We start from the raw sequence: 47708 nt of genomic DNA, 5'->3' as shown, positions 1-47708 counted from the left end.
CATTCATTCCTTCTGTTAAAAAATGTTCGCCCTTCAGGCAATACGTACGCGATGCTGCCGATGGAGCTGCTCAATAAGCTGTAAAACGCCGAGCGCTTCATGCGCATCAACCGGCGGCGGCCCGCCATGTAACAGCGCGTTGGCTAACAGCTGATAGAAAGCGGGGTAGTCGCCACGTTCAATCGGCACCGTTGTGGTTGCCCCGACCGTGCCGGCCCGGGCAACGTTTTCTGCCGGCGTGACGCCGTACTGGCTATCGCCGGGCGACATGCCAGCCGCCAGCTGCGGCTCCTGATTGTCCAGCCCCCAGTGGGTGAAAGCGCCTTTGCTGCCCAGCAGGTGAAAGCGCGGCGCATTCAGTGCCGCCTGGCCATTCATCCACAGCAGCGAGCGCACGCCGTTGTGGTGCAGCAATGAGACAAAACAGTCCTCGTCGCTGTCCGATTGCGGGCCGGAATGGCGCGCCAGCTCTGCCGTGGCATGGGTGACCGGGCCAAAGAGCTGGATGGCCTGGTCAATCAGATGGCTGCCGAGATCCAGCAGCAAACCACCGCCCTGCGCCAGCGTGACGCTGTCACGCCAATTGCCGAATCCCTGCGGTCGCCACCACTCGAAACGCGACTCAAAACTCCTTACGGTGCCGAAGGCTTCCTGGTGCACCAGGCGCTGCAACGTCAGAAAGTCGCCGTCCCAGCGTCGGTTATGAAACACGGTGAGCAAGGTATTGGCCTGCTGCGCGGCGGCGATCATCATTTCTGCCGCCTGCACGTCTGGTGCGAACGGTTTATCCACCACCAGATGGATCGCGCGCTGGCTGGCCTGTACAGCCTGCTCCGCGTGTTGCGCCGGTGGCGTGGCCAGCACGATGAGATCGATGCCGATCTCGCCGCCATCAATGGCCTTAAGCAGCGCGGGCCAGTCCGGCAGCACGCGCGCCTGGGGGTAACGTTGCTGCGCGATCGCTACGCGTTGGGCATCGCCTGTGACGATAACGTCGAGACGATAGTCGGAGTTATGGGCAAGCAGCGGTGCATGAAACACGCTGCCGGCGACGCCAAATCCCACCAGCGCCGTGCGGACTGGGCCGCTAACCTGAAGATGTGTCATTACAGCACCTCCGACAGAAAACGCTGCAGGCGCGCGGACTGCGGACGGTCAAAGATTTGTTCCGGCGTGCCGGCTTCCACGATTTCACCTTCATCCATAAACACCACCTGGTCGGCCACGCGCCGGGCGAAGCCCATCTCATGGGTCACGACCACCATGGTCATGCCGCGCTGGCACAAATCGGCCATTAACGTCAGAACGCCTTTCACCAGCTCAGGGTCGAGTGCCGAGGTGGCTTCATCGAACAGCATCACTTCCGGTTCCATCGCCAGCGCGCGCGCTATTGCCACGCGCTGCTGCTGGCCACCGGAGAGATCGCGCGGCCGGTGATCGGCTCGCTGAGCAAGTCCCACTTCGGCCAGCCGCTGACGGGCAATCTCCAGCGCTTCGGCTTTCGGGCGGCCTTTCACTTTCCACGGTGCCAGCGCCACGTTTTCCAGCGCGCTGTGATCGGGAAACAGGTTGAAATGCTGAAACACCATGCCAATTCTCAGCCGCAGCGCATCGGGCTTATCTTTCAGAACAGAGCGCCCGGCCAGTAATACATCGCCGTTCTTCGGCTCATGCAGGCGATTGATGCCGCGCAGTAAGGTGGATTTTCCCGATCCCGAGGGACCGATAATGCAGGTGGTGGTGCCCGGTTCGATGCTCAGCGACACATTACGCAGCACCTCAATCGGGCCGTATGCCAGGGTCAGATTGCGCAGCTCGAGGCTGGCGCCGTGAAATGCAGATGGCATGGCCATATTAGTGTCCTCGCTCGCTGGTAAGGGAGACCTCCGGAACCACGTTGCGCTTTTGCTGCACTTCATCGAGCTCCTTCAGGCCGCTTTGTGGCGCGGTGGCGCGGCGACGTCCGGTACGGTAGCGGACGTCGATGTAGTTCACGGCGTGGGTGAGCGGCACGGTGATCACCAGATAGAACAGCCCGGCCAGCATCAGGGGTGACAGGTTGCCGCTCAGCACGGCGGCATCCTGACCGACGCGGAACAGCTCACGCTGACCGGTCATCAGACCCAGCAGATAAACCAGCGACGAGTCTTTGATGATGGCGATGAACTGATTGACTATCGCAGGCAACACGCGGCGGATGCCCTGCGGAATGATCACCAGGCGCATCGCCCGGCCATAGCTCATTCCCAGCGCCCGGCAGGCTTCCATCTGCCCCTGTTCCACGCTCTGGATACCGGAGCGGAAAATCTCGCCCATGTAAGCGCTGGCAATCAGGCTCAGGGCAAAAATGCCGAGCGGATATGGCGTCGGGCCAAACAGCTGATAGCTGAAACGCGCCAGACCCTGACCAATCAACAGAATGGTGAGGATGGAAGGCAAGCCGCGAAACAGATCGGTATAGAGCCGCGCGGGCACGCGCAGCCAGCGCGAGGGCGAAATGCCCATCAACGCCAGTATCAGGCCGAATAACGTGCCCAGCACGGTGGCCGCCACGGAGATAATGATGGTGTTGACCAGTCCGGTTGCCAGCAGCTGTGGCAGGACGTCCATCATCGATGGAATATCAAAAAACGTACGGGAAAGAATAGTGATCAGATCCATAGCCGATTCTCGGTTGCGGGTGACGGACATGCGCCGTCACCGGATGCAGTCTCACGCATAACGATGCGCAGGGTTATTGGCCGCCGGGCAGATACTGTTGCGGCATTGGTGAACCCGGGAACCATTTCTGGTACAGCTGTTTCCAGGTCCCATCCTGCATCGCCGCTTTGATGGCTTTATCCAGCGCTGCTTTGAACTCGGGCTTGCCTTTGGCGATGGCGACACCCGCAGGCGCGTCAAATGAAGGGATGTTCGCTGCCGTGACCAGCTTAAAGCGGGTGGCATAATCTTTGGCGGCTTCGTAGTCGAGGAACATGGCATCCAGCGTGCCGTTATTCAGCGCGGACACCGCTGCGTTGTTATCGGGGAAACGCACCAGATCGGTCTGTTTGAAGTGCTGCAGCGCATAGTTCTCCTGCAGCGTGCCCTGAATCACTCCGAGCCGTTTATGCGCCAGGGTTTCTACGTTTTTCACCCCGGAATCGCTGCGGGTCAGCACTGTCAGATAGCCCGCAAGATAGCCGGTGGAGAAATCGACGGTTTTTTCGCGCAGCGGCGTGATACCAATCGCGGCGACGCCGGCATCATACTGGCCATTTGCCACCGCCGGCAAAATGGCGGAGAAGTCCTGACCGATAAAATCCACCTGATCGATGCCCATGCGATGCGCCACATTTTTGAAGAATTCGACGTCAAAGCCGGTGAAGTTGCCGCTTTTATCGGTGAAGGTGTAGGGCTTCGCGTCGCCGAGGCTGGCAACGCGGAGATGACCGGGTTCGATCAAACCCCATGGATTACTGTCGCTGGCGGCGTGGGCGCTCCAGCTGGCGGAAACCAGCATGGCCGTGCCGAACAGGGCGGCGGTCAGGTGATTGAAACGTTTGTGCGATGTCATAAGGCTCTTCCGTCTGTGCAGGTGAAACTTCAGAGTTCGCCAAGCCGGTTTATTGTTATTGAGACCGGTCTCAACGCGGGGTAAAATGAAACCGGCTCTGGTTGTGAGACCGGTCTCATTCGGATATACTGATATTAAGCACACGCTATCAGCAGCGTCAATTATGTTGTTATCAACTTGTGATTCGAAATAATTATGACCAATGAAAATGCTCGTTCCCGCGGTCCGACCGTTGCCGACGTCGCCCGCGCCGCCAATGTTTCCAAAGCTCAGGCGGCACGCGCGCTGGGCGGATATGGTTCCGTCAGTGAAGACGTGCAGACGCGGGTGAATCAGGCGGCTGAAGCGCTGGGTTACCGGCCAAACGAGCTGGCGCGCAGCATGAACACTGGCCGCTCCAATACTATCGGGGTGATTGTCGGCGACATCGAAAACCCGCACTTTGGCCTGGCGCTGCGCGGCATGGCGGACGTAGCGCGCCAGGCGGGCTTTCACCTGCTGCTGAGTAACAGCGATGAAACGCTGGATGAAGAGCGGGAAGCCGTGCGCGTGATGCTGGATAAACGCGTCGATGGCATCATCGTCGCGCCGTGCAGCTCATTGTTTGAGGATAACGAACATCTTCGCCAGGTGCTGGCAGAAGGGCGTTCATTAATGATGTTCGACCGGGCAGTGCAGGGGATGGAGGTGGAGACCATCCAGGCAAACTTTGTCGCAGTGGCCAAACAGGCGACGGAACTGTTACTGGCGGCCGGGCATCAGCGTATTGCTTATCTCTCCAGCATGCGCAGCGCTGCACCGTATTCGCCGGCAATCACGCTGGGCCCCACGCCGGTGGCGCAACGTGTTAGCGGAATGATTGATGCTTACCGGGCCGCAGGTAAGGAACTGGATCCAGCGCTGATTCGGCTTAATGCGCTCAGCGAAGCCATCATCGAGCAGATCCTGACTGAACTGCTGGCGCTCGCCGAACCACCCAGCGCGCTGATTGCCTCCGATAACCTGATTGCGATGGGCATCCTGCGCGGTCTGGCCAAACGCGGCCTGCGCGTACCCGAAGATATCTCTTTCGTGATGTACGACGATTTTCCCTGGACCGAGCTGATGTCACCGCCGCTGACCGTGGTCGCCCAGCCGGTGTATGAAATGGGGCGCGAAGCCGCGCGCCGGTTGATTTGCCATATCCGCCAGCAATCCCCCGGCGTCTTACCCGCGTTTGACAGCTGGATGGTGGTGCGCGGTTCGGTGGGGGAAAATCCGTCGGCCCGGTGATACAATGTGCGGCAGCGGGTTTGTGGAATTTCACCTTGCTTTTTTTGGTCGCCATGAATGGCGCCCCTACAGAAAACGGCGCGGTTTTGTTACTTCATACGCCTCAGAGAAACAGTAAATTGTGCGATGCCTCGCAGGACGCGCATTCATGCACACCGGAGAAACATCAAATTGTGCGATATCCCGTAGGGTGCGCATTCATGCGCACCTGGATAACCCTGCATAGGCGTAATCAAGCAGATTCCCCCGTTTCATTAATTCGCCAGAGTGGGTAAGTTTTTATATCCAGTTCCACCATTAATGAGATAGTTGTAATTACCACGAATAAATCTCAGCGCTTGTCAGCAATTATAAAGCAATTCTCTTTTAATTTGAGTTAGCGCAGCACACCACATCAAATTAAGTGCTATCAAAAGATCATTCTCGTTTTATTCCCTCATCAGGAACTTTCTGATTGTTTAAGTGATATTATGAGCAAGCAGGCTTACAAAACATTTACAATCAATTTCACTTAAGCCTTCTATGATGGCAAATACAGGAAAGTTAATGGCGCTAAGCGTCAGTTTATTTACTGCTTCAGCGCTGGCCGCACCGTTGAATCCCGGCGACCGCAACTATATTCAGAATCAGCAGCAACAGCGACTGCAGCAAGACCAGCAGCAGCGAGACGCGCTTTGGAACGCCGCCGCGCCGCAGGCCACAGCATGCAGCGGGGTTATATTACCAGTCGGGCATTTTAACCGAACAGGATTTATCGACTAATGAGCTGGTTATTCCGGTGCTAGAAAGGAAACGCGACGAAATACGCCTCGATGGCCAGCACCCGTGATCGCTGGCCATGTCGTTTCCCGAACTCGACTGTTTTGCAGCGCGGGCTACATTTCACCTCTCGCAAAGCCGGATCTGGAGTATAGGAACGACGCGCACCGATTCAGGCTCGCGGTGCCGACAGGGTGAATTTGTGATATGCGCCCGGACACCGATCCTTTTACTTAAACATTATCGAGAAGCGCGATCTTAACTTATTGAATAAATTTAACTTTAACTGAAAAATAAGATTAACTTTACTTTTTTGATATATTATTCAGGTATGTAAGCATAAACTTTAACTTAGACAAAGAGGATTCCATGATGAATTTTTCGCTTGATAAAAAATTGAAATCATTTGGGTGCAGATTTGGTGCAATATTATTAGGAGTTAATTTAACGACATTTTCCATCTCTGCTTCGCCGTTAATGGCTATTGAGGTGGCTGAAACAGTATCAAATATAAATCACACCTTCGAAGGAATTAATAGAGTAAAAGCCATTTATAAACCAGCGGAAATAGTCGCTTTAATATCTCCACCGTCCAATGGATACTATAACAACCTTGAAGAAAGTTATATCAGTTACGAGAGCAAAGGGTCTGACTGGTTGAAGAGATTTTATATCGACATGAAAATCCCGGAAAATTTATTTATAAAAGAAATCCCACCTCTTGATGGTAAATCTAAAGATGTGAAATACTTTGCTTACATTATCACAAATTTAGATAAAAATTCCTGTAAAATGCTTCATAGTGAGATTAAATCACTTTTTGACTATGAATATATAAACCCGGGCAAGGAAGTCAATACATTAGAGAAAAGAAAGGGTAAATGTGAAGACAAAAAAGACAACGAAATTGTTGTAATGAAATAAGAAACTGCCTGGATTAAAACCTTCTGAAAATAACTAGCTATATCCAGCAAACAAATCGATAGCGCTACGTGAAATCTGACGAAAGCGCTGAGGGATAAACGGGATGTTTTCGCGTAGCGTTGTCATTGTGGATGAGCTAAAGAGATAGTTGAAGCACCGAGGGCGAAGCTAACCGGGTATTCAGTTGTAGGGTGCGCATTGATGCGCACCAGGATAACGCAGTGGTGTCCATCAAACGGACCGGTGGGATAAGTTTTCACATAGTATCGCCGTGGTGGAATGCGTTGTGGGCCTGTTAAGAGGCGTGAAGGGCGAAACTGAAGGATTGAGATACGTGATCAGATATCTTATTTAACATAATCATGATTATGCGCACTTTGGCGCAAAAGGCAAATCAGTAGCATCTATAAACAGCTCCATTAGTTTAAGGCTGCCAGTTATGGCGCATTCACCATATTCAAATCCTCGCTGGCAATAATGGATAACACTTCGTCCAGTTATAATTAGTCTTCGCCAGCATCAGTTCTCCCGCCACCTCAGCAAAATTGATGTCCTGACGTTCATAAAAGAATTGACGCAGAATGCCAGGTAAAAACTCAGCGCTGTAGCGCAGTAACGTGCTGTGCCAGAAGGGTGCCGGCAACGGGCTGTTGCCATGCCGCATCAGCAATTCATTTTTCCAGTCTGAATCCAGAATCTTGTCGCAAAATGACTGGCGCATGGCAATCGCAGGCGTGTCAGGTATGCCTGCAAGCAATAACTGACTGGGTAACGCCACTAAGCGCAGATCCCGGATAACGATTTTTTTCGCAGCAAATTCCTGCCAGATTGTGGTCAGTTGCGCCACTTTCGCTGGTAAACGCTCATTGATGTTGTAAAGCGGCAAGGTCAGAGGCAAAAAAGTAAAATGAAGACCTTGCGCTGGCAAGGTATCGGCAAGCGGATCAGCCTGTGTGAGTCGTTGCAATTCATCAATCAGACGTAACACCGGTAAGGAAACTGACGGCTTTATCCCTGCGGCAAGCGCCAGTTTTACCGGATCGTAATAGTTCTCTTCATGGATGTTCCCGATGCCTGCATTTTTCGCCCACAGCGCAATGGTGTTCTCGTTTGCAGAACGGTACCGGGTTTGCAGACTGATTGGTTGCATGTCAGACCTTAGGGTATTTGGATAAGCGCAGATAATTAATTATGAAACGTTTTTTAGCAGATACTCCAGCCTGATTGTGGTGAAAACGCGTGATTATCTCATGCCTGTTCAACCCCGCTTAAACGATGCGCGATTTGTCTTCGCTCTGACGGAGCAAAGCGTCTACAATGCCGGCGAAATTTTTACTGATGAGGATACACAATTGGACACCTGTCCCACACGATTACAATCGGTGCCGATGCTGAGATAGCCTCATCGCTGTCTTAGCCCTGCGTTAAGACGGTGGATTTCCCTCCCCCCTTTTTCCTGCGTTCTGTCTGGCCCCGCTGTAATCCATTCTTACAACCCTGAATATCCATTGCCCGGCGGTGATGGAGTGAGGTCTGACATGGACTGGAAAATCTTTTTATTGCGCGTCACGGTCGCGCTGATTCTGGGCGCGCTGATTGGCAGTGAGCGCCAGCTGCGCCAGCGCCTGACCGGGCTGCGCACCAATGCGCTGGTCAGCACCGGTGCCTGTTTGTTTGTACTGATGACGCAAAGCGTACCGGGAATTGCCGCAGATGCCTCGCGCGTCGCCGCCTATGTGGTTTCCGGCATTGGCTTCCTTGGCGGTGGCGTCATCATGCGCGATGGCCTGAATGTGCGCGGCCTTAACACCGCAGCCACCCTGTGGTGTACCGCGGCGATTGGCGTGTTATGCAGCATGGGCTTGCTGCTGGAAGCAGGCATCGGTTGCGTAGTAATTCTGTGCGCCAATATCCTGCTGCGCGAACTGGCGCAAGGCATCAATCGGCAGAGCATCATTACTGCGGAGGACGCCAGCCAGTATTACAAAGTGCAGATCATCTGTCTGGCGGCCGATGAGGTGCAGGTGCGCAGCCTGATGCTGCATAGCCTTGGCGGCAGCGGTCTGCGGCTGCAATCCCTGCACAGTGAGGATCTGGAACCCTCACACCGCATGGCGGTGAATGCGGAAGTGCTGGGTAAACCCAGCCTGACCGATCAGCTGGAAAATCTGGTCAGCCGCATCAGCCTGGAAAAAGGCGTCAGCTCGGTCAGATGGCAGGTGTGTGAGCCGGAGACCGATTAAGTCGTTAAACGCGATGCGGCTGCGCTACCTGCCAAAGCGCAGCCGCAGCGTTGCCGGCAGCACGGTATGCTGGCTGATGGGTTCATCGCTGTTAATCATGGTAGTGAGCAGCGTAAAACACTCCTGCGCCAGGCGCGGCACATCCTGTTCGACGGTATCGATCGGCAGAGTTAGTGAGTCATACAGGTAGTGGTCGTCAAAGCTGGCCACGCGGATGTCGCTGTGCAGCAGGTGATGCTGGCTCATGTAGCGCAACACCCCTTCCAGCAGACCGCAGGCGGCGGTGAAAATCGCTTTGGGCGGACGCCCCAGCCGGGCGCACAGCGCGGCAAACATTTCATAACCGCTGCTCGGGTGATAGTTGCCGTGAATGATCCACTCCGGCCGTGGCGTCACACCTGCTCGTTCGAGACCCTGCATGAAACCGGCCAGACGATCTTTGGTGGGTGACAAACGCGGCTGACCGCCGAGGAAATAAATTTCATCCGGATTGGCGCGCGCCAGCCGTTCCACCAGCTCGGCAGTCGGCGTGACCGAATCGGTCATCACCAGCGGCAGTTGCGTATCATTAACGTAGCGGTCAAACAGCACGATCGGCAGTTGATCGCTCAGTTTGACGTAGTCACTGTCGCTTAACATGCTGGACGCCACAATCAGCCCATCCACCTGACGCGCCACCAGATTATCCACCACCACCCGCTCCTGCCCGGCGTTCTCGTCAGTGCAGGAGATCAGCAGCTGTAAGCCCGCCTCGCGACACAGATTTTCCAGCGCGTGCGAGAACACGGCAAAACCATGGTTGGTGATCTCCGGCACCACTAAACCCAGCGTATGGCTGCGATTATCGCGCAGCGAGCGCGCGTGAATACTGGGCTGGTAGTGATGCTCGCGCGCCAGCGTTAATACCCGTTCACGCGTCTCTTTCGCCACACGCAACTCTTTGCCACGGCCATTCAGCACCAGGCTGGCGGTGGCTTTGGACACCCCCGCCAGCGCGGCGATATCCGCTATGGTAACGCGTTTGGTTTTTCTCACGTCAGTGCATCGGTTAAGGAAACAATGACTTATTCTACCATGCACGGCCGCAACGACCAGTAGCGCGCCGTCACTTCTGCGTGTCCGGTCAGGGTTAATTGCGCCAGATGCGCCGGGAAGTAGCGGCTGCTCATCACCCCTTCCCCTTCATTAATGAAAATCTCGACGCTGGAGTGATCGCACAGTAACTGGAGCTGACTCACCGCGCCGCGCCAGTAACGGAACTGCCACTCGCCGCTTGCCAGACTGCGCCGCGCGAGCCGCAGCCCGTCGGCGCGCCACTCCAGCCGTAGCTGGTCGGCGAAATCCAGGGTGATGTCGCCCTGCCCGCTCAGCAGTAATTCCAGCCGCTGCGCATCAATGACCGGCGCATCGGCGGCTGGCCCCTGATAGTGCTGTTCAGCGCTGCGCAGCGCCTGCAGTTCAGTAACCGGACGCTGGAACAGCCGGCCATCACGCGTGCCCAGTTCGCGCACGCAGGTCATCTGATGGATCCAGCCATTGGCCACCGTGGGCTGCAGCATCTCCTCGCCATCCGGCACGCCCATCCAGCCCACCAGCAGCCGGCGTCCGTTGGCGGTTAGCGTGGTTTGCGGCGCGTAAAATTCGAAACCGGCGTCAAGCTCATGTAATTCGCCATGGCTAAAGCGGGCGTTAGCATAATCAAGATCGCCGGAGAGCCACGCGCTGGGATGTGCATTGAGAAAACGATGCTGTTCCTGCGCAAGCCCCTGCGGGCAGCAAATCAGGAAGGTGGTATCGCCGAGGATAAACATGTCCGGGCATTCCCACATATAACTGGCTGCCGCCAGTCCGTTAAGGCCGCTGCCGGCAATCTCACCCAGATTGTGCCACTCACGCAGGTCCGCCGAGCGCAGCAGCAACACTTTGCCCTGCTTTTGTTGATCCTGCGCACCCAGCACCATGAACCAGTGCCCGCCATGCCGCCACACTTTCGGGTCGCGCACGTGTCCGGTATAGCCGTCGGGCAGCGCGATCACCGGCCCGAGTTTGTCAAAGCCGCCCTGCGCATTCTGCACCGCCAGACACTGCCAGGCGGTGCGCGAACCATCCACGAACTTCACGTTGCCGGTATAGACCAGGGTCAGTGCGCCATTATCATCAACGGCGCTGCCCGAATAGCAGCCGCTGCGGTCATACTCCTCATCCGGCATTAGCGCTATGGGTTCATGCTGCCAGTGCAGCAGATCGGCTGAACTCCAGTGGCCCCAGCATTTATGCTGATGCTGGCAGCCCAGCGCATTCCATTGATAGAACAGATGGTAACGCCCGGCGAAGTGGATAAAACCGTTCGGATCGTTAAGTAATCCGGTAACGGGTGCCAGATGCCAGCCCGGATAATGCGGGTCGCTTAGCGCGCGCGGCTGACCGCGCATCACCGCCTGTAAAATATCGGGTAACAATGTAGAAGCCGCCATTATTCCGCGTCCGTTTTGTATTTGAGCAGATAAGAGATCATAAATGCGCTGCTGAACGCGATCACCATGCCAATGGCATAATTAAGCAACGAGCTGGCCTGCACAATCGCCATGCCCGGCAGACCGGTGAGACCGACAGCCGTCATATATACATGCACCGACACTACCCAGGCACCGCCCAGCGCGCCGCCAATCAGGCCGGCGATAAAGGGTTTCATAAAGCGCAGGTTGATACCGAAAATCGCCGCCTCGGTAATACCCAGCAGCGCTGAAAAGCCGGACGGCAGCGAAATCGCTTTGATTTTCACATCTTTGGTTTTGAACCATACCGCCAGACAGGCACCGCCCTGCGCCACGTTAGCCATCGCCCAAATCGGCAGCAGGAAGTTGACGCCAATCGCCGGATTGCCCAGCAGTCCGGCTTCAATCGCATGGAAGCTGTGGTGCACGCCGGTGATCACGATAACCGAGTAAAGCCCGCCAAACACCAGTCCGGCCAGCCAGCCGGCATGGGCAATCAGCGTGCTGAGGACGAATGAAATACCGTCGCCCAGCATCCGTCCTGCCGGACCAATCACCAGCAGCGCAACGAAGCCGGCGATAATCACCGTCAGGAACGGCGTCAGGATCAGATCCAGCGCGTCCGGAATCACCCGGCGCAGCTGCTTCTCCAGCACACTCATAAACCATACCGCCAGCAGCACCGGAAACACCGTGCCCTGGTAGCCGATCATCGCCACTTCGATACCGAAAAAGTTCATGGTATGGAAGCCGGCCGCCACGCCCCAGGCGTTGGTGAGCGCCGGATGCGTCAGGATGCCGCCGAGTGTGGCACCGAGGAACGGGTTTCCGCCAAACTCACGCGCCGCTGTGAAGCCAATCAGGATCGGCAGGATGATAAAGGCCGCTGAGCTGCACATATCCAGCATGATATACAGCGCGTTGTCGGGGTTAACCCAGCCGTAGGTTTTAACCATGCCGAGCAGTCCCATCAGCAGGCCAGAGGCCACAATCGCCGGGATGATCGGTACAAAAATGTTCGACAGCAGACGCGCAATGCGCTGGAACGGATTGAGCTTGCGCGCAGCGATATCCGCCGCTTCCGACTTGCTGGTTTCACTGATGCCAGCTTCGCGGATAAACGCGGCATACACTTTATTCACCACGCCAGTGCCAAAAATCACCTGCAGCTGTCCGGCATTGCGAAAACAGCCTTTCACGCCCTCCAGTTTGCCAATCGCGGCGGTGTCGGCTTTGGCGTCATCCACCAGCACCAGGCGCAAACGTGTGGCACAGTGCGCCGCACTGGCGATATTTTCCCGGCCTCCCAGCAGCGGCAGCAGCGACCGGGAAAGAGTAACAAAATCCATAGTAACCTCTGTTTTTGGTTGTTATGCCATCATGCGCTAAGCGGCCCGCACGCGGGCCGTTTCATCAGAACCAGGTTTCCATTTGCACGCCAAAGTTCCACTCGCCACCGGATTTAAAGCCGGTGCTGCCAAAGGCGTCATCGCTGGCGTAGTTATCCAGACGATGATCCCAGTCCATCCAGCTGGCGAACAGGCGGATTTCCGGACGCTTGAGGAATTCGCCCACGTCGCTGGCTTTGAGCGTGGGGGCGACGGTGAGCTTGTAGAAGTTGCCGCTGACGGCCTGGCGATTGTTATAGCCTTCAGGCCGCAGATCCATGTACTGATATGAGCCTTCATACTGCATCTCAAAGTTCTGCGTAAATGCCTGAATCAGGCGCAGGTTCACGGTGGCCCACTCATAGCTGTCGCCTTTGACATAGCGGTCTTTGCTGCTCTGCGCCAGCAGCGCTGGCGCGATGTGCCAGCCAGCGCCCAGCGGCGTCATGCCGTAGCTGGCGAGCCGCCAGGTATTCGCCTGCGGCAACAGCGCGCCGTCGGAACCGATGCTCTTCACTTCTGCGCCGAGGCCATGACCGTACAGCAGCGCGGTTTTCGCTGAACCTTCACCCAGGCCGTAGAAGCTGTCGTTGTGCAATCCGACCAGGGCGTGCACACCGTCACTGGCGGCATCACTTTTCACGCGATTGCCGTCAATATCGGTGCGCTGTTCGTTATCTTTCGCGCGCATGCCGCTCACCATCAGCTGCAGTGGCCCGACGAAGTTATTCAGCGACAGAATGTAGTTTTGCGCGGTGTTGTCGTTATTTTCGATGTCCCCGAAGGTGCGGCCATAAATCGACAGGTTGCTGCGGGCGTCATCGCCCCACTTCATGTCGTAAATACCGGCCCCGGTTCCGGCCAGGAATACCACATCGGAATCGATCCAGTGGATGTCGAAGTTATCGCGGTCGAAACGCTTACCGGCCCACATCGTGGAGTCTTTGAACGCGCCGGTGAAGGTCGGTAGCTGCCCCAACTCAACAAACGCCTGACGCAGGTTGAGATCGCTGCTGGCGGCAGTCCAGTCGTTGTAGGTGCGCTGTCCGTCAGCCAGCATCGCCTTGAAGCGCGTGGTGGCACCGTTGGTCAGCGTTTGTTTATGTTCGAGGTTAAGTTCAACGTAGGTATCCGGCTCATTGCCGAGCCGCCCGACGTGACCGCCGGTCTCACCGGCTGGCGTGACGGTGGGCCCGCCCTGAGTTTTGGCGGCGGAACTGTTCATCAACAGGCCGGAGCGCGCGTAGCCATGAAACTCAAAGCCCTCTGACTCGCTGCTGGCGGCGGGCGCCACAGGCTGAGCGGCGCGCGGTTCGGTCTGTGCGACGGCAACTGGCGTCGGGTTCTGCTGCTGCACCGCAGCCAGCTTTTGCACCTGCTGTTCCGCCGCCTGCGCGCGCTGCTCCGCCACGCTGGCACGCTGTTCAGCCGCGGCCAGTCGTTTTTCCATCGCCGCCAGGCGCGCTTCAATACTGCTCATGTCGTCTGCCGCCCAGGCTGAGCCTGAGCCTAATACGGTACTAAGGGTTATCGCGATTATGCTTTTTTTCACTGTTTTGCATCCCTGAGGCAAGGCTATCATCAGATGTATTTTTTTGCTAAACCGGTTTAGGCACCGCATCATAGCGGTGCCCATTTTTAAAGCGCAATGGATTTTGCTAAACCGATTTAGTGGATGTGAGATACATCGCAAAACAGGGAAAACGGCGGGGTCAGATACCGTGCTGCTGTAACTGTTGATAGTTCGGTAACGCGGTCATCGCGCCTTTGGCGGTGGTGGCCAGCGCCCCGCACGCCTGCGCCGTGCGCAGGCAGGCCGCCAGCTGCGCTTCATCCGCCGGCAGACCCCGCTGCGCCAGTTCCCACAGCAGTCCCGCCACGAAGGCATCGCCGGCACCGGTGGTATCCACGCTGATCACCGCGCGCGCGGGATAGTGAGTTTGCCGGCCATCAAAATAAGCACGCACGCCAGCACTGCCCTGTGTGACTAACAACAATTTAACGGAGAAGCGCTGCGCCAGTTGCACGATGCCGCTGTCAATGTTGGCGGTGTCCGTCATAAAGGCCAGTTCTTCCATAGAGAGCTTCACCACATCCGCCCGTTGCAGGGCCGCACTGAGGCATTGCAGCAACTCCGCCGCATCGGACCACAAATCGAGACGGATATTGGGATCGAAGCTGACAAAACCGCCCGCCTCGCGCACGCGCTGCATGGCGGTTAACGCCGCCGTGCGCGACGGCTCGGCGAGTAACGCAATCGAACAGCAGTGCAGCCACTCGCCACACTGAAACCGCGGCAAATCGTCTGGCGTGAGAAACAAGTCGGCGCTGGGGCGCACCATGAAAGTGAAGGTACGCTCGCCCTGCTCATCCAGGGCCACGACCACCGTGGAGGTGCGCTGCTGCACATCTTTGCGCATATGGGAAACATCCACCTTTTCCTGCGCCAGCGTGCGACACAAAAACTGGCCAAAAGGATCGTCACCCACCCGTCCGATAAATCCGCTGTTACCCGCCAGCCGGGCGATACCCACTGCCACGTTGGCGGGCGCGCCGCCGGGACACTGCAACAAACGGCCCGCGTCATCAGGCAGCAAATCCACTACGGCATCACCCAGACACCAGATACGTTTCATCATAATTCAGTCTCATTTAATCGCTAAAACGGTTTAGCAAAGCATGCATATTAATCATGAACGCGGGTATTTGTCACCGTGAACAGTCCGGCAGGCTTCAGACTTGTCCGTTGCTGGGATCGGTTTCGCCCTGCCGCATGGTCGTCTGCGTATTGACGTCTATGCTTAAAGTTTTCCAAAACCTTATAAAAATCGGTGTCATTGAGATTTCATTTCGCCACTTGTCCGGAGGCAAAGGCATGAGCAACCCACGCGATGAGAAGACGCAGCGGTATTCACCGCAGCAGGAAGAGACAGAGCGAGCCCGGCTGACAGCCGGTGCCGGTTCCGCCGCGCCGGCCCCCGTCACGGTGCCGGTCACGCTGCAGGTGAACGGCGAACCTCAGCAGCTAAACGTGGATACCCGCACCACGCTGCTGGACGCGCTGCGCGAACATTTACACCTAACCGGCACCAAAAAAGGCTGCGATCACGGTCAGTGCGGTGCCTGTACCGTGCTGGTCAATGGCCGGCGCATCAACGCCTGCCTCACTCTCGCGGTGATGCAGCAGGATGCCGAAGTGACCACCATTGAAGGCGTCGGCACGCCGGATGATCTGCATCCGCTGCAGTCCGCCTTTATCCGCCACGACGGCTATCAGTGCGGCTACTGCACGCCGGGGCAAATCTGCTCCTCGCTGGCGGTGCTGCAGGAAATTGCGGCGGGCATTCCCAGCCATGTCACGGGCGATCTGACTGCCGCGCCAGCGCTGAGCGATGACGAAATTCGTGAGCGCATGAGCGGCAACATCTGCCGCTGCGGCGCCTATGCCAACATTCTTGCCGCCATTGAAGAGTACGCCGGAGGCCAGAAAGCATGAGAGCCTTTACCTTTGAACGGGCTGCGACGCCCGCACAGGCTGCCAGCAGCGCGATGCAGCATCCAGGCGCACGCTTTATTGCCGGCGGTACCAATCTGCTCGATTTGATGAAGCTGGAAATTGAAACCCCATCGCACCTGATTGATGTTAACGGACTGGCGCTGGACAGCATTGAACCCACCGCCGGGGGCGGCTTACGTATTGGTGCGCTGGTGCGCAATACCGATCTGGCGGCAGATGCGCGCATCCGGCGCGACTATGCCGTGCTGACGCGCGCGCTGGTGGCAGGCGCTTCTGGCCAGCTGCGCAATCAGGCCACCACCGCCGGCAACCTGCTGCAGCGCACGCGCTGTCCCTATTTTTACGATGTTAATCAACCCTGCAATAAGCGTCAGCCGGGTACGGGCTGCGCCGCACGCGAAGGATTCAGCCGCCAGCATGCGGTAGTGGGTGTCAGCGAAGCCTGTATTGCCACCCATCCCAGCGATATGGCGGTGGCGATGCGACTGCTGGATGCGGTGATTGAAACCGTCAGCCCTGACGGCAGCCAGCGCGCCATTCCCATCGCTGAATTCTACTGCGCACCGGGCGACACGCCGCACATCGAAACCGTGCTGCAGCCGGGTGAGCTGATCGTCGCGGTTACCCTGCCTGCACCGCTGGGTGGCACGCACATTTACCGTAAGGTGCGCGATCGCGCTTCTTACGCCTTTGCGCTGGTCTCAGTAGCAGCGGTTATCCTGCCTGAGGGTGGCGGCCGGGTGGCCGTCGGCGGCGTGGCCCATCAGCCGTGGCGCAGCGCGGCGGCGGATGCTGAACTTCCTCACGGGGCGCAGGCGGTCTGCGATGTGCTGTTTGCTGATGCACGTCCCACTGAAGCCAACCGATACAAATTGTTGCTGGCGCAGCGCACGCTCGCCTCAGCGATCGCGGAAGCGAGGAGCAACGCATGAAATTTGACACACCAGCAACCGCCAATTCTATCGATCGGCAGCGCGTCGTCGGCCAGCCGCTGGCACGCATCGATGGGCCGTTAAAAACCACCGGCTCGGCGCATTACGCCTATGAATGGCACGCTGAAGCACCGGATGCGGCCTACGGTTATGTGGTCGGCGCGCCAATTGCCAAAGGCAATATTCTCTCGATTGACACCCACGCCGCGGCGCAGGCACCGGGCGTGCTCGGCATCGTCACCGGAGCAACCGCCGGCAAGCTCAACAAGGCAGAGCGCAATACCGCGAAGCTGCTGGCGAATAATAGAATCGAACACTATCACCAGGCCGTGGCGCTGGTGGTGGCGGAGACCTTCGAGCAGGCACGTGCGGCCGCGCAACTGGTTAAGGTTAACTGCCAGGCTGAAACGGGGGCTTACGATCTCGCAGCGGCCCAGCCAGAGGTGACAACGTCACCCGAAGGTGAGCCTGATAAAACACTGGGCGACGTCGATGCTGCCCTGCACAGCGCAGCCTTTACGCTGGACGCCACCTACACCACGCCCGATCAAAGCCATATGGCAATGGAACCGCACGCTTCCATGGCGCTGTGGCAGGACGATCACCTGACGGTCTGGACCTCGAATCAGATGATTAACTGGTGCCACACCGACCTGGCGCACACGCTCGACATGCCGATGGAAAAGGTGCGCGTGCTCTCTCCTTACGTCGGCGGTGGCTTCGGCAGCAAACTGTTTTTACGAAGCGATGCGCTGCTGGCGGCTTTGGGCGCGCGCGCCGTGGGACGCGCGGTAAAAGTGATGGTGCCGCGCCCGATGATCCCCAACAACACTACGCACCGGCCAGCGACGCGGCAGCGCATCCGATTAGCTACCGATGCGCAAGGCCATCTCACCGCCATTGCCCATGAAAGCTGGTCCGGTAACCTGCCGGGCGGAACGCCGGAAACTGCGGTGCAGCAGACTGAATTACTCTACGCCGCCGCCAACCGGCTTACCGGGCTGCGCCTCGCCGAACTCGATCTGCCTGAGGGCAACGCAATGCGTGCGCCAGGTGAAGCGCCCGGTCTGATGGCGCTGGAGATCGCCATGGATGAAATGGCCGCCATCGCCGGTATCGACCCGGTTGAGTTTCGCATCATCAATGATACACAGGTCGATCCGCTGCATCCGGAGCGCTTCTTTTCACGCCGCCAGCTGGTGCAATGCCTGCGCACCGGCGCCAGCAAATTTGGCTGGGCTGAACGCTGTACCCAACCCGGGCAGCGGCGCGAGGGGCGCTGGCTGGTGGGCATGGGCGTGGCAGCCGGTTTCCGTAATAACCTGCTGGCGCCCTCCGCCGCGCGCGTGCAGCTGGATGCGCAAGGCACAATCACCGTCGAAACCGACATGACCGATATCGGCACCGGCAGCTATACCATCATCGCCCAGACGGCAGCCGAGATGATGGGTGTGCCGATTGAGCAGGTCAGCGTGCGGCTCGGCGATTCGGCGTTTCCTGTCTCGGCGGGTTCGGGTGGCCAGTGGGGAGCCAATACCTCCACGGCCGGGGTGTACGCGGCCTGCGTCCGGCTGCGTGAGAAGGTTGCCGCACAGTTGGGTCTGGATGCGGAAAGCGCAGAGTTTGCCGATGGGCACGTTCACGCCAGCGGGCAGCGCCTGCCGCTCACTGCGGCGGGTCCGCTGACGGCGGAAGAGACCATGGAATTCGGCGATCTGGACAAAACCTTCCAGCAATCCACCTTTGCCGGCCATTTTGTTGAAGTGGCGGTCGACAGCGCCACCGGCGAAGTGCGCGTGCGGCGCATGCTGGCGGTGTGTGCTGCGGGGCGCATCCTTAACCCCAAAACCGCGCGCAGTCAGGTGATCGGCGCGATGACCATGGGCCTCGGCGCCGCGCTGATGGAGGAGCTGGCGGTGGACACCCGGCTCGGCTACTTCGTCAATCACGACATGGCAGGCTATGAAGTGCCGGTACACGCCGATGTGCCCGAGCAGGAGGTGATTTTCCTCGATGATACCGATCCGGTCTCTTCACCGATGAAAGCCAAAGGCGTCGGTGAACTGGGGCTGTGTGGCGTCGGTGCTGCGCTGGTTAATGCGGTCTACAATGCAACCGGCGTACGAGTGAGAGACTATCCGGTGACGCTGGATAAGTTACTCGCCGCGCTGCCCGTTCAGCCGTAATGCAGGTCCCCTCCGCCAGTGCATGCTGGCTGGCGGAGGGTGGAAAAGCGTAAGTGGCTAAGCCGTCAGGACTGCTCAGTGACAGAATGCGCTAACGCATGACGCCGGCCCTCTGCGGCCAGCGTCACTGCGCTGGTTAATGCTCTCAGCGCCCCGCTTCCTGAGTCAGCCCGCACCAGTGCACCAGCGTCAGCGCAATGGCTTTGGTACAGGCCACCAGATCGGCAATCGGCACATGTTCGTTAGGCTGATGCGACAGCGCCGGATCGCCGGGACCAAAGTTGACCGTCGGCGTCTGGCCCAGCGTGCTGGGCAGGCCAATGTCGCTGTGGGCACCAAAGCCGGCCAGCTGCGGGCTCAGTGCCGCGTCACTCACGCCCTGCTGAAAAGCGCTGACAAAAGGATGATCGGCCGGGATCTCGGCGCAGTCGGCGTCCAGTATCCACTCCACGCGCGCCGGATGCTTTGCCAGATAGGGATCCAGCGCGCACACCTTCGTCACGTGCGCCTCAATCTCCTGTTTTACCTTACCGCCCAGCCCCATCTCATCCTTTTCTGCCGGCAGATACTGCACGTCTATGACGATTTCGGCGCGGCCGGCAATCGACGCCGGATGCTCGCCCACTTTCAGCTGCGTCACGATAATCTGGTTGGGCAGATCCATAAGTGGATGATTTTTATCCGGCTGCGTCTGCCAGCGGCGGTTCAGCACATCGAGCCCGTCCAGCATCTGGCGACACAACATCACGGCATCAACCGGACCGCTGCTGTCCCAGCTATTCGGCGTTAATTCCGCATGTCCGCCGATGCCATCAAGGATGATGCGCGCCCACAAAATGCCGTGGCAAATCGGCGCGATGCGGTTGGCAGTGGGCTCCGTCATGATACCGGCATCGGCTTTGAAGCCGCGATCCACCATTGCCAGCGAGCCCATGCCGCCGATCTCTTCATCCACTACCGTAGTGAACACCACGTCGCCGGCCAGCTGCACGTTGAGCTCCTGCAGCAGCTCCACCGCCATCAGCATGCAGGCCACGCCGCCTTTCATATCGACCGCGCCGCGACCATACACCGCCTCGTTGCGGATCTCCGGCACAAATGGATCGCTGTGCCAGTGCTCAGCCGGACCCGGTGGTACCACGTCAATATGGCCGGTAAGCATCAGCGACCTGCCGCCACCGGATCCGCTCAGGGTGCCGCCCAGATTGGGACGGCCCTCAAAGGTGCGGCCTTTATTGGCGCCCGGACGGCCCTGATACTTCTGGTACAGCGCCGGGCCATCCGGATCCCACAGATCGGTGTCCATGCCCAGCGCCATCAGCCGCTGCTGCAGATAGCGCTGGCAGTCGCGCTCGCCTGGCCCGGCCTCGCGCGGATCGACTTTCACCACCGAGGGAAATGCCAGCAGGTCGCATAATGTCTGCGCGATACGCTGCGCGCTGGCATCGACGTGTGCGCTAATTTTTTCAGTCAGACTCATGTGTTATCTCCGATAGATAAAAAGTCGTTGTGCCATTAACACTATGATTAACAGCATGCCCACCACGCCCAGTTGCCACACGCTGTTCAGCCCCAGCTGCAACATGCAGGTTTTGAGGGTGACCAGCATCAGCGCGGCGGCGAGAACGCCGATGACACTGCCGCGCCCGCCAAAGATCGCCACGCCACCCAGCAGCGCGGCAGTCAGCGACTCCAGCTCAAGATTGACGCCGATTTCCGGACGGGCGCTGCCGAGCCAGCACAGGGAAATAAAGCCGGCGCAGCCCGCCAGCGCGCCGCTCAGGCAGTAAACCAGCAGCCGCAGGCGATCGACCGGAATGCCCACCAGCCGCGTGGCGTGCTCATTGAAGCCGCAGGCGTAGATCCATTTGCCCCACGCGCTGTTGCTGAGGATCAGCCACGCCAGCAGAAACGCCGGGATGACACAGGTTAAGAAAGGCAAGGGAACGGACAGCATGGCCGCCCGGCCCCACTGCGTCAGCAGCGGCGGCACGCCGGCCAGCGCCGCGCCACCGGTTAATGCCAGCGCCAGGCCGGAAAACAGATAAAAACTGCCCAGCGTAACGATCAGCGGCCAGAGGCGTAAGCGCGCCACCAGCAGGCCGTTCAGCGCGCCGGCCAGGCTACCGCTTAGCAGGCAAATTAGCGGCAGCCAGCCGGGCGCAATACCCTGATCGAGTGCCAGCATGCCGATGACCGCCGAGAGCGAAACGTTACCGCCAACCGACAAATCAATGCCGCCGCCGCCAGTCATCACCACCAGCGACTGCCCGAGCGCCACCAGCGACAGCAGCGTGGCAAACTGCAGGATGGAGGTCAGCGACCATGCCGCCAGCATCTGCGGCAGCACAAACGCGATGGCGCCCAGCAGCAACAGCCACAGCGCCAGCAGCAGCGTCAGATCGTGGGCTTTGCGCCACAGTTTCATGCCAGCCTCCTTAGCGATAACAGCCGCCCACTGGCTGCTTCACTGCTCAGCACCAGCAACAGCACCGCCCCGGTGACCACGGTTTGCCACAGCGAGGGCACGCCAATCAGCAGCAGGCCATTTTGCAGAATGCGCAACAGCAGCACGCCGAGCAGCGTGCCGAGCAGACTGCAGGAGCCGCCGGTAATGCGCGTGCCGCCCAGCACCACCGCGGCAATCGCCTCCAGTGCCAGCGTGCCGCCGACGGTCATCTCCACGTTACGATAGGTGGCGATGTAGCAGGTGGCGGCCAGGCCGCACAGCACGCCGCTGAGGGCAAAGGTCGCAACACGCACCCGGGTCACCGGAATGCCCGCCAGCCGCGCTTTTTCTTCGGAGTTGCCGGCGGCCAGCAGCCATAACCCGTACGGCGTATGGCGCAGCGCCAGCCACACCAGCGCCCAGGCCGCGATAATCAGCCAGGCCATCAGCGGCAGTCCCAGCAGCGGCCGCATCAGCGCATGCGTCAGATCGCCTGGCAGACCGGAAAGCCACTGCCCGCCCAGCAGCACAAACAGCGCCGTGCGCCAGACGCCGAACAGCCCCAGCGTGCCAACAATCGCCGGAATGCGGCCAATCACCACTACCAGCGCGGTGATCAGCCCTGCCAGCAGGCCAATAAGCGGTCCGGCCAGCGCCGCCAGCAGCGGGGATTGCAGCATCAGCAGTTGTCCGACGCCCCACGCGGCCACGCCCATCACTACGCCCACCGACACATCGACGCCGCCCATGGCGATCACCAGCGTCATACCCAGCGCGATCAACAGCAGTTCGCTGCTGTTGCGCAGAATGGTTAGCAGGTTGTCAGCGGTAGCAAACCACGGCGAAAACCACGTAAAGCAGGCGCCAGCCAGCACGGCGATCGCCAGCAGGACGATTTCCCGCGAAGTCATATGCATCACAGGCCTCGTCAGAATTTGAACTGGTCGACGTTATCTTTGGTGAACACCGCCGGCTTGCCGAGCAGCAGCACACCGGTTTTGCTGTCAAAGGTCACCGGTTGGGCAAAGCCGGGAACGTGATTTTCGGCGGCAAACGCTTTCCCGTCGATCAGCTGTTTGCCCGCCCACACCGTCAGATAGCCAAGCTTTTCCGGGTCCCACAGCACGGTGTAGCCAAACGCCCCGCTTTTCAGGTAGGCGCGCGCGGTGTTCGGGCTGCAGAAACCGCTGCCAATCACCTTGCCGTTTTTGCCGGCGGTTTCGATGGCCTGCGCCACGCCCGGACAGGTTGTGGAGGCCATGGCAATCACCCCTTTCAGATCGGGGTTAGCGGACATCAAATCGGTGGTGATTTGCGCCGCGCGGCTGGCGGAGCCGCCGGCGTACTGAGGTTTGAGCAGCGTAATGTGCGGATATTTGCTTTTCACCCGCTGCTGCATAAAGCCAATCCAGCTGTTGAGGTTAGACGCGGTGGCTTCGCCGGAGACGATGCCAATTTTGCCGCGCTCGCCGACGCGTTTGACCATCTCATCGATCACCGTATCGCCCAGTCCCTCATCGGTGGCCTGCGCCACATAGACCGGCCGCCCGCTGTCGGGTGCATCGCTGTCGCTGGTGAACAGATGCACATTACTCGCCTGCGCCTGCGCCATCACCGGCGCAATACTGGAGGCATCCAGCACGCTGATGCCAATCGCATTGACCTTCTGCGCAATCAGGTTCTGCACGATCTGCAGCTGATCCATCGGGTTGGTATCTACCGGACCGCTGTAGACAAACTCCACGCCGAGATCGTGCGCGGCGCGCTTGCCGCCCGCCTCCATCGCCTGAAAATAGGGAATACCGATGATTTGCGGCACGAAGGCCACCTTTTGTGCCGCGAAGGCGTAACCCGATACCAGCAGCGACAGCGAACAAACAGCAGTAGCAATGCGATGCATGATGATTTCCCCTGGTGTGAGTGCTTAGGTGTTTTCGAAAATGCGCGCATCAGGATGCGCACCGGTAATGAGTGCAACAATTTCGTCTGGCGTGGTGTCCGCGTGACGGCGCTCGGCGATTTTGCGGCCGCGACGAAACACCACCATGCGATCGGCCACGGCAAACACATCGCTGATGTTGTGGCTGATCAGCACCACGGCGCAGCCGCGTTCCGCCAGGCGGCGCGTCAGCTGCAGGACTTTCTGCGTCTCCGCGACCGCCAGCGCGGCGGTGGGTTCATCCATGATCACCAGCTGCGCGTTGAGATTGAGTGCGCGACAGATTGCCACCGCCTGGCGCTGGCCGCCGGACAGACTGCCGACCGCCGCTTCGGCATCGGAAATGTGCGCATCGAGCTCGGTCAGCAGTTGATCCACCGTTTCACGCATCGCGCGGCGGCGCAGAAAAGGGATGCCGAGCACGCGGCGCTTCAGCTCGCGGCCAAGAAACACGTTCTCGGCGATCGACAGATTCTCTGCCAGCGCCAGCTCCTGATAGATGGTGGCAATACCGTGCTCGGCGGCCTGGCGCGGCGAGGTGAATTTCACCGCCCTGCCGTCTACCCACAGCTCGCCATCACTGGCGCTGTACGCGCCGGATAACACTTTGGTAAAGGTCGATTTGCCCGCGCCGTTGTCTCCCAGCAGCGCCAGCACTTCACCGCGATGGATCGACAGATTGACCTGGCTAAGCGCCGTTAACGCGCCGAAGCGTTTGCCAATGTTGCGCGCTTCGATGAAACAGCTAGTCATGGGCGCTCTCCGGGTAAGCCGCGCTGTGGAAATCGATCTCCCACTGCAGCACGCGGGCGTAAAGCTGCGATAGCTGCGCCTGTTGCGCCGCGCTGAGCGTCAGTGCGCACTGGTCCAGCTCGGTTTTCAGCCACTGCGCCTGCTGATGGAACTCGTCTTCGGCATGCATCTCTACCCAGCGGCGTACGTCAGCGTCCTGCTGCGATTGCGCGCTGACGCGCAGGCACCAGTGGTAATACATCCACTCGGCACCGAACATCAGGGTGATGATTTCCGCATAGCTGCCCTGCTGCGCGACTTTCAGCATGCCATCGCGGAATGCGCTGACGCCGGGCAGATCGTCCGGATAATCCGCTGGCTGAATGCCGCGCCGCGCCAGCACCGCCTCAAACCAGGCGATTTGCGTATCCACCAGCGCATTGAGCACGCCAATCAGCCAGCGCTGCTGACGAATGCCCGGCGCCTTGCTCACCGCCAGCGCAAAAATAGCGATGGCGGTGGCGACGAAGTTACCCTCAAACACCAGATAACGATTAAACACGCTGTCCGGCAACCGATCGTGCTCAATGTCGACGACAAAGCGGTGCTGCTGCATCGCCTGCCATAGCGCCTGATGCTGCGTCAGCAGCCGATCGCTGAAGCTTTCCATCACGCCTCCTCCAGCGCGGCCTGCGCCACCGCCATGAAGTGCTTCACGCGCGCCAGTTCCACCGGGTTCCACCACACGCCATCGACTTTCAGCGTGCTGGCAACAATCACCCCCTGCGTGCGGCCAAGGATCTGGCAGACGTTGTCCGGCGTCACGCCTGAGCCCACCAGCAGCGGCAAGGCAGTTGCGGCGCGGATTTCGTCGATCTCACTCAGCGTGGCGCTGTCGCCGGTGCGCTGGCCGGTGGCGATCACCGCATCAGCTTCGAAGAAGTCGACGTCACGCGTCAGCTCCTGAATCGAGCGGTCGGCGACAATCGCGTGGCTGCCGTGTTTAACATGGCTATCGGCAAATACGCGGATGTGATCGGCCCGCAGCTGATTGCGATAGCGCAGCGCTTTAGCGGCTGCCCCTTCGATAAAACCTTCATTGGCGATATAGGCATTGGCCCACTGGTTAACGCGCACAAAATCTGCCCCGCCGGCTAATGCCGTGGCAATCGCCGGGATTGCCGCATTGGCCAGCACGTTAATACCCAGCGGTGCCGCAAAACGCTCGCGAATTTTATCGGTGATCACCGCCATAAATGCCGCCGTTTCCGGACCAATATCGTCGGGCTTGGCAAAGGGAATATCGCCATGATTCTCAATGATTAAACCGTGCACGCCGCCAGCCAGATAATTATCCGCATCGCGCAGGGCGCAATCGATAATTTCATTCACCGGTTTACCACGATATTTCGGCGAGCCGGGAAAAGCATCACAGTGAATAACACCAATCACCGCTTTAGGGCGTGAAAAAACATCTTGTATCGCGTTAATTTTTTCTGCTGATATAGAAGCCATCTCTTTCACCTTATTAACGAGAAAACTATGCGTGTCTATGTTGCAGGCAATATTGTGGTGGATGAAACCTGGTCCATCGATCAACTCCCTGAAAAAGGCGCCTCAATTCATGGCAAAAAAATTGCGCAGGATATCGGTGGCAAAGGCGCCAATCAGGCAATCATACTTTCGCGTTGCGGCATCGATACGCGCTTAATTAGCGCCACCGGCGATGATATTAACGGCCAGTGGATCCGCGAACGCATCCGGCACGAGAAATTAACCTTACTGCCGCCTCAGTTTTTGTCTGCTCACAGTGACACCTCAATTATTTTTAATAGCAGCGATGGCGATAATGCCATTATTACTACCACCGCCGCGGCCGATGCGCTGGCAGCGGATATTATCCTGGCTTACTTAGCCGATGCCGCTGCCGGCGATATTCTGCTGCAGCAGGGCAATTTTTCTGCGGATAAAACCCGCCGGTTATTTAGCTGGGCAAAAGCGCACGGCTTAATCACGGTATTTAATCCTTCACCGGTCAATCCGGACTTCGCCGATCTCTGGCCATTGATTGACATCGCGGTAGTCAATCAACCGGAAGCCGATCTGCTGCAACCCGCCGGCGTTAACACACTGGTGATTACCCAGGGTGCTGCCGGTGCGCTGCTGATACGCGGCAATCAGCGCGTGTACTGCCCGGCGATTAACGTCGCGGCCGTCGATACCACCGGCGCCGGCGACACCTTCCTCGCCGTGCTGCTGGCGTCTGCCCTGCTGCGCGGCGTCGCGCCCGACCTGCTGGCGCTGCAGCATGCCAGCGCGGCGGCGGCGATCACCGTCAGTCGCACTGGCACGCTGAACGCGTTTCCCGATGCTGATGAATTACAACGTATTCTGGCGCAGCGCTAAGCCTGGGCGCAGACGTTCGCGTCTGCGCCTGGCGGTTACTTAAACAGCGAACGGTAGCTGTCGACGTTGGCTTTGGTCACCACCGTGGCCGGAACCAGAATGGTTTTGCTCACGGTTTTACCGGCCGTCAGGCTATTCAGCGCTTTCAGTGCTTCTTCACCCATTTTCTTCGGATCCTGCTGCAGCACGGCGGTAACGTAGCCACCGTCAATGCCGCTGATGGCTTTTGCCGTCAGATCCCAGCCGAATACCTTGATGTCCTTCTGCCGCCCCTGGTTTTCTACTGCGGCAATGGCACCCAGCAGCGCCGGCTCGCCGGTGGCATAGATCGCGGTGAGATCCGGGTTGCCGGTAATCAGGTTTTCGGCAGCGGTCATGGCGTTGTCCTGAATATTCTGGCCATCGACCACATCGGCGACCGTTATCTGGCTGTTGCTTTTAATCGTCTCTTCAAAACCTTTCTGACGCTGGTTTTGGATGGCCGAATTGAGCGCGCCGACAATTCCCAGTCGCGCTTTGCCGCCCATCTCTTTCGCAACATAATCGACAAAGTATTTACCGAGGATTTTTCCACCTTCGAGATTATCTACACCCACCTGCGCTGCCTGTGGACCGGCAGGCAATACGGCATCAATCGCAATCACCGGAATATTCGCCGCTGCGGCTTCTTTTATCGCTGGCATAATACCGTTGACATCGATCGCATCCACCAGAATGCCTTTCACTCCCTGCTGAATATAGTTTTCAATCGCATCGTTTTGCGCCACGGGATTATCGTTGGCGTTATAAATCACCAGCTGTTTACCGCTGGCTTTGGCCGCTTCCTGTGCGCCCTGATTCATCAGGTTAAAAAACAGCGCCTGCTGATTAATCTGGACTAACGCATAAGTGGGTGCGGCTTGCGCCTGAATGAATAACGAACCTGCGGCGAGTAAACCACTCGCAATGAACAGTGAACGCAGTTTTCCGCTGAAAGATGACATCATTGAGTTCCTCGTCGGGAATAATAATAACCAGCGCTTCTCAGCGACGTACCGCTGAGCGTTTTTTTTGGCAGGTAAATATCAGTTCAATGATTCTGAGCACGGCGATAATGCCGTGTTTTGATGCCGCCGGCGTCGTCTTTTTCGGCATCCCATCCACTGGGAGTGCGGCGTGAAAAAAACAATGTCGGGTTGGGAAGTTAATCCCGGTACTGCGGTAAACGCTTTATACAATTCGCCCGACGAATTTTTTTGTCAAGTGTTTATTTCTCCAGCAATGTAATCGGGAAAGCGCTGTATTAGTCGCGCTTAACTGTGTTACAGATAAGCCACCCCGGCAAACATGGCGAAATGGATGAGTACAAAACGCGTGTTGTTATCTGACGTGGCAAAGCTGGCTGGCCTGTCAAAAGCCACGGTGTCACGCTATCTGAATCACAGTATTGTGCTGCCGCAGGACACCGTTGACCGCATTGAAAGCGCGATCCGCACGCTGGACTATCGCGGTAATTCTCTTGCGCGGCGTTTAAGCAAAGGCGGCAGCGAAACTCTGGGCCTGGTGCTGCCGGATATCACTAACCCGTTTTTTGCCGAACTGGCGGATGCCGCCGAAGAAGCGGCGTCGGCACACGGTTACAGTCTGGTGCTGTGCATCACGCGCAACAATCCGGACAAAGAGGCGCAGTTTATCCGCTGGCTGGATACGCGCCAGGTAGATGGCCTGCTGTTCACCACCAACCGGCCGGACAACGGCCTGCTGCGCGACGAGATCCAGCGCCAGCGCCATGTCGTGCTGCTGGATGAAGACATTCCCGGCAGTAACGTGCCGAAGGTCTTTGCAGATAACGTGCAGGGTGGCCGCATGGCCACCGAGCAGCTGATCGCCGCCGGGCACACGCAGATTGCGTTTATCGGCGGCCCGGAGCAGCTGATGAGCGTGCGCGAACGCTATCTTGGCTTTTGCACCGCGATGCAGCAGGCCGGTTTAACCGTACCGCCGCAATGGGTGATGTATGGCAACTACGAACGCGAATTTGGTCAGCAGGCGTTGCAGCACCTGTTCCGCTGCACGCCGCGCCCTAGCGCCGTGTTCGCCGCCAGTGACTATCTGGTGCTGGGACTGCTCGACGGTCTGCGCGCCATCGGCCTGCAGGCACCGGCGGCGCTATCGCTGGTCGGCTTCGATGATGCCAACTACAGCGATCTGACCCAGCCGCGCATCTCCACCATCCGCCAGCCAGCGCGCCAGCTGGGCCACACGGCGGTGAGCATCATGCTGCGCCTGCTCAACAACGACAGCAGCATCCCGATGGAGACACGTTTACCGGTGGAATGGATTGGTCGCGATTCGGTGGGATTTGTTAGCGATGTCCCAAAATGAGGCAAAACTGCACAATTATGGCGCAAAAAGTGAGCGATTTTTTCCGTTAGCGGTATAGTGAGTAAACCGGTTTACTTGCTGATTACATAACATACGATGTATTACAACAAGTTAGCCGCGAGTGCAGTGCCTGTTATTCAGGCTGGCATGGATGCTGCAATGTCATACCTGGCGAGTAAATATCATTGTAGCGTTTACCCTGTTGCTGTGAATTAAGGGTTTATCTGACAGGTAAACCGGTTTACTAGATTGTAAATCGTGTCAGATAGCCTCTTTTTCCCGACCGGCTAAACATTTCCCACAGGCGTTGATGGGAGTGATCCAATGCAGCAATTACAAGCTCTTCCGGCCCGGGTGGAGATGATTAACATCACCAAAACCTACGGCTCAATTCGTTCTCTGCGCGGCGTCAATCTGCAGCTGGCCCCCGGTGAAGTGCTCGGTCTGGTGGGCGACAACGGTGCCGGCAAATCGACGCTGACCAAAGTGCTGTCCGGCGCGGTGATCCCTACCAGCGGCGCGATCCGCATTGATGGCGAACAGCAGCACTTCAGCAATCCGGCGGATTCGCGCCGTTGCCATATCGAAATGGTTTATCAGGATCTTTCGCTGTGCGACACGGTCGACGTGGCCGGTAACCTGTTCATGGGCCGCGAACCGACCAGACGCATCCTCGGCGTGCCGTTTCTCGATCAGGCCACAATGCATGCGCAGGCACGTGAGATGCTGAAAGGCCTCGGCATCTCGATTCCCGATACCCGTCTGCTGGTGCGTAATCTCTCCGGTGGGCAGCGTCAGGCGATTGCTATCGCCCGTGCCGCCGCTTTCGATCCTAAAGTGCTGATTATGGATGAACCCACTGCCGCGCTGGCGGTGGCGGAAGTCGAGGCGGTGCTGGAGCTGATTCGTCGCGTGTCGGCGCGCGGCGTCAGCGTGATCCTCATCACCCATCGGCTGCAGGATCTGTTCCTGGTGTGCGATCGCATCATGGTGATGTACGAGGGCACTAACGTGGCCGATCGCCGCGTGGCGGACACCAGCCTGAGCGATATCGTCAACCTGATCGTGGGTGAGAAATTTACCGCGCAGTCCGCGGCAGCACACTGAGGTAACAGGATGAGCATCATGAATTTAGGCAGTTCACGCATGATCCAGCACTCTCTGCCGCGCCGCTTGTTGCATAACCATTCGGGTGTGGTGAGCATCGCGCTGTTTTTTGTCTTTTGCTGCGTGGTGTTTTCGCTGATCACCAGCAACTTTCTTACCAGTACCAACTGGTTGAATATCATCCGGCAAAGCGCGCCGCTGCTGATCGTCGCCACCGCAATGACGCTGGTGATTACTACCGGCGGCATCGATTTGTCGGTCGGCTCGACGCTGGCGCTGGTGGGCGCGCTGTCGGCCATTGCGCTCAATAACTGGGGCTTGCCGTGGCCGGTGGTGCTGATTGGCGGGCTGCTGCTCGGTGCGCTGGTGGGCGCCATCAACGGCTTCTTTATCGCCTGGGAAGGGATACCGGCATTTATCGTCACGCTGGCCACGCTGGCGGTGGTGCGCGGCATTGCGCTGCTGGTGACGCAGGGCTATTCGATCCCGGTGCCGGCTGACAGCCTGTTCACCTTTATGGGTCGCGCCTGGGTGCTGGGGATTCCTATGCCGGCGCTGATCGGCATCGTGGTGTTGCTGGCCGGTCACATTGTGCTTAATCACCTGCGCTTTGGCCGCTACGTCACCGCCATCGGTGCCAACGCGGAAGGTGCACGCCGCAGCGGTATCAATACCAAAGCGGTGACCATGAAAGTGTACATTCTTAGCGGCATGGCGGCGGCGCTGGCTGGCATGATCATCACCGCGCGCCTCGGCAGCGGCTCCTCTAACCAGGGCGAAGGTTTTGAACTGCAGGTGATTGCGGCGGTAGTGCTGGGCAGTACCAGCCTGTTTGGCGGCTTTGGAACCGTGATCGGTACGCTGCTCGGCGCGCTGTCGATTGCCATCATCCAGAACGGCCTGATTTTGTCGCATATCTCGCCGTTTTATACCCAAATCGCCACCGGCACCATCATTCTGCTCGCCATCTGGCTCAACACCCGCATTCTCAACCCGAGCCGCGCGCCCGCCAAAGGATAGCCCATGAAAGGATCAATTTTTCGCCATGCGGATCCGTTGCCGCTCGGCGTCAGCAGCGGTCAGGTCATGACGGTACTCGGTCCGCTGCCGGTGGCGGAGATGGGCGTCACGCTGATGCACGAGCACATTTTACTGGATGCCTCCGGTAAATGGGTGCCGCCCTGCTGCTGTAGCGACCGCCACATTGCTGAAATGCCGGTGCGCATCGAGAACCTCGGCGAGCTGTCGCTTAACCCGCTGATGAGTCGCGACAACTGCCAGCTGTTTGACGTCGACACCGCAATTGACGAGCTGATGAAATACCGCGCGCTGGGCGGCGAAACGGTGATCGATCCGACCAATATCGGCATCGGCCGCGATGGTAAAGCGCTGCAGCGCATCGCCCGTCTCACCGGCCTGAATATTGTGATGGGCACCGGCCTGTATCTGGAGCCGTCGCATCCGGAGTGGGTAAAAACCATCAGCGTGGAACAGCTGACCGACAAGCTGATTTACGACCTCGGCGGACTGCCGGAGAAGCCGGAGGTGCTGGCCGGGCTGATCGGTGAAATCGGCATCTCCAGCCGCTTCACGCCCGATGAAGAAAAATCGCTGCGTGCCGCCGGACGCGCCAGCGCGGCCACCGGCGTGCCGATTCAGGTGCATCTGCCGGGCTGGGAGCGGCTCGGCCATAAGGTGCTGGATATTCTGGCGCAGGAAGGTGCCGATCTGCGCCACACCGTACTGTGTCACATGAACCCCAGCTTTGCCGACAAAACCTACCAGCGCGAGCTGGCAGATCGCGGCGTGTTCCTCGAATACGACATGATCGGCATGAGCTACTACTACGCCGACGAATCGGCGCAGTCACCGTCCGATGAGGAGAACGCGCGCGCCATTTGCGCACTGATCGACGACGGTTATCTGCCGCAGATTTTGCTGTCGCAGGACGTGTTCCTGAAAACCATGCTGACGCGCTACGGCGGTCACGGCTATGGCTACATCCTCAAACATTTTGTGCCGCGCCTGAAACGTCATGGCGTCAGCGGCGAACAACTCGAAACCCTGATGATCACTAATCCGCAACGGGTGTTTGGCGGATAAACGGAGAAGTTGGCATGCAAAAGAACGTCTTGCTGGTCGGTGAATCCTGGACCAGTACCGCAACGCACGTAAAAGGCTTTGATCAGTTTGCTACCGCCACCTGGCACAGCGGTGCGGCGGATTTTCTTGCCGCGCTGCAGGAGAGCGCCTATGCCGTCACGCATATGCCGGCCCATGCCGCCGCCACTGATTTTCCGCAGACGCTGGAGGATTTGCAGCGCTGGGACGTGATTATTCTGTCCGATATCGGTGCCAATACCCTGCTGCTGCATCCGGACACCTGGCTGAAAAGCCGGCGCACGCCCAATCGCCTGGCGCTGATTCACGACTATGTTGCCGCGGGTGGCGCATTAATGATGGTAGGCGGCTATTACAGTTTTCAGGGGATTAACGGCGGCGCACGCTATCGCAATACGCTGGTGGAGAAAGTGCTGCCGGTGCGCTGTCTGGCCTGGGACGACCGTATCGAAACGCCGGAAGGCAGTTACGCTGAGGTGACAACGTCACACAAAGTGGTTGCCGATCTTCCCGGCGACTGGCCGTGGCTGCTCGGTTACAACGAAGTGGAGATGCAGCCGGAAGGCACGCTGCTGGCCACCGTGGCGGGCACCGGTCATCCGCTGCTGGCGGTGCGCGAATATCAGCAAGGCCGCTCGCTGGTGTGGACCAGTGACATGTCAGCCCACTGGCTGCCGGAAGAGTTCAGTCGCTGGCCGGGCTATCGCCAGCTGTGGATCAACTGCCTCGACTGGCTGACGGAGCGTGACTGATGCCAGCGCGCTCACTGCCTCTGGCGCAGCAGTTGCTGAGCTTTAACACCATCAATCCACCGGGCAATGAGCTGGCCTGTCTGCAATTCCTCGCCGCGTGGCTACAGAAGCAGGGCTTCGTGGTCGAACTGACGGGGTTTGGCGAGCAGCGCGCCAACCTGATCGCCCGCCTGCCGGGCCAGATGCCGGGCAAACCGCTGGCCTTTACCGGCCATCTGGACACCGTGCCGCTGGGTAATCAGCCGTGGCAGTTTGATCCGTTTGGTCACGACATTGATGGCGACCGGCTGTACGGGCGCGGCGCCAGCGATATGAAAGCGGCGTTCGCGGCGTTTGTGCTGGCCTGCGTGCAGCACAAAGCGGCGATTATGGCCGGGCGCGGCGTGGTGCTGCTGCTGACCGGCGGTGAAGAGACCGGCTGCCACGGTGCGCAGGCGCTGATCGCGGCCGGGCTGTTGCCTGAAGTTGGCGCGCTGATCGTGGGCGAGCCAACCGCCAACCAGCCGGTGATCGGCCACAAAGGCGCGCTGTGGCTGCGCTGCGAAACGCGTGGTAAAACCGCGCACGGAGCCATGCCGGAGCTGGGCATCAACGCCATCTACCTGGCGGCTGATGCGCTGGGTAAGATTCGTCACTTTTCACCGGGCGCGCCGCATCCGCTGATGAAACAGCCGACGCTGAACGTCGGCCGCATTGAGGGCGGCCTCAACATCAACTCGGTGCCGGACCGCGCCGCGTTTGATGTGGATATCCGCAGCGCACCCAACCTGCAACACGCGGTGATTCGCCAGCAACTGGCGACCTTTCTCGGTGACAGCGTGCACATCAGCACGCTGGTCGATCTGCCGGCGGTGCTGAGCCCGGAGCGGCACCAGTGGATTCAGTCGGTGTACCGTGCCTGCGAAGCCGTGACGCAGCAACCTGCGGAAGCGCGTATCGTGCCCTATTTTACCGATGCCTCGCTGCTGCTGCCGGCGCTCGGCGATCCGCCCTGCATTATTCTCGGTCCCGGTGAGCCGACGCAGGCGCACCAGACCGATGAATATTGCCTGGTGAGCCGTCTGAGCGAGGCTGAGCAGATTTACGGGCAGCTCATTGCTGACTGGATGCGCTGAGTGCCGCTGATGCGCTAAAAACGGATTTTTTCCCTCTGCGCCGCCGGAAACGCGCAGCAGCCTGTTACACTCGTCGGCTATAACAACTTTTTAACGTCAGCGGCGCAGTGTGCTGACGTTATTACGCAGGATAGTCGCGGTTATGCCCGTCAATTTTGACCTCAACGATCTCTACGCCTTCCGCGCGCTGGTGGAGTACGGCAACTTTCGTCTGGCGGCGGAGTCAATCTGCCTGTCGCAGTCAGCGCTCAGCCGCAGAATTGAGAAGCTGGAAGCGGCGCTCGGCACCCGGCTGTTTGACCGCACCACGCGGCGCGTCACGCTAACGCTGTATGGCCAGAACTTTGCTCAGCGCTCGGAGCAGCTGCTGGATAATGTCGAATCGATGCTGGCCGACGTCGAGCGCGCCAGCCAGGATCGCACCGGCCTGATCACCGTCGCTACCGTGCCCTCGGGCGCTTACTATTTTATGCCGGAGGTGATCCGCCGCTTTCAGGCGCGTTACCCGCGCGTGCGCATCAAGCTGATTGATAGCAGCGTCGGCAACGTGATGGATGCGGTGAGCAGCGGTCAGGCCGATTTCGGTATCTGTTTTGCGCGTAATCTACCGCCGGAGCTCACCTTCACGCCGCTGGTGGAAGATGTTTACGTCGCCGCCTGTCGCCACGATCATCCGCTGGCGACGCGCCAGCAGCTCAGCTGGCAGGAGTATTTTGCGCAGGATTATGTGGCGCTGGATAAAGTGTCCGGCAACCGCAATCTGCTGGACAGTGCGCTGGCGCATCTCACGCCCGCCCGGCAAAGTATCTGCGAAACGCGCCATGTCACGACGCTGCTGGGGATGGTAGAAGCGGGCATCGGCATTGCTGCCGTGCCCGCGATGTCGATGCCAGCGAACGGGCATCCGCTGCTGCGCCAGCTGGCGCTGACCGATCCGCAGGTCACCCGTTCGGTGGGATTAATTCGCCGCAGCGGACGTATGCAATCTTACGTCGCTGCGGAGCTGGAAAAGCTGATTATCGAACAGTCTCAGCACGCTTAACGCGCGGTTTGCAACGTCAGCGCGCGGCGGCGATACAGGTACAGCGTCGCCAGCAGCGCGCAAATCGCCGCAAAGCTCATCCAGTAACCCGGTGACGCTTTGTCGCCGGTGTATTCGATCAGCGCGGTAGACACCACCGGCGTGAAGCCGCCAAACAGCGCGGTTGCCAGGCTGTAGGCCAGCGAGAAACCGGCGACGCGCACTTCTGCCGGCATCACTTCAGTCAGCGCCGGGATCATCGCACCGTTATACAGGCCGTAAATAAACGACAGCCACAGCAGCACGCTCAGCATCATGCTGAAGGTCGGCGTCTGCGCCAGCAGCGTCAGTGCCGGATAGGCGGTCGCCAGCGCCAGCAGCGTCATCGCCAGCAGCACCGGTTTACGCCCAAAGCGGTCCGACAGCGCCCCGCCAATTGGCAGCCAGATAAAGTTGGAGATCGCCACCAGCAGCGTCACCAGCAGGCTGTCCGAGGCGCTCAGCATCAGCACTTTTTTGCCGAAGGTGGGCGCATAGACGGTAATGAGGTAGAACGCGGTGGTGGTCATCGCCACCATCAGCATCCCGGCAATCACCACCGGCCAGTTCTGTAACAGAGTACTAAATACCTGACGCATATCCAGATGATGACGGCGCGCGCTGAACTCCTGCGTCTCCTCCAGACGGCGGCGCAGAATAAAGATAAACGGCACGATCAGGCAGCCAAACAGGAACGGAATACGCCAGCCCCAGGCGCTGATGGCGCTCTGCTCCAGCGCGGCATTGAGCGCGAAGCCCATCGCGGCAGCGACCATGATGGCAACCTGCTGACTGCCGGATTGCCAGCTGGTGTAGAAACCTTTGCGCCCTGGCGTGGCAATCTCTGCCAGATAAACCGACACGCCACCCAGTTCAGCCCCGGCCGAGAAGCCCTGCAACAGACGACCAATCAGCACCAGCAGCGGCGCCCACAGGCCAATCGACTGGTACGACGGGATCAGCACGATCAGGAAGGTGCCCGCCGCCATGATCGACAGTGTGACGATCAGCCCTTTGCGCCGGCCAACCTTATCGATATAAGCGCCCAGCACAATCGCACCAATCGGCCGCATCAGGAAGCCGGCACCAAACACCGCAAAGGTCATCATCAGCGACGCGAATTCACTGCTGGCGGGGAAAAAGGTGTGCGCGATATAGGTGGCATAGAAACCGAACAGAAAGAAATCGAACTGTTCGAGGAAGTTGCCGGAGGTGACGCGGAAAATAGCGCCAACCCGGGCTCGGGTGGTCATCGGTAAGGCAGAGGAATGCATAAGTATCTCCAGTTTGTCCCTGGCGCTGTTATCAATCGCGCCTGCTTCGGAAGACTGGATCAGAACGTTAAGGTTAATAAGCGCAATAAACGCATGGCGTGATGCGTCTGACGCATTAATCGCTGCCGGCAACGGGCCGCCCTCAATATTAACAATGAGTTAACAAAGCCAGCCCCGTTTTTACTCCGCTCAGGCCCGCGGGCACCACAATACAGATTTGTGACCAGCTTCAAGCCGCCCACCGTGAGCCTGGCGCATCACAGAATTAACACATCTCTTTTTTCGCATATGTAGTTGACTTCATCACGTCGCCGCACCACACTGTCGGCTTTCCATTCAGGAGGGATTATGTCGCCGCTAACGCCACTGCAGCTGTTTAAAAACCTTTCCGACGAGACGCGTCTGACGCTGGTGCTGCTGCTGAAAGAACGCCAGGAGCTGTGCGTGTGCGAGCTGTCTGCCATCCTGCAACTGCCGCAGCCGAAGATTTCCCGCCATCTGGCGCTGTTACGCAACAGCGGTTTGCTGAGCGATCGTCGTGACGGCAAGTGGATCCACTATCGCCTTTCGCCGCATATGCCGGTGTGGGCAGCGACGGTGATCGAACAGGCATGGCAATGTCAGCGCGATGCGATCCATGCCCTGCTGCTGCCGGTGCAGCGCGACCAGCTGACCACCGATGGCCGGGCGGTGTGTCTGTAAAAAATTTTACCCTTACATATTCGATTTACCATATATGATACGAACACAACCTGACTTTCCGGAGGAAACATGTTACTGGCAGGGACTATTTTCGCCATTACTTTACTGCTGGTGATCTGGCAACCGCGCGGGCTGGGCATTGGCTGGAGCGCCAGCGCCGGCGCGCTTCTGGCGCTGCTGACGGGCGTGGTGCATCCCGGCGATATCCCGGCGGTGTGGCAGATTGTCTGGAACGCCACCGCCACCTTTATTGCGGTGATCATCATTAGCCTGCTGCTTGATGAGGCCGGCTTTTTTGCCTGGGCGGCGCTGCACGTGGCGCGCTGGGGCGGTGGCAGCGGTAAAAAATTGTTCTCCTTTATTATCCTGCTGGGTGCCGCAGTCGCCGCGCTGTTTGCCAATGACGGCGCCGCGCTGATTCTGACGCCTATCGTGATCGCGATGCTGCTGGCGCTGGGTTTCAGCCGGGGGGCCACGCTGGCGTTTGTCATGGCGGCCGGGTTTATCGCCGATACCGCCAGTCTGCCGCTGGTGGTATCCAATCTGGTTAACATCGTCACGGCCGACTATTTCCGGCTCGGCTTTGGCGATTACGCCTCAGTGATGGTGCCGGTCACGCTCGCGGCAGTACTGGCGACATTGCTGATGCTGCATCTGTTTTTCCGCAAAGAGCTACCGCTCAGCTATGATCGCGTCCGGCTGACGTCGCCTGCAGCGGCGATTCGGGATCGAGCTACTTTCCGCGCGGGATGGCTGGTGCTGCTCTTGTTGCTGGTCGGCTTTTTTGCCCTTGAGCCGCTGGGCGTACCGGTAAGTGCCGTGGCCGCCGCAGGTGCACTGATGCTGTGGCTGGTGGCGCGGCGGGGTCAGGTGATTGATACGCGTAAGGTGCTGCGCAGCGCGCCGTGGCAGATTGTGGTGTTTTCGCTCGGCATGTACCTGGTGGTGTATGGTTTGCGCAACGCCGGGCTGACCGTCTGGCTTACCGACTTGCTGAATAGTTTTTCTGCGACCGGCCTGTGGAGCGCAACGTTTGCCACGGGCTTCTTTAGCGCCCTGCTCTCCTCCATCATGAACAATATGCCGACGGTGCTGGTGGGCGCCCTGGCGATTGATGCCAGCACGGCGCAGGGCGTAGTGCGCGAGGCGATGATTTACGCCAACATTATCGGCTGCGATCTGGGTCCGAAAATCACGCCGATTGGCAGTCTGGCAACGCTGCTATGGCTGCACGTACTGGCGCAAAAAGAGATTCGCATCAGCTGGGGCTACTATTTTCGCGTCGGCATCACCCTGACGTTACCGGTGCTGGCCGTGACGCTGGCAGCGCTGGCGCTGCGCCTTTCCCTTTGACCGTTAAGAGACTGACAATGACTAACATTACCATCTATCACAACCCGGACTGCGGCACCTCGCGCAATACGCTGGCACTGATTCGCAACAGCGGCGTCGAGCCCACCATTGTGCTTTATCTGGTTACGCCGCCCACGCGTGAAACGTTGCAGCAATTGATCGACGCCATGGGAATTGGCCTGCGCGCGCTGGTGCGTCAAAACACCGACGCCTGGCAGGCGCTGGGGTCCGCACGTGAAACGCTGAGCGATGAGCAACTGCTGGATGCCATGCTGGCGCAGCCGATTCTCATCAACCGCCCGATAGTGGTGACGCCACTGGGAACGCGTCTGTGCCGTCCTTCTGAGCAGGTGCTGGATATCCTGCCCGATGCGCAGCGCGGTCCGTTTACTAAAGAGGATGGTGAGGTGGTGATTGATGCGCAGGGCCGGCGCGTCAGTCTTTAGTCGGTCAGAAATCGTCCGGGATAATCTGCTTCAATCGCGTGCACCTGGTCGTAACGGCCAAACAGGCGATAGCGATTGCGGGCAATCAGGTTGTAGATCAGATTAGTGAGCCCGTCCGGCAGATAACGCAGAACGCCGCAGACGCGCCACGGCCAGGGCAGCGAGTGCATAATGCGACAGATGGCCTGCGCGCGCAGCAAGTGCTGCCCATCGCGCAGTAACACTATGGTGCGGATGTTATCGTGCGGTAATCCGGCGTGCTGCAACAGCTGTTTGCCGCGCGCGCTCTGGATCGCCGCAAAGTGATAATCGCGCGGCAGACGGTGGCGCAGCAGAAAAATTACCCAGGCATTGCACAGCTTGCATTGTCCATCATAAAGGATGATCGGCTGGCCGGACTCGGGTTGCACAGATGATGACACCTGACCTCCGCATTGCAGATACAAAAAAACCGGTGAGGCGACACTCCCCACCGGTTCTATTATATGTCACTTATCAGAAGCTGACTTTCACGCCCGCCACCGCGCTGGTGTCGCTGTAGCTGTGGTTGCCCAGCTGCTGCGCCACGCCGCCCCACAGGTTGACGTTCGCGTTCAGCCGCGCATCCACGCCCAGCTTCACCTCGGCGGCGTTACGCGTGCCCGCCTGCTGAATGTTGACGCCGTTCAGCGCGGTGCCGAACGCCTTGCTGTTGTGCAGCCAGTTCGCTTCCGCGTACGGCTCGATGGCGCTCCGCGCCTGCGGGTCCAGCAGCGTGCGCAGCGAGGCGCGCACGCCGAGGCGGCTCTGCAGGTTGTCCTGACCGGTGGCCTGCACGCGGCTGCCGTTCTGCTCTTTCACGTCGTCCGCCTTCACGCCCTGCCAGTTCAGCTGCGCCTGCGGACGCAGCCACAGGCTGGTGCTGTCGCTCAGCGTCGCCACCTGTGCGCGGTAGCCGCCGGCCAGCGACGCGCTGATGCCTTTGGACTTGTACGACTGCTGGCCGATGTCATCGCCCTTCACGCTGTTGTTAAACCAGCCGTAGCTCAGTGAGCTGTCAACAAATGCGCCGCTCTGCTCTGCCGCGTTCTGCAGCCAGCTGCCGTACACGCCCAGGCTGTAGCCGTTCACCTGGCCACGCGACTGATAGCCGCTCACCGCCGAGCGCGATTTGCTCTGCGCGTTGCCGTAGCCGGCCATCGCGCCGAAGCGCAGGCTGTCGCTGCCGGTCAGCGTGCCGCTCGCCACGTCGCCGCCCAGCTGGATGGCGTAGCGGTTGGTGTCGGACTTCAGCTGGCCGCTGCTGTCTTTCACCCGGCTGTGGCCGGCGCTGTTGTGCAGCCACAGGCGCGTGCTCTGCTGCTGGCCGCTGGCGTCGGTGTAGAAGGTTTCCGCCGGACGGTCATCCATGCTGGTGGTAAACAGCGTGTTGGCCGCCGCGAGGTTGGCGCTGTAGCTCGCCGCTTCCGGACGCACGATCATGTTCTGCTGATTTACCGGCGGTTCGACGATCTGGCCGCCCTCGCCTTCGCCCGGCGTCACCACCGGATCGGGTTCGCTGCTGTTTTTATCGCTCACCAGATACCAGCCGTGCTGATCCGCGCCCTTCACCAGGCTGTAATCATAGGCACCGGCGACAATACGCCCTTTCTGACGGAACTCGCCGTTGTTAGCGCCATCCACCTGAATGATGTTCAGGCCCTGAATGGTCTGCGCGCCGCTGCCGCCGGCGTTGTTGACCACCACGTCGGTGCTGCCGCTGCTGTCGCCGAGGATGTGCAGCTTATCGCTGGCGGAGTGGTCGTCGCCCAGCGCCGCGTTCATCACCAGCGTGCTGTTGTCGCCGCTGTAGTTACCGTTGACCGTCAGGGTGCTGAAGCCGACGCCGTCGTGGGTGAAGTTCAGCGTACTGTTGCTGGCGCTCAGCGCATCAACGCTGCTGTCGCCGGTGATGTTCCACTGGCTGTTGTCGCTGAGCGTCAGCGTATTCAGGCCGGATGACGCGCCGATCCACACCGAACTGCCGCTCAGGTTGATCTGGCTGTCCTGCGTCTGGCTGCGGTCAATGTCTACGTTGCCTTCAAACAGCGAGTTGTTGCTGCCGTTCAGCACCACCGAGCCGGCGGTTGAACCTTCTGCGGTGTTATAGCCGGTTTTCAGCAGCGTGCTGCCGCTCAGCACTGAATTATCCGCGTCGATATTCATACTGGTGCCGGTCAGCACGTTAACGGCGGTGCCGCCGGTGGCGGTGATAGCGGTATTCGCCAGTTTAATATCCGCCAGCGTGGCCTGATACTGCGACAGAATACCGGTGGCGTTTTCGCCTGAGACATTAATATCTGAACTCGTCAGGGAAATATCATTCTGTGCATCTGGCCGGTATAAATTAAGCACGTTAATCGCTGCGTTTAAACCTGTAGAATCAATGCCGCTTTTTTCAAGGGTAATATTATTACCGCTGAAGGTGCTGCCATCCTGAACCTCAATGCCGTAACCGCCGCTGCGCGCCTGCACGTTAACATTGTCGCTGTTTAATGTAGCGCCAAAACCCACTGCCAAAGCTGAGTGACTGGCGTCAGTGATAATTTCAACATTTTTGAGGCTGGTCGTGCTGTTATTTATCCCCAGTACGGCGTATCCAGCATTCTGCCCCATGTGAATGCGACTGTCAGACAGGTTCAGCACCGTGCCGGTTCCCGATGCGTAAGTGCCTGAGCCGCTGCCCGTAATCTCAATGGCGGTTTTTGTGGCATTAAGCGTCGATTTCCCGTTCGCCTTCAGGCCGTTAGACCCGCTGCCACTGGTTGCAATGGTACTGTCACTTACATTCAGAAGAGAGCCTTCACCACTGGTATAAACGCCATCAGCATTTTTACCTGAGGTGATCAGCTTTGTTCCTGAAATGCTGAGCTTTGCACCGCTTGCGGCATAGGCCCCATAGGCGTTATCACCGGTGGTTGTGAGCGTACTGTCTGTCAGCGTCACTTCCGTACCGGCGTTGCTGACCGCCACGCCATAAGATTGTGCGCCGCTCGTGCTTACCTGCACATCGCTGGCGTTGAGTTTGCCGCCGGAATTCGCCGCCAGGCCGACAGCTTTGCTACCGGTTGTGTTCACGGTTCCGCCCATCAGCGTGACTTCCGTGCCGGCATTGTTGGCGACCACTCCACTGGACTGATCTCCGCTGGTGGTAACCTGCACGCCGCTGGCGTTGAGTTTGCTACCGTTACCCGCCACCAGGCCGTAGGCTTTGTTGCCGCTGGTGGTAACGCTGCCACCGGTCAGATCGATCAGCGAACCCGCCGCGCGCGAATAAGCACCATACGCGCCGTCGCCGTGAGTGACATAGTCTGTATCAGTACTGTTTATGATACCGCCAGAAGAGGCGTAGGCGGCGTAGGCGTTCTGGCCGGAGGTTTCCACCTTAGTGCCGTTGGTCTTCACCGCGCCGGTCAGGCTGGCCACGATGCCGTAGCCGCCGGCGCCGGTGGTGGTCACGCTACCGCGCGTCATCTCCGCAGAAGCAGCGCCGGCGGTGGAAAACACACCGTAGCCGCTGCTGCCCGCATTCAGCACCGTCACATCCGTGGCGCTTGCCTTGCCGCCATTCTGCACCAGCAGTCCATAGGCTTTGTCACCGGTCGCCTGCAGCGTCTGATTATTCAGTTCAACCGGCTGCGCCGGATCGCTGATGGTGGCACCGTTGGCCGCCAGCGCCGCCGGTGAACCGGCCAGCAGCAGCGCCGAGCCCAGCGCGCCGCCGATCAGTGCTGATTTATTCGCCGCTTTACCGGGGCAGGATGATTTGACTTTGCCGCGCGCCAGTTCCGAGGTGACGACATAACATTGCAGGGCATAATTCCAGATAACGCGATAGCTCTTGTTCATATTCTTTTCCTGATTCAGGTTAAAGCAATCCCTTCCGGCAATAAGCGGAATAAGCGGTTATTAACGGGCAGGCGCGGAAGAAACAGCCATCACGCTATTTACGGTGACGCGCTGTCTTACCGGCCTTAATTAATCTCTGCCAGAGCGGCTGATGGGAAAATATTCGCAAAATCGCGGAAGGGTGAATATGAGAGCACCGGCATACGGCTGTAGTCGCAGGACTACAAAAAGTAAGTCGCCGCGCTATGTTCCAGATCAATTAATTCTGTGTTAACACGTCAGGTGAGCAGTAAACAAAAGCGGAGAACGCGGGCGGGCATAAAAAAACGGCCCCCGTTGTGGGAGCCGTTGAGCATCAGAAGCTGACCTTCACGCCGGCGATGGCGCTGGTGTCGCTGTAGCTGTGGCTGCTCAGCTGCTGCGCCACGCCGCCCCACAGGTTGACGTTGGCGTTCAGCGTGGCGTCCACGCCCAGCTTCAGCTCACCGGCGTTGCGCGTGCCGGCCTGATGGATGGTAACGCCGTTCATCGAGGTGCCCAGCGCGCGGGTGTTGTGCACCCAGCTGGCCTCGACGTACGGCTCCACGCTGCGCCCCTGCTCCAGCCCGGAGCGCAGTGAGGCGCGCACGCCGACGTGGCTCTGCAGGTTATTTTCACCGGTGCCGCGCACGCGGGTGCCGTTGCCTTCCGTCAGGTCATCGCCCTTCACGCCCTGCCAGTTCAGCATCGCCTGCGGACGCAGCCAGAAGCCGGTCGACTCAGAGAGCGTCGCCACTTCGGCGCTATAGCCGCTGGCCAGCGACGCCAGGATGCCCTTCGATTTATAGGACTCCTCACCGATGTCCTCGCCCTTGATGCTGTTGTCGAACCAGCTGTAGCTCAGCGTGCTGTCGATAAACGCGCCGCTGCGCTCGGCCGCGTTCTGCTGCCAGGTGCCGTAAATGCCCAGGTTGTAGCCGTGCACCTGACCGCGCGACTGATAGCCGCTCACCGCCGAGCGCGATTTGCTCTGCGCGTTGCCGTAGCCGGCCATCGCGCCGAGGCGCAGGCTGTCCGCGCCGGTCAGCGTACCGGTCGCCAGGTCACCGCCCAGCTGGATGGCGTAGCGGTTGGTGTCGGTTTTCAGCTGGCCGCTGCTGTCTTTCTGGTGGTTGTGGCCGCCGCTGTTGCGCAGCCACAGGCGGGTGTGCTGCTGCCGGCCGTTCGCGTCCGTGTACTGCGTGACGCCCGGGCGGTCGTCCATGCTGGTGGCGAACAGCGTGTTGGCCGCCGCGATGTTGGCGCTGTAGCTCGCCGCTTCCGGGCGCACGATCATATTGTGCTGCTCCGCCGGCGGCGCGATGATGTCACCGCCGGTGCCTTCGCCCGGTGCGGTCACCGGATCGGTATTAACCGGATCGGTCTCGCTGCCGTTTTTGTCGCTCACCAGATACCAGCCGTGCTGATCCGCGCCTTTTACCAGGTTGTAGTCATAGGCACCGGCGACAATACGCCCTTTCTGACGGAATTCGCCGTTGGTCGCGCCGTCCACCTGAATCAGTTGCAGGCCCTGAATGGTCTGCGCGCCGCTGCCGCCGGCGTTGTTCACCACCACGTCGGTGTTGCCGTTGACGTCACCCAGCACGTGCAGCCGGTCGGTGGCCGAGGTGTCGCCGCCCAGCGCCGCATTCATCACCAGCGTGGCGTTGTCCGCCGTGTAGTTGCCGTTAACAGTCAGCACCGTGAAGTTCGCGGTATTGTGCGCTACGTTGATCACGCTGTTGTTCGCGGTCAGCGCATCGACGCTGCTGTTGTCCATGATATTCCACTGGCTGTTGTCGTTCAGCGTCAGCGTATTGAGGCCGGATGACGCACCGGTCCACACCGAGCTGCCGCTCAGGTTGATCTGGCTGTCGGTGGTCTGGCTGCGGTCAATGTCCACGTCACCGATGAACAGCGAGCGGTTGCTGCCGTTCAGCACCACCGAGCCGGCGGTTGAACCTTCTGCTGTGTTATAGCCGGTTTTCAGCAGCGTGCTGCCGCTCAGCACTGAGTTGTCGGCGTCAATATTCATGCTGGTGCCGGTCAGCACGTTGACGGCGGTGCCGTCGGTGGCGGTGATGGTGGTATTCGCGAGCTTAATGTCCGCCAGCGTGGCCTGTCGTCTGGAAAGAATGCCGGTGGCATTTTCGCCGGATACATTGATAGCTGCATCGCTCAGGAAAAGAGTATTTCGTGCATCAGGATAATATAAATTCGTCATATTTATTGCAGCATTAAACCCTTCAGAGTCCGTGCCACTTTTTTGAATTGTAATATTATTACCGCTGAAGGTGCTGCCATCCTGGACCTGAATGCCAAAACCCCCGCTGCGCGCCTGCACGTTAACATTATCGCTGTTTAATGTAGCGCCATAACCCACTGCCAAAGCAGCATTACTGGCGTCAGTGATGATTTCAACATTTTTGAGGTTGGTCGTGCTGTTATACTTCCCCAGTGCTGCGTTTCCGGCATTCTGCCCCATGTGAATGTGACTGTCGGACAGGTTCAGCACCGTGCCTGTTCCCGATGCGTAAGTGCCTGAGCCGTCGCCCGTAATCTCAATCGCGGTGTTTGTGGCATTAAGCGTCGATTTTCCGTCCGCCTGCAGGCCATTAGCTTCTGCGCCACTGACAATAAACGAACTGTTGTCCACATTCAGTACAGAGCCTTCGCCAGTAACGTAGCCGCCGTGCGCATTTTTGCCAGCGGTGTTGACTATCACGTTGCCGACGTTAAGAGTTGAATTAGTTCTGGCATATAAGCCATATGCACCTTGTCCGCCAGTCGTCACTTCTCCACCCGTGAAAGTCAGTGCAGTGCCGGCACTTTCGGACACTACGCCATAGGCCTTATCACCACTGGTAGTGACCTGCACATTACTGGCATCCAACGTTGAAGCACCACTGGCATACAGACCAAATGCACTGGCTCCGGCGGTAGTAACCTTGCTGTTATCCAGATTCACTTTCGTACCGGCATTGCTGGCAGTTACGCCATTCGACTGGTCACCGCTGGTGTTCACCTGCACGCCGCTGGCGCTGAGTTTGCCGCCGGAACCCGCCGCCAGACCGTAGGCTTTAGTGCCGCTGGTGGTGACGCTGCCGCCTTGCAGAGTGACTTCCGTGCGGGCCAGGTTGCTAAAAACACCCGATGAATCGTTACCCTGGGTAATAACGTTCACATCGCTGGCATTAAGTCTGCCGCCGGAACCCGCCACCAGACCATAAGCTTTAGTGCCACTGGTGGTGACGCTGCCGCCTGTAATATCGATCAGCGTACCCGCAGCGCGGGAATAAACACCATAAGCACTGTCACCGTGCGTTATATAGTCTGCGTTCTGGCTATTAATGATTCCGGCCGAAGAAGCGTATGCGCCGTAGGCGTTTTTTCCGCTGGTTTCTACACGGGTGCCATCAAGTTTAAATGCGCCGGTCAGGCTGGCGACCACGCCGTAGCCGCCATCGCCCGTGGTTTGCACGCTGCCGCGCGTCATCTGAATATCAGAAGAAGCGAGCGTGGAGAATACACCGTAGCCATCAGCGCCATCAGTTAATACCGTTACATCCGTGGCGCTGGCCTTAGCGCCGCTCTCAACCAGCAACCCGTAATGATCTTTACCCGTCGCCTGTAACGTCTGGTTGCTGAGATTCAGAGTTTGTTCCGGTCCTGTTGCAGTCGCGCCATTATCTGCCAGCGCCGCCGGTGAACCGGCCAGCAGCAGCGCTGAACCCAGCGCGCCTATAATCAGTGATGATTTATTTGTCGCTGCACCAGAGCAGGAAGACTTCACTTTGCCGCGCGCCAGTTCCGAGGCCACGACATAACATTGCTGGGCGTAATTCCAGATAACACGATAATTTTTGTTCATGATTTTTCCTGATTCTGATTATGTCGAACCCGGACGGATACGACCTAACGGTTTAAACGGCGGCGATGCGATAGGAATTTTCTCCTTCACCTGATGCCGCAAAATAATTAAAGCTACGGGATTGGGCTGAATTCTAACGTTGAGACAGGTCTTAACCTCTTTAAGACCTGTCTCAAAACCAATCGCCAGACAAATAAAAACCATCAGGTTACGCTGTAGGCTGAGGACTACAGGTTTACTCACCTTGAAATTTAAATAATTCAAAAACAATGCATCAGCGCAACCTGAGTGCGCAGAGAATAAACGCCACGTCTCCCTTTGCAACCTGCAATGCAGCGTGGTTAATTCAGCGTTTATTCATTTACCCGAATTACTGCACGTCCGGCTTTTTACCTAAATACAACAACAACGGCTAATTTATTTATCAAATAATTCATCTGATGCAGATCTCATAACTTACCCATAACATCAAACATTTAAAGGTTTACGGTAAGTCGCTGTTATTAAAGCGCTAACCTTGCCACCCTCTGTTGCCATGTTAACTTTTTAAAAACTTACGAACCTTTAATCTTCAGCACTTAAGTTTAATAAATTCGCGCCGTTTATCCTTAGTGAATAATCTTTATGCTAAGCAGAAAAGTCGCAGGCGAGATTTTATCTTTGTAAATAAGACAGCCAGTAATCAGCTGTAAGTTATGGACTACATTTAAAAATAAACACCTGCAAACAGAATGGTCTTGAGTTGATTAAGATGCCATTATATAAGTGTGCTTTTGAACGAGCGTGCTCAGATTAATTAAGAGAAAGGCAGTGCGTATGGCTAACTTTGTTATTGTTGATGATCATCCTATTGTGCGCGT

At 58.5% G+C, this 47708-nt stretch carries 41 protein-coding genes (1 of these 41 cut by a window edge); 19 read left to right on the top strand and 22 right to left on the bottom strand.

Annotation, left to right across the window (positions count from 1 at the left end):
- Positions 1-33: 33 nt before the first annotated feature.
- The 4 genes from E7738_RS22095 to E7738_RS22080 all read right to left on the bottom strand — a co-directional run bounded on the left by E7738_RS22095 (position 34) and on the right by E7738_RS22080 (position 3556).
- Positions 34-1107: a Gfo/Idh/MocA family protein gene (locus E7738_RS22095; protein WP_021509432.1), complete on the bottom strand. Its 1074-nt coding sequence runs from the start codon at positions 1105-1107 to the stop codon at positions 34-36.
- On the bottom strand, positions 1107-1853 hold the full coding sequence (locus E7738_RS22090; RefSeq protein ID WP_021509433.1) for an amino acid ABC transporter ATP-binding protein: 747 nt from the start codon (positions 1851-1853) through the stop codon (positions 1107-1109). The genes E7738_RS22095 and E7738_RS22090 overlap by 1 nt, the downstream gene beginning before the upstream one ends.
- Before the next feature lies 1 nt (position 1854).
- On the bottom strand, positions 1855-2661 hold the full coding sequence (locus tag E7738_RS22085) for an amino acid ABC transporter permease (RefSeq protein ID WP_394516468.1): 807 nt from the start codon (positions 2659-2661) through the stop codon (positions 1855-1857).
- 73 nt (positions 2662-2734) lie between these two features.
- Positions 2735-3556: an ABC transporter substrate-binding protein gene (locus tag E7738_RS22080; protein WP_021509435.1), complete on the bottom strand. Its 822-nt coding sequence runs from the start codon at positions 3554-3556 to the stop codon at positions 2735-2737.
- A 195-nt stretch (positions 3557-3751) separates the two neighbouring features.
- Here E7738_RS22080 and E7738_RS22075 point away from each other — a divergent pair, with 195 nt between their 5' ends.
- The 3 genes from E7738_RS22075 to E7738_RS22065 all read left to right on the top strand — a co-directional run bounded on the left by E7738_RS22075 (position 3752) and on the right by E7738_RS22065 (position 6511).
- A complete protein-coding gene (locus E7738_RS22075) occupies positions 3752-4828 on the top strand; it encodes a LacI family DNA-binding transcriptional regulator (RefSeq protein ID WP_021509436.1) in 1077 nt (358 codons plus the stop codon).
- Positions 4829-5374: 546 nt separating this feature from the next.
- Positions 5375-5590, top strand: a complete 216-nt coding sequence (locus E7738_RS22070; protein WP_021509437.1) for a hypothetical protein — start codon at positions 5375-5377, stop codon at positions 5588-5590.
- A 366-nt stretch (positions 5591-5956) separates the two neighbouring features.
- On the top strand, positions 5957-6511 hold the full coding sequence (locus E7738_RS22065) for a hypothetical protein (protein WP_146068642.1): 555 nt from the start codon (positions 5957-5959) through the stop codon (positions 6509-6511).
- Between the two features lie 457 nt (positions 6512-6968).
- On the opposite strand, the gene E7738_RS22060 is transcribed toward E7738_RS22065, so the two are convergent.
- The gene (locus E7738_RS22060) at positions 6969-7661 is read right to left on the bottom strand and encodes a hypothetical protein (RefSeq protein ID WP_021509439.1); all 693 of its coding nucleotides are present in this window, start codon (positions 7659-7661) and stop codon (positions 6969-6971) included.
- 388 nt (positions 7662-8049) lie between these two features.
- On the opposite strand from E7738_RS22060, the gene E7738_RS22055 reads away from it, so the two are divergent.
- Positions 8050-8754 carry an MgtC/SapB family protein gene (locus E7738_RS22055; protein ID WP_021509440.1) on the top strand — a complete coding sequence of 235 codons (705 nt, stop codon included), beginning with the start codon at positions 8050-8052 and terminating at the stop codon, positions 8752-8754.
- 24 nt (positions 8755-8778) lie between these two features.
- On the opposite strand, the gene E7738_RS22050 is transcribed toward E7738_RS22055, so the two are convergent.
- From E7738_RS22050 to E7738_RS22030, 5 genes are all read right to left on the bottom strand, one after another.
- A complete protein-coding gene (locus tag E7738_RS22050; protein WP_021509441.1) occupies positions 8779-9789 on the bottom strand; it encodes a substrate-binding domain-containing protein in 1011 nt (336 codons plus the stop codon).
- 29 nt (positions 9790-9818) lie between these two features.
- Positions 9819-11228, bottom strand: a complete 1410-nt coding sequence (locus E7738_RS22045; protein ID WP_394516467.1) for a sucrose-6-phosphate hydrolase — start codon at positions 11226-11228, stop codon at positions 9819-9821.
- Positions 11228-12598, bottom strand: a complete 1371-nt coding sequence (locus tag E7738_RS22040) for a sucrose-specific PTS transporter subunit IIBC (RefSeq protein ID WP_021509443.1) — start codon at positions 12596-12598, stop codon at positions 11228-11230. Before E7738_RS22040 ends, E7738_RS22045 begins: the two co-directional genes overlap by 1 nt.
- 64 nt (positions 12599-12662) lie before the next feature.
- Complete coding sequence (locus E7738_RS22035) at positions 12663-14219, bottom strand: carbohydrate porin (RefSeq protein WP_394516466.1); 1557 nt, start codon at positions 14217-14219, stop codon at positions 12663-12665.
- A gap of 130 nt (positions 14220-14349) precedes the next feature.
- Positions 14350-15276, bottom strand: a complete 927-nt coding sequence (locus E7738_RS22030) for an aminoimidazole riboside kinase (protein WP_394516465.1) — start codon at positions 15274-15276, stop codon at positions 14350-14352.
- 236 nt (positions 15277-15512) lie between these two features.
- On the opposite strand from E7738_RS22030, the gene paoA reads away from it, so the two are divergent.
- The 3 genes from paoA to paoC are packed head-to-tail and all read left to right on the top strand — an operon-like array spanning position 15513 to position 19272.
- On the top strand, positions 15513-16133 hold the full coding sequence (gene paoA, locus E7738_RS22025; protein ID WP_082678673.1) for an aldehyde dehydrogenase iron-sulfur subunit PaoA: 621 nt from the start codon (positions 15513-15515) through the stop codon (positions 16131-16133).
- Complete coding sequence (locus tag E7738_RS22020; protein ID WP_132463796.1) at positions 16130-17086, top strand: FAD binding domain-containing protein; 957 nt, start codon at positions 16130-16132, stop codon at positions 17084-17086. Before paoA ends, E7738_RS22020 begins: the two co-directional genes overlap by 4 nt.
- Positions 17083-19272 (top strand): aldehyde oxidoreductase molybdenum-binding subunit PaoC, encoded by a 2190-nt coding sequence (gene paoC / locus E7738_RS22015; protein ID WP_394516464.1) that lies wholly within the window; start codon positions 17083-17085, stop codon positions 19270-19272. Before E7738_RS22020 ends, paoC begins: the two co-directional genes overlap by 4 nt.
- Before the next feature lie 145 nt (positions 19273-19417).
- Here the strand turns inward: paoC and E7738_RS22010 are convergent, their stop codons facing one another.
- Genes E7738_RS22010 through E7738_RS21980 form a run of 7 tightly spaced genes read right to left on the bottom strand, consistent with a single transcriptional unit; the run spans position 19418 to position 25907 of the window.
- Positions 19418-20752, bottom strand: a complete 1335-nt coding sequence (locus E7738_RS22010; RefSeq protein ID WP_394516463.1) for a M20 family metallopeptidase — start codon at positions 20750-20752, stop codon at positions 19418-19420.
- A gap of 3 nt (positions 20753-20755) precedes the next feature.
- On the bottom strand, positions 20756-21700 hold the full coding sequence (locus E7738_RS22005) for an ABC transporter permease (RefSeq protein WP_394516462.1): 945 nt from the start codon (positions 21698-21700) through the stop codon (positions 20756-20758).
- A complete protein-coding gene (locus tag E7738_RS22000; RefSeq protein WP_031280098.1) occupies positions 21697-22638 on the bottom strand; it encodes an ABC transporter permease in 942 nt (313 codons plus the stop codon). The genes E7738_RS22005 and E7738_RS22000 overlap by 4 nt, the downstream gene beginning before the upstream one ends.
- A gap of 11 nt (positions 22639-22649) precedes the next feature.
- Positions 22650-23621 carry an autoinducer 2 ABC transporter substrate-binding protein gene (locus E7738_RS21995; RefSeq protein ID WP_058758760.1) on the bottom strand — a complete coding sequence of 324 codons (972 nt, stop codon included), beginning with the start codon at positions 23619-23621 and terminating at the stop codon, positions 22650-22652.
- Between the two features lie 24 nt (positions 23622-23645).
- Positions 23646-24413 (bottom strand): ATP-binding cassette domain-containing protein, encoded by a 768-nt coding sequence (locus tag E7738_RS21990; protein ID WP_058775029.1) that lies wholly within the window; start codon positions 24411-24413, stop codon positions 23646-23648.
- Entirely contained in the window at positions 24406-25062 is a 657-nt protein-coding gene (locus tag E7738_RS21985; RefSeq protein WP_159377741.1) for a TenA family protein, read from the bottom strand. Before E7738_RS21985 ends, E7738_RS21990 begins: the two co-directional genes overlap by 8 nt.
- Positions 25062-25907, bottom strand: coding sequence for a BtpA/SgcQ family protein (locus E7738_RS21980; protein WP_394516461.1), 846 nt, complete (start codon positions 25905-25907; stop codon positions 25062-25064). Before E7738_RS21980 ends, E7738_RS21985 begins: the two co-directional genes overlap by 1 nt.
- A gap of 27 nt (positions 25908-25934) precedes the next feature.
- Here E7738_RS21980 and E7738_RS21975 point away from each other — a divergent pair, with 27 nt between their 5' ends.
- Positions 25935-26798: a PfkB family carbohydrate kinase gene (locus tag E7738_RS21975; RefSeq protein ID WP_394516460.1), complete on the top strand. Its 864-nt coding sequence runs from the start codon at positions 25935-25937 to the stop codon at positions 26796-26798.
- 35 nt (positions 26799-26833) lie between these two features.
- On the opposite strand, the gene E7738_RS21970 is transcribed toward E7738_RS21975, so the two are convergent.
- Complete coding sequence (locus tag E7738_RS21970; protein WP_058770144.1) at positions 26834-27784, bottom strand: ABC transporter substrate-binding protein; 951 nt, start codon at positions 27782-27784, stop codon at positions 26834-26836.
- A 340-nt stretch (positions 27785-28124) separates the two neighbouring features.
- Here E7738_RS21970 and E7738_RS21965 point away from each other — a divergent pair, with 340 nt between their 5' ends.
- The 7 genes from E7738_RS21965 (at position 28125) to E7738_RS21935 (ending at position 35299) form a co-directional block, all read left to right on the top strand.
- Entirely contained in the window at positions 28125-29162 is a 1038-nt protein-coding gene (locus E7738_RS21965) for a LacI family DNA-binding transcriptional regulator (protein WP_058775032.1), read from the top strand.
- A gap of 360 nt (positions 29163-29522) precedes the next feature.
- On the top strand, positions 29523-30269 hold the full coding sequence (locus tag E7738_RS21960) for an ATP-binding cassette domain-containing protein (protein ID WP_021509459.1): 747 nt from the start codon (positions 29523-29525) through the stop codon (positions 30267-30269).
- A gap of 18 nt (positions 30270-30287) precedes the next feature.
- Entirely contained in the window at positions 30288-31289 is a 1002-nt protein-coding gene (locus E7738_RS21955) for an ABC transporter permease (RefSeq protein WP_164861075.1), read from the top strand.
- Between the two features lie 3 nt (positions 31290-31292).
- Positions 31293-32372 carry a phosphotriesterase family protein gene (locus E7738_RS21950; RefSeq protein ID WP_132463775.1) on the top strand — a complete coding sequence of 360 codons (1080 nt, stop codon included), beginning with the start codon at positions 31293-31295 and terminating at the stop codon, positions 32370-32372.
- Positions 32373-32386: 14 nt separating this feature from the next.
- Positions 32387-33142: a glutamine amidotransferase gene (locus E7738_RS21945; protein WP_150360247.1), complete on the top strand. Its 756-nt coding sequence runs from the start codon at positions 32387-32389 to the stop codon at positions 33140-33142.
- The gene (locus tag E7738_RS21940; RefSeq protein ID WP_394516459.1) at positions 33142-34257 is read left to right on the top strand and encodes a M20 family metallopeptidase; all 1116 of its coding nucleotides are present in this window, start codon (positions 33142-33144) and stop codon (positions 34255-34257) included. Before E7738_RS21945 ends, E7738_RS21940 begins: the two co-directional genes overlap by 1 nt.
- 142 nt (positions 34258-34399) lie before the next feature.
- Positions 34400-35299 (top strand): LysR family transcriptional regulator, encoded by a 900-nt coding sequence (locus E7738_RS21935; protein WP_058775038.1) that lies wholly within the window; start codon positions 34400-34402, stop codon positions 35297-35299.
- Here E7738_RS21935 and E7738_RS21930 read toward each other — a convergent pair.
- On the bottom strand, positions 35296-36591 hold the full coding sequence (locus E7738_RS21930; protein WP_021509465.1) for an MFS transporter: 1296 nt from the start codon (positions 36589-36591) through the stop codon (positions 35296-35298). The two genes, E7738_RS21935 and E7738_RS21930, sit on opposite strands and share 4 nt — an antisense overlap.
- A 348-nt stretch (positions 36592-36939) precedes the next feature.
- Between E7738_RS21930 and E7738_RS21925 the strand changes: the two genes are divergently transcribed.
- The 3 genes from E7738_RS21925 to arsC all read left to right on the top strand — a co-directional run bounded on the left by E7738_RS21925 (position 36940) and on the right by arsC (position 39092).
- On the top strand, positions 36940-37293 hold the full coding sequence (locus E7738_RS21925) for a metalloregulator ArsR/SmtB family transcription factor (RefSeq protein ID WP_021509466.1): 354 nt from the start codon (positions 36940-36942) through the stop codon (positions 37291-37293).
- A gap of 69 nt (positions 37294-37362) precedes the next feature.
- Positions 37363-38646, top strand: a complete 1284-nt coding sequence (locus E7738_RS21920; RefSeq protein ID WP_394516458.1) for an arsenic transporter — start codon at positions 37363-37365, stop codon at positions 38644-38646.
- Positions 38647-38663: 17 nt separating this feature from the next.
- Complete coding sequence (arsC, locus tag E7738_RS21915) at positions 38664-39092, top strand: arsenate reductase (glutaredoxin) (protein ID WP_394516457.1); 429 nt, start codon at positions 38664-38666, stop codon at positions 39090-39092.
- Here arsC and E7738_RS21910 read toward each other — a convergent pair.
- From E7738_RS21910 to E7738_RS21900, 3 genes are all read right to left on the bottom strand, one after another.
- A complete protein-coding gene (locus E7738_RS21910; protein WP_215481354.1) occupies positions 39089-39514 on the bottom strand; it encodes a thiol-disulfide oxidoreductase DCC family protein in 426 nt (141 codons plus the stop codon). The two genes, arsC and E7738_RS21910, sit on opposite strands and share 4 nt — an antisense overlap.
- Positions 39515-39587: 73 nt before the next feature.
- A complete protein-coding gene (locus E7738_RS21905; protein ID WP_394516456.1) occupies positions 39588-42959 on the bottom strand; it encodes an autotransporter outer membrane beta-barrel domain-containing protein in 3372 nt (1123 codons plus the stop codon).
- A 355-nt stretch (positions 42960-43314) separates the two neighbouring features.
- A complete protein-coding gene (locus tag E7738_RS21900) occupies positions 43315-46848 on the bottom strand; it encodes an autotransporter outer membrane beta-barrel domain-containing protein (RefSeq protein ID WP_394516455.1) in 3534 nt (1177 codons plus the stop codon).
- An 816-nt stretch (positions 46849-47664) separates the two neighbouring features.
- Between E7738_RS21900 and E7738_RS21895 the strand changes: the two genes are divergently transcribed.
- On the top strand, positions 47665-47708 hold the beginning of the coding sequence (locus tag E7738_RS21895) for a response regulator (RefSeq protein ID WP_394516454.1). It continues 580 nt past the right edge of the window; 44 of the gene's 624 nt are visible here — the first part of the coding sequence; it begins with the start codon at positions 47665-47667; its stop codon lies beyond the right edge, outside the window.

It is taken from the genome of Pantoea sp. SGAir0430, assembly GCF_043549295.1.
The sequence above is the reverse complement of the archived record's forward strand: the minus strand, read 5'-3'. Positions and strand labels throughout refer to the sequence as shown.

Excerpts from the sequence above, each read along its gene's own strand:
- E7738_RS22095 (WP_021509432.1), bottom strand. The coding sequence starts at position 1,107 with ATGACACATCTTCAGGTTAGCGGCCCAGTCCGCACGGCGCTGGTGGGA.
- E7738_RS22090 (WP_021509433.1), bottom strand. The coding sequence starts at position 1,853 with ATGGCCATGCCATCTGCATTTCACGGCGCCAGCCTCGAGCTGCGCAAT.
- E7738_RS22085 (WP_394516468.1), bottom strand. The coding sequence starts at position 2,661 with ATGGATCTGATCACTATTCTTTCCCGTACGTTTTTTGATATTCCATCG.
- E7738_RS22080 (WP_021509435.1), bottom strand. The coding sequence starts at position 3,556 with ATGACATCGCACAAACGTTTCAATCACCTGACCGCCGCCCTGTTCGGC.
- E7738_RS22075 (WP_021509436.1), top strand. The coding sequence starts at position 3,752 with ATGACCAATGAAAATGCTCGTTCCCGCGGTCCGACCGTTGCCGACGTC.
- E7738_RS22070 (WP_021509437.1), top strand. The coding sequence starts at position 5,375 with ATGGCGCTAAGCGTCAGTTTATTTACTGCTTCAGCGCTGGCCGCACCG.
- E7738_RS22065 (WP_146068642.1), top strand. The coding sequence starts at position 5,957 with ATGATGAATTTTTCGCTTGATAAAAAATTGAAATCATTTGGGTGCAGA.
- E7738_RS22060 (WP_021509439.1), bottom strand. The coding sequence starts at position 7,661 with ATGCAACCAATCAGTCTGCAAACCCGGTACCGTTCTGCAAACGAGAAC.
- E7738_RS22055 (WP_021509440.1), top strand. The coding sequence starts at position 8,050 with ATGGACTGGAAAATCTTTTTATTGCGCGTCACGGTCGCGCTGATTCTG.
- E7738_RS22045 (WP_394516467.1), bottom strand. The coding sequence starts at position 11,228 with ATGGCGGCTTCTACATTGTTACCCGATATTTTACAGGCGGTGATGCGC.
- E7738_RS22040 (WP_021509443.1), bottom strand. The coding sequence starts at position 12,598 with ATGGATTTTGTTACTCTTTCCCGGTCGCTGCTGCCGCTGCTGGGAGGC.
- E7738_RS22035 (WP_394516466.1), bottom strand. The coding sequence starts at position 14,219 with ATGATAGCCTTGCCTCAGGGATGCAAAACAGTGAAAAAAAGCATAATC.
- E7738_RS22030 (WP_394516465.1), bottom strand. The coding sequence starts at position 15,276 with ATGATGAAACGTATCTGGTGTCTGGGTGATGCCGTAGTGGATTTGCTG.
- paoA (WP_082678673.1), top strand. The coding sequence starts at position 15,513 with ATGAGCAACCCACGCGATGAGAAGACGCAGCGGTATTCACCGCAGCAG.
- E7738_RS22020 (WP_132463796.1), top strand. The coding sequence starts at position 16,130 with ATGAGAGCCTTTACCTTTGAACGGGCTGCGACGCCCGCACAGGCTGCC.
- paoC (WP_394516464.1), top strand. The coding sequence starts at position 17,083 with ATGAAATTTGACACACCAGCAACCGCCAATTCTATCGATCGGCAGCGC.
- E7738_RS22010 (WP_394516463.1), bottom strand. The coding sequence starts at position 20,752 with ATGAGTCTGACTGAAAAAATTAGCGCACACGTCGATGCCAGCGCGCAG.
- E7738_RS22005 (WP_394516462.1), bottom strand. The coding sequence starts at position 21,700 with ATGAAACTGTGGCGCAAAGCCCACGATCTGACGCTGCTGCTGGCGCTG.
- E7738_RS22000 (WP_031280098.1), bottom strand. The coding sequence starts at position 22,638 with ATGCATATGACTTCGCGGGAAATCGTCCTGCTGGCGATCGCCGTGCTG.
- E7738_RS21995 (WP_058758760.1), bottom strand. The coding sequence starts at position 23,621 with ATGCATCGCATTGCTACTGCTGTTTGTTCGCTGTCGCTGCTGGTATCG.
- E7738_RS21990 (WP_058775029.1), bottom strand. The coding sequence starts at position 24,413 with ATGACTAGCTGTTTCATCGAAGCGCGCAACATTGGCAAACGCTTCGGC.
- E7738_RS21985 (WP_159377741.1), bottom strand. The coding sequence starts at position 25,062 with ATGGAAAGCTTCAGCGATCGGCTGCTGACGCAGCATCAGGCGCTATGG.
- E7738_RS21980 (WP_394516461.1), bottom strand. The coding sequence starts at position 25,907 with ATGGCTTCTATATCAGCAGAAAAAATTAACGCGATACAAGATGTTTTT.
- E7738_RS21975 (WP_394516460.1), top strand. The coding sequence starts at position 25,935 with ATGCGTGTCTATGTTGCAGGCAATATTGTGGTGGATGAAACCTGGTCC.
- E7738_RS21970 (WP_058770144.1), bottom strand. The coding sequence starts at position 27,784 with ATGATGTCATCTTTCAGCGGAAAACTGCGTTCACTGTTCATTGCGAGT.
- E7738_RS21965 (WP_058775032.1), top strand. The coding sequence starts at position 28,125 with ATGGCGAAATGGATGAGTACAAAACGCGTGTTGTTATCTGACGTGGCA.
- E7738_RS21960 (WP_021509459.1), top strand. The coding sequence starts at position 29,523 with ATGATTAACATCACCAAAACCTACGGCTCAATTCGTTCTCTGCGCGGC.
- E7738_RS21955 (WP_164861075.1), top strand. The coding sequence starts at position 30,288 with ATGAATTTAGGCAGTTCACGCATGATCCAGCACTCTCTGCCGCGCCGC.
- E7738_RS21950 (WP_132463775.1), top strand. The coding sequence starts at position 31,293 with ATGAAAGGATCAATTTTTCGCCATGCGGATCCGTTGCCGCTCGGCGTC.
- E7738_RS21945 (WP_150360247.1), top strand. The coding sequence starts at position 32,387 with ATGCAAAAGAACGTCTTGCTGGTCGGTGAATCCTGGACCAGTACCGCA.
- E7738_RS21940 (WP_394516459.1), top strand. The coding sequence starts at position 33,142 with ATGCCAGCGCGCTCACTGCCTCTGGCGCAGCAGTTGCTGAGCTTTAAC.
- E7738_RS21935 (WP_058775038.1), top strand. The coding sequence starts at position 34,400 with ATGCCCGTCAATTTTGACCTCAACGATCTCTACGCCTTCCGCGCGCTG.
- E7738_RS21930 (WP_021509465.1), bottom strand. The coding sequence starts at position 36,591 with ATGCATTCCTCTGCCTTACCGATGACCACCCGAGCCCGGGTTGGCGCT.
- E7738_RS21925 (WP_021509466.1), top strand. The coding sequence starts at position 36,940 with ATGTCGCCGCTAACGCCACTGCAGCTGTTTAAAAACCTTTCCGACGAG.
- E7738_RS21920 (WP_394516458.1), top strand. The coding sequence starts at position 37,363 with ATGTTACTGGCAGGGACTATTTTCGCCATTACTTTACTGCTGGTGATC.
- arsC (WP_394516457.1), top strand. The coding sequence starts at position 38,664 with ATGACTAACATTACCATCTATCACAACCCGGACTGCGGCACCTCGCGC.
- E7738_RS21905 (WP_394516456.1), bottom strand. The coding sequence starts at position 42,959 with ATGAACAAGAGCTATCGCGTTATCTGGAATTATGCCCTGCAATGTTAT.
- E7738_RS21900 (WP_394516455.1), bottom strand. The coding sequence starts at position 46,848 with ATGAACAAAAATTATCGTGTTATCTGGAATTACGCCCAGCAATGTTAT.